The organism is Clostridium sp. AF20-7 (assembly GCF_003479275.1).
Lineage (GTDB): Bacteria > Bacillota > Clostridia > Lachnospirales > Lachnospiraceae > Otoolea > Otoolea fessa.
In genome coordinates this window covers 114,769-172,439 of the sequence record NZ_QUGF01000002.1, presented here as the reverse complement: position 1 = coordinate 172,439, position 57,671 = coordinate 114,769, and the positions used below count along the sequence as shown (strand labels likewise).

Here is a 57,671-nt window from a genome sequence, read left to right as displayed (position 1 = left end):
ATCGCAGACGATGCTGTATCGGCTGTGACTGCAAAGGCAACCATCTATATGCCGTTTGCAGAGTTAGTTGATCTGGACAAAGAGATCGAACGCCTCAGCAAGGAAGAAGAGAAGCTGAAAAAAGAGCTTGCCCGTTCCGAGGGTATGTTAAGCAATGAAAAGTTCGTCAGCCGCGCACCGGAGGCAAAGATTGCCGAAGAGCGCGAGAAGCTGGAGAAATACCGCCAGATGATGGCACAGGTACAGGAGCGCCTGGCACAGCTGCGGAAATAGTTGAATATGAAGTAAAAGGCAGGATCGAGAGAGCCGCCTGATGCGTGAAATAAGCCGATGTGTATGGGGAAAACTATATGCATTGGCTTATTTGCAAAGAAGGAACCGAAATTATTCTGTTTTTTATCTCAGTCGAGAAGACTCCCACCTCTTCAGGTGGTGAGTAATAGCAAATTTGTCTCAGTGGGAGTCCATTCTCCGCCTGAGATAAACGCTCCGCGAGGATGCGCAGTGATTCTGTAAAGAATATGTCAGCTTCGCTGACCAGAATCACGCGCCAAGTCTCACGGACGTTCGACTTGAATTATATGGGCGAATGCCTTTGAAGAGAGAAAGGAGAATTTTTTTTATCCTCGAACGAGGATAATTGGATGATACGAGATATTATGGAGATAAGAACAGCGACAATAGCAGATCTGGCTCAGATTGCAGCCGTGGAAGCAGAATGCTTTCCGGCAGCGGAAGCTGCAACGAAAGAGGAGTTTGCGGAGAGAATTAAGTATTATGGAAATCATTTCTGGCTCATGTATGAAGGCGAAAAGCTGATTGCGTTTGTGGACGGCTTCGTCACAGACAAGCCGGATCTGACGGATGAGATGTACGAACGGGCAGAAATGCACGATGAAAACGGCGCATGGCAGATGATTTTTGGTGTCAATACGATCCCGACATACCGGAAACATGGCTATGCGGGACAGTTGATCCAGTGCGCCATCGAGGATGCCAGAAAAAAGGGGAGGAAGGGACTTGTGTTGACGTGTAAGGAAAAATTGATAGCCTATTATGCCAAGTTTGGATTTGTGAATGAGGGGATCTCGGAATCGGTACATGGAAACGTGACTTGGTATCAGATGCGGTATAAGTTTTAAATTTAAGAAGAAATACGTGATTGCCCGCAAATACTAATAATACTTATTATAGGAATCGAAATGGCGTTTTTAATAGAAGTGTGATAAGATACAAGTATCAGAATTAAAAATGAGACGCCATTTCGATTTTTTGTAATTGTTTGCAACAAGCATTACAAATTCTTTTCCATCTTTCTGCGTGTATCTTTTGCGTGTGTTTTATATGCATAACAGGCATCGGAAGCAGGCTGCACGGGATTGGGTGAAAAAGGGTCAAAAGGGGCGTCCGCAAACAGGAGGGGTTAGAGAAAACATGAAATCATTGCAGGCGCGTTATCTGGATCGACTGGCAGAGCTTTACCCGACGATTGCAGCGGCATCGACGGAGATCATCAATCTGGAATCGATCTTAAATCTGCCGAAAGGAACGGAACATTTCCTGACCGATATCCATGGAGAATACGAGGCATTTTCTCATGTATTGAAAAATGGTTCCGGTTCCGTCAAGCGAAAGATTGACGATGTATTTGGAAATACTCTGAGCCGTCAGGACAAGCAGTCGCTGGCAACCCTTATTTACTATCCGGCGGAGAAGATGAGCCGGATTCTGCAGACGGAGAAGAATCCGGATGACTGGTACAAGATCACACTCTATCGTCTGATTGCGGTCTGCCGCCGGGCAGCGAGCAAGTACACGCGTTCGAAGATCCGCAAGGCGCTTCCGAAGGAATTTGCTTATGTGCTGGAAGAGCTTCTGACTGAGCGCGGCGATCTGCAGGACAAGGAATCCTACTACGATGCCATCGTCCAGACGATTGTCCGTGTGGGACGAGCGAAAGCCTTTATTATAGCGCTAAGCGAGCTGATTCAGCGCCTGACGGTCGATCATCTTCATATCGTAGGCGATATCTATGACAGGGGTCCGGGACCGCATATCATCATGGACAAGATGATGACCTATCACTCGATTGATGTCCAGTGGGGCAATCACGATGTGCTCTGGATGGGCGCGGCAGCGGGACAGATGGGCTGTATTGCAAACGCAATCCGTATCTGCGCGAGATATGGAAACCTGGATATTTTGGAGGATGGTTACGGCATCAACCTTCTTCCATTGGCAACCTTTGCGATCAATACATATGGGGATGACCCGTGCACCTGCTTCCAGTTAAAGGGCAGTGACTCTTACAGTGCATCTGAGCGCGAGATGAACCAGAAGATGCACAAGGCGATCTCGATCATCCAGTTCAAGGCGGAAGGGCAGATCATCAAGCGCCATCCGGAATTTGGTCTGGAGAAACGAAATCTTCTGCATCATATTGATTTTGAACGCGGCGTTCTGGAAATGGATGGCAAAGAGTACAAGATGCTCGATATGAATTTCCCGACGGTGGATCCGAAGGATCCATATGCATTTACACCGGAAGAAGCGGATATCATGGAACGTCTGGAACGTGCGTTCATGAACTGCGAGAAGCTGCAGCAGCATATGAAGTTTCTGCTGGCGAAGGGAAGTCTCTATAAAGTATACAACAATAATCTTCTTTACCATGGCTGCGTTCCGTTAAATAAGGACGGTACCTTCAAGGAGGTAGAGATCTACGGCAAGCAATATAAGGGAAAGGCGCTATACGATATTCTGGACAATTATGTCCGCAAGGGGTTTGTCGCGGTCGATAAGGCAGAGCGGGAAAAAGGCAGGGACATGATGTGGTATATCTGGCTGAATGAAAATTCCCCGCTGTTCGGCAAGGACAAGATGGCAACGTTTGAGCGCTATTTTCTGGCAGAAAAAGAGACCCATAAAGAAGTAAAAAATCCGTATTACGATATGCTGGAAAATGAGGAAGTGCTTGACCGCATTCTCCGTGAGTTTGGTCTGGAGCCGGAGGGCGCGCACATCATCAACGGTCACGTCCCGGTCAAATCCAAAGACGGCGAGAGCCCGCTCAAATGCGGCGGTAAGCTTCTCGTCATCGACGGTGGTTTCTCAAGGGCATATCAGAAAGAAACCGGTATCGCGGGGTATACGCTGATTTACAACTCCTACGGTCTGATTCTGGCAGCGCACGATCCGTTTGAGTCCACCGAGGCGGCGATCGAGAAGGAGAGTGATATCCACTCCGAGAGCCGTATGGTCAAATGGGTGCCGGAGCGCAAGTGCGTCGGGGATACCGATATCGGACGGGAACTGAAAGAGAAGATCAAAGATCTGGAAAAACTGCTGAATGCGTACTATAGCGGTGCGATCGCGGAGAAATTTACGCGGTAGATCATTCGCCAGACAACGGATGCAAATGGAAATCACGTAAGTGATCCGATTGCAGTGAATGCTGTAGATGCAAATGTTCGGAAATCAGAGAGTGTAAAATGAAAAGGAATACGGCAATGACATAATATGTATTATGTCATTGCTGCATTCCTTTTTTTTATAAATTTTTTATTATTGTACTATAAAATATTACAAACTACAACCGCAACGCAAATTGGAATGTTGCGTTTTTTTTGTTTTGAAAATAATGTAATCAGAAAATCAACGTTTTCCTTTTTTCTTTTCTCTCATCGGCTGTAAAAGTCCTCATATCACGGCACACTGTATATGACATGATACATATTATGTCATATACAGGGACATATATGAAGCAGGAAATATGGACATCTTTTGGTTATAAGACAGGGCGAGAAGAAGACAGGAGTTCACCGATACTGGGGGTGCCAATGCAATTGCGGAAGCATCTGTCTGGTTTACGGAACGCATTTAAAAAGTGGACATACAAAAAGCTGCGGCTGTTACCGCAGAAAAAGGCAGACGCATGGATGGCTGGATCTGACGGGAGAACGTTATGGACGTCTTCTGGTTCTGGGACCATGGAAAGAAGATTCTCCTTACCTGGATATGGTCAAAGACGGAAATTCTGGCATGGACGGGAGAAACAAGGGCGCGAATGCAGAAAAACAGTATTATGATACATTCCTAAAAAAATATCATGGAGAACAAAGCGGCGCTGAGAGCGAAGGGAGAGAATAGAATGTTGCAAAAATCGCAGGAAGAGCCGAAAAAAAAAGAACAAAGAATTTCGGACATACATACACACGTTCTTCCGGGACTTGATGATGGCTCGAAAAGCATAAGCGCCAGTGTTCGGATGCTTCGGAAATCATATCGGCAAGGTGTGCGCAATGTGATAGCAACCCCTCATTATACCGTCTATCACTGGCGGACAAAACCGGAACAGATACAGAGACTTATGGAGCAGATGGCAAAAGCGGTTCAGAAGGAGATGCCGGAGCTGCGACTGTATAGCGGGCAGGAAATACAATATTTTGAAGGCATGGCTGATATGCTTCAGAGGGGAGAACTGCTGACACTGGCGGGAAGTCATTATGTTCTGGTAGAATTCCTTCCCCAGTCGCAGTGGAGTCAGATACAGAATGCAGTCCGGGAGCTGCTGCTGGCGGGATATTTCCCAGTGCTGGCGCATATTGAGCGTTATCAGTGTCTAAGAAAGACAGGACGTCTGACAGAGCTTCAGAGGGAGGGCGCTTATCTTCAGATGAATTACGGAAGTCTGATAAAGCTTAGAAATGTCTGGAATTTACGTGAGAGACTGGAACGGCGCTGGTGCCGTAAAGTGCTGTTGGCGGGATATATCAGTTTTCTGGGAACCGATATGCATGGGGTTCATCACCGTGCACCGGACAGTGACAGGGCGCTTGCCTGGATTCGGAAAAAGGGCGGGGATACATTGGCCAGACAATTGTCAGTGGAGAATCCAGAAAAAATAATCCTGGATGAGCGATTATAAGAGAAACTCTAAAATACATCTGAAACAGATTGGCGGAATGCCGGTCAGAAAAAAAGAAAGAAAAGGAAATTTGTAAGGTATGGAAACGAAAGAGAGTCAAAAACAGGCGTGGGATGACGAGGATGTAATTGATGTCGGAGAGATTTTGTATGCATTGCTCCGGAAACTCTGGATTATCATCGGAGCGCTTGTGATTGGAGGAGCAATTGGAGGGGCATATAGTTACTTTTTGCTCACACCGCAGTACACTTCAACCGCAAAAATCTATGTACTGACAAAAGAAACAACGCTGACATCGTTGGCCGACCTGCAGATTGGCACGCAGCTGACGCAGGATTACAAGACGATCATTACCGGCCGCTCGGTCATGGAAGAGGTAGTCGATAAACTTCATCTGGACATGGACTATAAAAAGCTGGTTAAGAAGATTGAAGTGGAGAATCCGAAAGATACACGTATTCTGAGCATTTCAGCGCAGGATCCGGATGCGGAAATGGCAAAAAAGATCGTTGATACGACGGCAGAAGTGGCATCGGACTATGTAGGAGAAATCATGGAGATGACACCGCCGAAACTCATCGAGAGCGGTGAGGTAGCTGTTAAAAAGACCAGTCCGAGCAATACCAAAAATGCTACGATTGGCGCTTTGATAGCAGCCTTTTTGGTGTGTGCATACATCAGCCTGACTGTTATTTTGAATGATACGATTCAGTCAGAGGAAGATGTGGAGAAATATCTGGAACTGCCGGTACTGGCTGTGATTCCGGAGAGCAAGATTCACGGAAGAGGCGAGAAAAAAGTAAAACGTACCTCCGGCATCTGGGATATCATCAATCCATTTGCCGGAAAAGAGAAAAACGAAAGAAGGTAGGAGAGCATGGCAAACCAGAATCTGTTCATCCCGGTTACACAGGATGAAAAAAAAGACTATCAATATGAGGAAGCAATGAAAACACTCCGTACCAACATTCAGTTTTCGGGCAGTGGATTGAAAGTGATCATGCTGACCAGCACGATGCCGGATGAGGGAAAAAGTGAGACATCTTCCCAGCTGGCGATTTCAATGGCACAGACAGAGGGACGAGTTTTATTTATTGATGCCGATATCCGTAAATCCGTGCTGGTATCCCGCTTCGGATTCGGGCAGCAGATTTACGGTCTGACGCAGTACCTGACAGGACAGAAACTGCTGGGGGATATTCTGTATCATACCAATCTGCCAAATCTTGACATCATTTTCTCTGGCCCGATGGCGCCGAATCCGGCGGAATTGCTGGGAGAGGACGCATTTGCGCGGCTGGTTGAATGGGCAAGAAATGAATATGATACGATCATCATTGATACGCCGCCTCTTGGAAGTGTCATTGACGCAGCTATTATTTCCCAGCGCTGTGACGGAGCTATCCTCGTAGTTGAAAGCGGGGCGCTCAGTTATCGCCTGGTGCAGAAAGCAAAAAACCAGCTTGAGCGGACGGGCTGCCGGATTTTAGGAGCCGTACTGAATCGTGTCGATATGGCAGGCAGCGGATACTATCATAGATATTATGGAAAATATTCCAAATATAGTAAATATTACGAAAACGAGTCGGATAAATGAAAAAGCAGAACATGATTCGATGGATTGCCGGAGCAGCGGTAGGAATCGCCTGCGTGGGATTCGGTATCCATGCATATTACAGATATGAAGAGAGAGAAGCAGCCGTGCAGGAGATGGAAGCACGCGGGCAGCAGGAAAACAAGGATGCAGAAGACCAGAAAAAGGGGATTTTGACCTGGAATGGAAAGAAATATCGCCGGAATACAGCGATGAGAGCCATTCTTTGTATGGGTATTGATACGAAGGGCGAGATGGCATCACAGGTAGTTTCGGGAAAAGGCGGCGATGCCGATGCCATCTTTCTGATCGCCGAGGACGCGTCCAGAGATCAGGCTCAGATTGTACTGATTCCAAGAAATACAATGACGGAGATAGAGGTATTTGACTATTTTGGGGAACCTCTGGGGACCGAGACACAGCAGCTGACGCTGGCGTATGCGTTTGGAGACGGGCGGGAAGAAAGCTGTGAACTGACAGCAGAAGCCCTTTCTAAACTTTTATTTGGTCTTAAGATCGACGGATACTTTGCAGTCAATATGGATTCGATTCCCTATTTCAATGATGCAGTCGGTGGTGTGCCGGTTACTGTGGATGATGAGATGGTCGCAAACCAGTATCCAGAAGATTTCAAGATGGGAGAAACAGTCAACCTGACCGGAGATCTGACAGAAAAATATGTCCGCTTCCGGGATGTGGACGAAGAGGGTTCCGCAAGTATTCGTCTTCACCGGCAGAAAGGATATCTGAAAGCGTTTATTCAGAAGGCAAAGGAAAGTCAGGCGGCAGACAAAACCACCATAACCCGGCTGGTGGATGGAATACAGAAATTGGCGATCACCAACATGGCAAAGGACCAGTACATGGACATGGGACTGGCGCTTTTGAACAGTCCGGATGCCATGGAAGACGGTGATTTTATTGAACTGTCGGGAAAAATATATCAGGGAAAATTCGAAGAGTTTTACCCAGATATGGATGAGCTAAAAGAGATTGTCATCAATCTTTTTTATAAAGAAAAAGCTTAAAAAGCAAAGGCTTTGAAAGCCGGAAAGGAAGGTTCAAATGAAAAAGAAGTACGCAGCACTCATGATGGCAGCAGCAATCATGGCAGTGCCGGGCACACTGGCAATGGCAGCGAGCCCGAACACAAACGCGACAGTCAGTCACGGAGGAAGCAGTTCAGGTTCTGCCTCTTCCAAGAGCGCAGGTCTCAATGTAAATGCGGGAACCATTACCAACAAGACATCTACGGGTATCAAGAATAGTGGTCAGAATGGTTCCAACGGTATTACTGTTTCGCAGGGAAATACTGCAAATGGCAGTTCGGTTGGGTTCGCATCCGATCAGCAGATCAAAGACGGCAATAGCTGGGCTGTTGCAGAAAAAGTGTTTGAGATCAATGCAGGTATTCCGCTGTATCGTGTAACGGGTGATCCGGCACTGGTTGGATATTCTCCGCTTATGCCGGCACAGCAGCTCATGACAACCGATGCAAATGGCGTTGTAGTGAGTGATCCGGTCACGGTAAATATTGCAGTAGCAGCTCTGGGCGATGTTCAGAATGTAGAAATCTACTACTACAGTGAAACCGATCATAAGTGGAAATTAGCTCCGGTCAACGGGATTGATCATGCAACAAACTCTGTTAATGTAACAATTCCGGGCAATGCAGTCTTTACATTGGTTCATAAGAACTAATTGATAAGGCCGCGGAAGCCGGCAGGTACCTGGTAAGAGAGGTACCTGCTGGTACCTTGAGAGGCTGATTTACAAAGTCGATTGCAATAGGCATTGACGGGGGGAGCGGTAGATATGTACAGAAGAGATTCAGGCGGATGGATGAAGCATATCGATTTCATCATCCTGGATGTGATTTCTCTGCAGGCGGCATTAATACTTGCCTATGCATGCAGTGGGTATGGATGGGATATATACACACCGATTTTGTATCGGAATATGGCGATTTTTTTAGGAATGATGGATCTGATTTTGCTGGTTTGCCGGGAGACAATGCGGGGAGTCATAAGAAGAGACCATTTTGTGGAATTTATAGTAGCTGTCAAGCAGGCCGTTTTTATAGAAGGCAGTGCTCTTTTATATCTGTTCCTTCTGCAGGAAGGGCAGAAGTATTCCAGACTGGCTTTGATGCTGACGTCTGTCTTCTATATCGGAATCGCATATATTGTGCGTGAATGCTGGAAATGGCATCTGCAGCGAAAAAAAACAGTCGATGGAAACAAGCGTGTTCTGCTGATTGTGACAAATGAGGACATAGCCGGACGGACGGTCAAAACGATCAAGGAAAACAATTATGCACAATACATGATTGCGGGGGTCTGCCTGATCGGATGTCACGAATCGCATGTAGGAGAGAAAATCGAAGAAATCCCTGTGATAGTGGAGGAGGAAGAACTTCCCCATTATGTCTGCCAGGGATGGATTGATGAGGTTGTTGTTATAACCTCAGAGATGGTGCCATATCCGGATAAGCTGCTGAACCAGCTGACAGAAACCGGCGTAACGGTGCATCTGAACCTTGCAAAAGTGACAAGTGTGCCGGGAAAGAGACAGTTTGTGGAGAAAATAGGACCGTATACCGTGCTGACAACGAGCATCAATTATGCGTCGTCTTTCCAGCTTTTTCTCAAACGGATGATGGATGTCATAGGCGGCCTGATCGGCTGTGCATTGACGGCGGTACTCTTTTTATTTCTTGCACCTGCGATTTATCTGTCATCACCGGGACCGATCTTTTTTACCCAGGAAAGAGTCGGAAAAAACGGAAAACGGTTCAAAATGTACAAATTCAGAAGTATGTACATGGACGCCGAAACACGCCGTGATGAGCTGATGAAAGAAAATAAGCTGGGCGATGGAAAGATGTTCAAGCTTGATTTTGACCCGCGCGTGATCGGAAATCAAATCATGCCGGATGGAAGCCATAAGACCGGAATCGGTGAATTTATCCGCCGGACAAGTCTGGATGAATTTCCTCAGTTTTTCAATGTGCTGAAAGGCGATATGTCGCTTGTAGGCACCCGCCCGCCGCTGATTTCAGAGACCAATCTCTATGAATTGCACCATAAAGCCAGACTGGCGATCAAGCCGGGTATTACCGGTATGTGGCAGGTCAGCGGTCGAAGTGAAATCACGGACTTCGAAGAAGTTGTCCGCCTCGACCGGGAGTATATCACTAATTGGAATATCGGAATGGATATAAAGATTCTGATGAAGACGGTGATGGTGGTTTTGAGGAGAGATGGGGCGGTGTAAGGGGGACAAGTTATCCATAAGTGGATGGCTTCGATTGAGAGCAGAGAAAAGCCTGATTTCATGCGGATTTGTGCGGCTTGATCTTTTCACCTCAACTTGTTTCTGCTTGTCACGGTGCGTTACGGCCAGCGTGCTTTCAGGGGTTAATGGCTTCTGGTTGCGCTCTATACTTAACCCATCACAGCGAAAGCTGATAGAGCAGAAAACAGAATAAGGAGGTACGAGGACAAGCCTGCGTATAGATTGTTGTTGCAATCTGTATACAGGCTTGTTGTTGTGCTGTGAAGTAAGTTGAGAAGTAAGAAATGTCTACTCAACAAATCGAAGCAACGTAGTATAGTCAAAAAGAACCCAATTTTCACACTCAACATACCGAAGATTCGTTGCAAAACGCCCTGATATATGAGGTGAAAATGGGTGATATCTACACAGTTTGCCGGTGGATGAGGAACACATTTGGGAGGGATAACGCGGATGTGGGTTGAATGATAAAAATGGTGGCGCAGATGATAAATTCATCAAAAATCCATGAGTTTATCACCTAATCTGCTAATGTTCTATTGAGTACACTATCGCCGGTAAATATGAGGATTACTTTGCTGCGGTTTGTTGAGTCATGAAAATATCGGGAAAAATGGCGGTTTCTACTTCGCAACTTTTCTGTTGAGTAGACCTGTCGTGGAGATGATAGGTATATAAGGACGGGGTGTCGAGGGTGGAAAATCTGCATGATTTGTTCATAGTGACGGTGGAGATATGGTTGAAAGTGGATAATATATACAGTTTCAACAACATATACGCGCCTACGCCCTTTGAGTGTACAAAACAGCACTTCGCAAAAATGGGGTATGAGCATGGACGAGGTTCGACAGTATAAAACAACACTTCGATGATTGCAAAAGCAAGACAGGTGTACTCAATAAACCGGAGAAAAGTAGAAATATGATTGCTGTGCCGAAAGGGTACGACAGTAAGGAAAAACACTTAGGCGTGTGAGCGGCAAGAGGAAAAAGAAATACCATCCATATGGATGTGTACATAGAGATTGCGGAAAAAGATGAGGAGTATTTGAGGGATGAGGAAGAGAAAAATCAAAATACTGCATGTGGCGCAAGCTGCTGGCGGCGTGGATCGCTACATCCGAATGCTTCTCAAGTATTTGGATAAAGATAAGTTTGAAAATGTATTAGTTTGCTCACAGGATTTCCATGAGGAAGATTATAAAGGATTGGTTGCTTCTTTTGAACAGATTGAGATGACGAGAGCTATTGGAGGCAATGACTTAAAGGCAATAAAAGAGGTTAGAACACTGATAAAGAGATATAACCCTGATATTGTCTATGCGCATTCCAGTAAGGCTGGAGCCATTGCTCGTGTTGCTGATATCGGTTTGAAAAATCGCTGTGTATATAACCCACACGGGTGGGCGTTTAACATGCGTTGCTCCGCAAAGAAAAAGGCGATGTATACAGCAATTGAAAAGATGGCTGCTCCGTTCTGTGACAAAATTATTTGTATTTCGGATGCAGAGAAACAGTCAGCACTGGATAAGAAAATTTGCAGAGAAGACAAGCTGCAAGTCATTTTTAACGGTGTGGATATCGAGACCTATGAAAATGGAGTGCATGGTGCAGTTAAAAGGAGAGACCTGAACATTTCAGATGACGCATTTGTTGTTGGTATGGTTGGACGAATGAGCCCACAGAAAGCGCCAGATGTCTTTGTTAAGATGGCAAAGCGGGTGAAGGATAAAGTTCCCAATGCACACTTCATTATCGTTGGCAATGGAAACCAAGAAGCTGAGATTAGAAAGTATGCGGAGGACAACGGTTTCTCAGATAGTCTACATATTACAGGTTGGGTTGATAACCCAATGAGCTATGTGGAACTTTTTGATGCTGCATGCTTGTTGAGTCGATGGGAAGGATTCGGACTGGCACTGCCTGAGTATATGATGGCGGGCAAACCAATTGTGGCAAGCAGGGTGGATGCCATTCCTAATATAATCAGGGATGGAGAAAATGGCTTGCTTGTTGAAATGGATGATGATATCGGAGCAAGTGAAGCTGTACTACGGATTTGTTGGGATAAGGGTTTGAAAGATAAATTGGTATTACAGGGAATGGAAGATGTGCATAACAGATTTAATGCTCGAAGGGTATCGGAAGAGCACGGGATACTGTTTGAGCAAATGTAAAGATTGACGAGGGAGGAAACAAAAATGATTACACCTAAAGATATTGAAAATAAAACGATGAGTCCAGAAAAGAGAAAGTCTGCAAAAAATGATTATTTTGCTTTTTACATTGGAAGGCCATTATCTTATATCTTGACTATTCCGTTTTTGCATACAAATATTTCTCCAAATACGGTTTCTTTGATTTCTATTATTCCGATAATTGTTGGATTTTTGCTTATGTGTATTGGAAATACAAATACCGTTCTTATTGTAGGATGGTTGATGTTTTTTCTTTGGAATTTGTTAGACGGTGTCGATGGGAATATTGCAAGATATAAAAAACAGTTTTCAAAAATGGGCAGTGTATACGATGCAATGAGCGGTTACATTGCTATGGTTTTATCTTTTTTTGGATGGGGTGTGGCAGCAGCACATAATCCTGGAATGTTTCAAAATATGATTCGGCTTCCTCTGGATTCTTATATTATTCTAGGTGCATTATCCGGAATATTTGTGATATTCCCGCGTTTTATCATGCATAAAGCAATAACCACACTGGGTGATCAAGGTTCAATGAAATCAGTTAAAGACAAGTCAGAATATGGGTTCATTAAATTGGTTGCTTTAAATTTGACTTCAATAGCGGGATTTGTTCAGGTTTTGATGCTGGTGGCGGTGATTTTCAATATTATGGATTTGTTTACCATGGGCTATTTTATTTTGAATTTTATGGTTATGGTAGTTTCTTTAAAAAGTATTTTTAATGCGAAGTAAAAAGGAGATTAAGCAGTATGGCAAACATTGCAATTATTATCGCGGGTGGTTCAGGTCATCGTATGGGTCAAGATATTCCAAAACAGTTCATTAATGTATATGATAAGCCGGTTCTTATTTACACGTTAGAAAGTTTTCAGAAGCATCCTCAAATCGATGCAATTGAAGTAGTTTGTATTGACGGCTGGCATGATATTCTGTGGGCTTATGCAAAACAGTTTAATATTGATAAATTGAAATGGGTTGTTTCAGGCGGAAGCACGGGTCAAGAGTCTATTAGAAACGGTGTTTATAACTTGGAGGGGAAGGTAAACGCGGATGATATGGTAATTATCCACGATGGCATTCGTCCGCTTGTTGAGCCATCTGTACTTACAGATGTTATCAGTAAATGCAAGCAATATGGAAATGCTGTAACATCCATGCCGTACAATGAGCAGATTTTTGTTGTGGATAAGGAGAATGAAGCTACGACTACGCAGTATATTCCGCGTGAAACTCTGCGTCGTGTTTCTACACCGCAGGCTTATAAATTTGATTTATTAGATCGTAAGTATCATGAAGCATTTGAAAAAGAAATTGGTATTTATGGGTCATCTTATACCAATACAATGATGGTTGAACTGGGAGAACGCCTTTACTTTGCAGCCGGCTCCGATAAGAACATTAAATTGACGACTAAAGATGATCTTGAAATGTTCAAGGCTTACTTAAAGGCAGATAAAGATAGCTGGCTGAAATAAGGAGAGGACTATGATAGATAATTCAATTTACAGAGAAGACACTAAATATGTAGCTAGTTTGGATCTGCCGTGGGAAAAGCTGAGCAATAAAAGTATCCTAATTACCGGAGCTAGTGGTTTGATTGGCAGTTTTTTGATTGATGTTTTAATGGAAAAAAACCTGCATGGATTGAATTGCAAGGTATATGCATTGGGACGGAATCTTGAAAAGGCAATGAATAGATTTGAGAGGTATTGGGCATCATCTTTTTTTGAATTTGTGTCACATGATATTAATGAGCCATTGGAATTGGAGAAGGCTGATCAGGTAGATTTTGTGGTTCATCTCGCAAGTAATACGCATCCGGTGGCATATGCAACAGATCCGATTGGAACTGTGACTGCAAATATTATCGGAACAAATAATCTTCTGAAATTTGCGGTAAAACATCATGCAGAACGTTTTGCATTCGCATCCTCAAATGAAATTTATGGAGAAAACAGAGGAGATGTAGAATTCTTCGACGAGAGGTACTGTGGCTACATTGATTCGAATACACTGAGAGCTGGTTATCCAGAAAGTAAACGTTGTGGTGAAGCTCTATGTCAAGCATATAAAAAGCAGGAAAAGTTGGATGTCGTTATTCCTAGGTTTACCCGCTCTTATGGTCCAACTATGTTAAAAACTGATACAAAAGCAATTTCACAGTTTATTAAAAAGGCAGTGGACGGCGAAAATATTGTTTTGAAGAGTACTGGAACACAGTACTATTCCTACACCTATGTGGCAGATGCAGTGGCAGGATTTTTAACAGTTATTCTGAAAGGTGAAAGTGGTGAGGCCTACAACATTGCGGATGAAGCGTCTGATATTATGTTGAAAGATCTTGCAAAGATTATTGCTGATTTTGCGGATAAAGAGGTTGTATTTGAATTGCCTGACGAAACCGAAAAAGCTGGATACAGTAAGGCAACAAAGGCTAGACTTGATGGTTCTAAACTGAAAAAACTTGGTTGGACAGCTAGATATGATATTAAACAAGGCTTGGAAAGAACTATGAAAATGCTGACTGAAATAAGCGAGTAAAAAATGTTTGATGTGAGGAATAGTAATGAATTTATTGTTTATACAGGGTGGCTCTAGGTGGAAATATGACTCAGAAGGAACACTTTATACAGACCCGAATTTTAATTCGCAGATTTGGAGCCGATATAAAGGATACTGTGACGAGTTAACTGTAGTATTGCGTAGAGAGGATCGAATTTACACAAAGGAAGAAGCGCGGATAAAATTTAATGAAATTGGTAACTCAATTGATCACTGTGTGGCACTCCCTGATATGTATAGACCTCTTTCAAATGCATTGTCGTGTCAAAAGAGAATGTTGGTAAAAAGAACCATTGAATCTGAAGTGAAAAAAGCAGACAAAGTGATTATTCGATCCTTGGGAAATATCTATACTAATACGGCGTTAAAATACGCACAAAAGTATCATAAGCCGTATTTGGTTGAGGTTACTGGTTTTGCATGGGAATCGTTGTGGTATCATAGCTTGCACGGAAAATTTGTTGCAGGATTCAAAGAAAAACAATATAAGAGATTAATGAAAAATGTAAAGTATGGTGTGTATGTGACAAATGAAGCCTTACAAAAAAGATATCCATGCAAAGGAGAAATGTTGGGATGCTCTGATGTTGAGCTTATGCCTTCAGACGATAAATTGCTTGAAAATCGTATTCTGAAAATACAAAAGCATACAGGCAGGATTGTGCTAGGAACAGCTGCTTTTTTGGATGTTGGTTGGAAGGGGCAGGAGTATGTTATTCGTGCCATGGGAGAGTTAAAAAATAGAGGGTTAAATAATTTCAAGTATGAAATGATTGGAAATGGATCAGGAGATAAACTGAGAAAGTTAATCGCTGAATTGCATCTGGAAGATTGTGTTTCTATCTTGGGAGCAAAGCCGCACAGTGAAGTTTTTTCATGGCTTGATTCAATCGATATTTATGTGCAGCCTAGTTTTATGGAAGGTTTGTGCCGATCTATCGTTGAGGCAATGAGTAGAGCATGTCCGGTGATATGCACGAATGTTGGCGGAAATTACGAACTGGTTTCAAGTGATTGCCTGTTTGAAAAAGCGGATTATGTTAAACTTGCTGATATACTCGAAAAAATGGTGAAACCAGAAATGCAAATTGAAGAAGCAAAACGGAATTTTGAAAAATCAAAAGAATATAATAAAAAAGACTTAAATAAGAAGAGAGATGCTTTTTATCGAAGCTTTATTGAGTCTGGAGTAGAGTGAGGACGATATGATTTCATTAGTGATGACAACATATAATGGATTAAAGTATATTTCTGAACAGCTTGATTCGATAAGGACTCAAACATTACTACCAGATGAGGTTTTAATCTACGATGATAGATCCACTGATGGAACATATGAGTATGTGCAGGAGTATATAGATAGGTATAATTTACACACTTGGAAGGTGTATAGAAATAAAGAAAATAAAGGGTATTCTTTGAATTTTAGCAATGCTATTGATGCTGCAAAAGGCGAATTAATATTTCTTTGCGACCAGGATGACATTTGGCATTCTGATAAAATCGAAAAAATGAGTAAAATAATGGAGGAAAACAGCCAAATTGAACTTCTTGCATCGAATGTTCATCCTTTTTATATGGGCGAGCACCCACAAAGAGTCCATTATCAGAAGTATAAGGGTGATTTAATTAGAATTCGACGATTGGGAGAATGGATTAAGCCAGCAAGACCGGGATGCACAATGTGTTTTAGAAGAACCCTAATGAAGAATTATCAAAGTTTGTGGTTTAGAGAATATCCACATGATTGTTTACTTTGGGGCCTTGCGGTTTTACAAGGAAAAGCCTATATCTACAATAGAGAAACTATTGAGTTCAGAAGACATGATAGTAATGCTTCTAGTCGAGGGGGACAAGACGTTAACTATCGAATTCGTGGAATTGAAAATGAGATTCGCATTATAAATCAAGCTGATAATTACTTTGAATTGCATGATTTAAAACTGCATAGTTTCTTAAGAATTCAAAAAAGAGTTTATGAAAAAAGAAAAGACTGTTTAATAAATACGAAATTGATTTCGTCGGTTATGATGGTTCGGTATTTACGTTATTATGGGCAGACACGTTTTTGGATGACAGATTTATATTACGTTCTAAAAAACAAACATAAATAAGTGTGTGACTAGCTGAATCAGATTTATTTTAGAGCTTTTTGGAGGTGATTGGACATGGCGCTGATGTTAATGGTGCTTATAACATTTCTGATTTTTTTAGTCGCATATAATACACTCGGTAAAGATGTGATGTCTCCCACATTTTTGCTTGTTGCAGGATATCTATTGTCTTTTGTATCAACGCTGTATAATATCAAAGATTGGAAGGTTTCGATTGGATTTCTGACAATGACTGTATTTCTTCTTGGAATGCTGTCTTTCTTTGTCGGAGAGTATGTTGTGAAGCGAAGAACCGCTACTGCTCGATCACAGAGTATGCCGATAGAGATTGAGTACATTGATATAGATAAATGGAAATACGTTGTAGTAGTGGTGTCATGCACAGTTATTCTTGTGTTGACATATAGAGAAGTTGTAAGAATTGCAAATTTAAATTTTGCAAGTTGGGGAAATCTAGCCTATAACTTCAAAGCGAATTCGATGAACGCTGATCTTGAAGGTGCAGGGCTTAGTTCTTTTGTACAGCAGATTAACAAAATTACTAAAGGATTTGCATATGCATTTCTTTTTGTTTTCGTTAACAATATATTTGCTCAAAAAACTAAGACGGAAAGAATAGCAAATTTTGCAAATCTTATACCAGGTGTTCTGTTTTCAGCACAGTGTATTTTGAAAGGTGGACGATTTCCTGTTGTCGCGTTTATTATTGGAGCTTTTTTCTTATATTATTATTTTTGGCGACGGACAAAGGGATGGGGAAAAGTCATACCAGTCAAATATATTGTACGCATCGTAATGATAATAGCTGGAGTTATTGCGGCGTTCTGGTTTTCTAAGGAACTGGTAGGGCGTCTTTCAAAAGATAACGATTTGATGGGATATGTTACGCGATATTTTGGTGGTGGTCCAGTACTTTTTGAATTGTATCTTAAAGATAGTTCAATGCTTCATGATGCCCCAAATGAAACTTTTGCCGGATTAATATCATCATTAAATAAATTTGGCTTTAATTTGACAGGTAGAGCTTATCATGAATTTCGTGCGGCTTCAGGAATCATGATTGGAAATGCTTATTCTGCATTGAGAAATTATTACCATGACTATAGTATCTTTGGTGTTATATTATTTAATTATATACTTGCATTCGTTTTCTCTATAAAATATTATGATTTGAAATTTTGTTCAGATATTACATACAAAAAGGCATTTTCATTAACTTTGTATGCATCTTTTATTTATACCGTCTTTTTTCAATTTTTTACTGACTACTTTTTTGCAAGATTATCAGTCGGACTTTTTATTGAAGTGATATTTTTACGTATATGCTTTTGGTTTGTTATGAGGCTGAAAGTGTGTTTTGGAAGGAGGTAATATTGTGAATATACTTGTTATTCATTCACATAACGCAAATAGAGGTGATGAAGCTGCTGTTAAAGCAATGGTTGATGAACTTCTTATAAAATATCCAGGGGCCAAAATTACGATTTCTAATAATGGATTTACATCATATCCTGGTATGCCGGAAAATATCATCCAAATTGATCGCTTTCCGAAGCTTGAATCGAGAATGGCGCAATTGGAATTTTTCATTGTTCTGTTGTTTAAAGGGAAGTTTGCATTTACAAAAGAAGCAAGAAAATTTATTCGTGCATTAAAAGAAGCAGATGTTGTTTTACATGCACCAGGAGGTCCATCCATTGGCGATACATATTTTAAAGCGGAAAAATTGTATTTATGGCGTCTGAATTTAATCCGTCGAATGGGGATCCCATATATTTTTTATGCTCCATCAATGGGACCTTTTAATTGCACATCTAGAAATAAACTAAGAAAAGAAGTGATTTCTGGTGCGGAAAGAATTGTTTTACGAGATCCTATTTCGGTAAAATATGTTAAGGACTTTTTGCCAGGTGTTGAGGTTGAACAGGCGTTGGACTCAGCATTACAGCATGATATTGATATTGATAAAAACGAAAGAAAATACAATAACTATCCAGAACTCAAAAATTTTATTGAGAACCACGAAAAATGTATAGGCATCACAATAACGGATTTAAAGTGGCATCCAGTACATAAAAATGAAAAGATAATAGAACAGATTCCAACAGCATTCAAGGCATTTATAACTCAAAAAGTCAAAGAAGGATATGGCGTTATTTTTATTCCACAGTTATATGGTAACTTGAATGATACAAAGGTCATGAATGATTACATGTTAGACTCTGATACATTTATGATTGATGCTTTTTCAGAAGAACGAGATACTTACTTTCAGCAATATGTTATTGGCAAGTTATACGCTGTAGTCGGTATGAGATATCATAGTAATATTTTTTCAGCAAAAATGGGAATCCCATTTGTATCAGTATCGTATGAGCAAAAAATGAAGGGATTTATGCAATCTATAGGTTTGAGTGAGTACTGTATTGATTTGAATGAGTTGTCAGAGAAAACATTATTTGCAAAGTTTGGGCAACTGGAAGCAAATCATGATGCTTATAAAAATAGGCTGAAAAATATTCATTCGGATATGAAGCAACAGGCGTATAAAACAACGGAAATTGTAGTTGATTTCTTGCAAGAAAAAGGAGTAACAAATGCCTGAATTAAAGAAAAAAATTAAATTCATCATTGATAGATTTTCGATGATATATGAATTTTGGCGTGATTACTGTAATTATAGGAGATGGAATTATAATAATCCTAAAGTCGTTACAAGAGCAGCACAGGAATCGAAAATGCTGCGTCAGACCCATATGATTGAAAAGGGTATGTCACTGTCAGAACCACGTAAAGGCTTCGGACAGCAAAAGATTGCAGTGCTTTTTGAAATGATGGATCAATACTTGAAAATGGGATATCCTTCCGATGGTATGCCATTTCAAGATGCAATTATTGTCTTGAATGCTTATGTTGACATGCAAAAAGGACTTGGCTATGAAAATGCTGCTATGGTGGAAAAACTGAAAACATATGATACATATCGGATTGATGGTCTTACAGCAGGCATCAAGTATGATACACGAGCAAATCTAATGAGTAATATAGACAAGCCTTTTCCAGAGTTTTTTTATAGTCGACATTCAATGCGGCAGTTTGAAAGTAAATCCCTTAACATTGAAGATGTGGAAAAAGCTATTAAAATCGCGCAAAAAGCTCCAACTGCATGTAATCGGCAAGCTAGTAAAGTTTATTTGTATAAGGATAAGGCAACAAATGATGCTCTAGGAGAACTGATTTCAGGAAATACTGGTTTTCAGCAAGAGGTACCAAATTATCTTGTTGTTACGGCAGATGTCTCTGCGTTTTATGACACGTTTGAGAGAAATCAAGTATATGTTGAAGCCGGACTGTTTTCAATGGCTCTTGTTGAGGCATTACATTATTATGGAATTGGAAGTTGTATTCTCCAAAATGGCGAATACTATAAGAAAAATAAAAAATTCAAAGAAATTTGCAAAAACATTCCGGAGAACGAGCGTATTATTTTGTTTGTTGCAACTGGATATTATAAAAATGAATTTTCCTATGCGATGTCACTACGAAAGAATGTTGAGGATGTGTTTATTCTAAAATAAGAAGGAACATTTGTTAATATGGTAGATAGAAATAAAGAACTAGCTATAAATACAGTTATACTTGGAATTGGACAGCTAATTCCTAAATTTTTGGCAATTGTGTTGTTGCCGCTGTTAACATCATACTTAACAACAGAAGAATATGGAAATTACGATCTGATTTTAAGCATTGCGAGTTTATTGATTCCGGTTGTAACCATGCAAATACAGCAAGCAGTATTTCGTTACTTGCTTGCATCGAAGAGCGCTGAAAATAAAACGCTTTATGTGACAGGGTCGCTGGTTTATATTGGCATATCGTCTGTAGTATGTTATCCGATTGTGTATTTGATTTTGAGACTATTCAAAATCGATTCATTATCGGCAGTTTTAATTTGTTTGCTTTTTTTAAGCGAAGCTCTTTATTCACTTTTGGGGCAAATCGTTCGTGGTTTAGGATATAATGCTAAATATTCTGTAAGTGTTGTGGTTTATTCAGCGGTCAATCTTGCTGCAACAGCCGTTATGCTGATGGGATTTCATTTGGGTCTTCAAGGGGTGATTATATCTCTAACAATAGGCTACTTGAGTTCAGATCTCTATATGGTATTCGTATCTGGTATGCTTGCCTATTTTAAACTGGACGAGTTTTCCAGAAAGGCGCTTAAGGAACTGCTTAATTTTTCAATGCCTATTGTTCCTAGTTCTATTGCATTATGGGTTGTAAACCTGTCAGATCGTTTGATTATCATTAACTTTATGGGCGTGGCGGCAAATGGAATCTATGCTGTTGCCAATAAAATTCCTTCGTTATATAGTACTGCATACGGTATTTTTAATTTGGCGTGGACAGAAACCGCTTCAAAAGTTTCTGATGATGGAGATCCCGCTGAATATTACACAAAACTCTTTTCTGGTTTATTTAAGTTTTTGATTGGAGTTATGTTAGCTTTGATAGCAGTGACCCCTATTATTTTTAAAGTGCTGGTTAAGGGCGATTATGGAACTGCTTTTTTTCAGGTGCCAATATTGTACTTTGGAATATTCTTTAATAGTCTTGTTAATTTTTACAGTGGAATCTATATTGCATTAAAAAGAACAAAACAGGTAGGATATTCATCGGTTGCCGGTGCTGCAATCAATGCATTAATTAATATTTTTCTTATTGGGAAAATTGGGCTGTATGCTGCATCCATTTCAACTGCGGTATCTTTTTTGGTGATTGCGGTTTATAGAGGAGTTGATCTTAATAAGGTTATTGAAATCAAATATAATAAAAGAGAAATTGTAATTGGAATGAGTTGTTTTCTTGTAGCTGCAGTTTGTTTGAATCAGTCTAATATGCTAACAATAGCGATTTGTTTTCTTTTTGCCATTGTTTATAATATTACTCAAAATATTCAAATTATTAAAGAAATTGTACGTAAATTTTTAAAGAAGTGACTACTGAGAAAAATGGACTGCGAAATTTGTAATGTGAAATATTAACTGTTGACATAAAGTGAAAGAGGAATAAAATTTTGAGAGCAGAGCAGAGCAGAGCAGAGCAGAGCAGAGCAGAGCAGAGCGTTTATCATGGCTTGATGTATTAAAAGGAATAGGTATTATCCTTGTTGTAATAGGACATGTCTATTCCAATCGCACAGTCTTTAATTGGCTATACTCATTCCACATGCCACTTTTCTTTTTGGCAGCAGGTTGGGTGTATAAAGAAAAATCAGTTTTAACAGACATAAAGAGGAGAATCCAGACCATAGTTGTTCCGTATTTCTCGTTCGGTTTGCTGGTACTTTTATATTGGCAAGTGATAGAGAGAAGATTCCGAGATTCAGATATGGGTTTCACGGACTCCCTGTTCGGTCTATTCTCTGGTTGCTATGATAATTTGGACTTCAATGTTCATTTGTGGTTCCTGCCGTGTTTCTTTGTAACGGTAGCTCTTTTCAATATACTGGTCAATCTGGGCGGCAGAAAATTTGCTTATATTGCAGTTGTTCTGATGAGTCTAATCTATGTTGTTCTTCCGATGCCTGAACTCCCGTGGGGCATTAACCGCGTGTTCAAGTACATAGGATTTTATGCTGTGGGTGTGTTCTTGGCGGGGAGAGAAACAAGAACTGCGGACAGAAAGATAAGAACAGGAATGGCTGCGATAGTTTTGCTTACCGTAAATTTCTTCTTATCTCTCTACAACTTAACCGTAGGGCTTATGTGGTTTGTGACAGCACTTATTGGTGTTACTGCTATGATTCTGATCTCTCAGTTCATCAATGAAAACAAAATCTTGCAATACTTTGGTCGAATCTCTCTGATTGTTCTCTGCATCCACGGCCCCGTATATCGGATTGTGGTGAAGATTGTATCAATACCGTTGCACATGGGAACAGATGCTGTGAGAGAGAACATTCTGCTTGCGATGATTGTAGTAGCCGTCACGATGATTATTTGTAGTGTGGCTTATGAGGTTGTCGTGCGAATTACACCGTGGATGATTGGTAAGAAAAGATGAGTTAATAGAAAGAGGTGATTGGTAATCAAGTGGTACATAAAATCAATAATTCAAGATTTCAGACAACCCGTGTCATACTTGATTCCAGCCATCTTCTTCAGTGGATGCATTGTATTTGCTGTTAGCTGGTTATGTGGAAAGAAGAGTACAATAAAACATAGAATTCCATTTACCTTTTTCTTAGCGTACATTCTCGTTATTTTTCGCATAGCTTTCTTATGCAGGGAACCTGGGAGTAGAAAGGCTATCAGCTTGGTTTTATTTGAAACGTGGGGGCATACCTTTCATATGCACGCTATGTTTGTTGAAAACATTATTATGTTTATTCCGTTTGGCGTCTTGCTACCGATATTGTTCAGAAAATATAAAAATGGTTGGTTATGTATGCTGACCGGGTTTATTTGCTCTTGTAGCATTGAGATAGTACAGCATATTACTCAAACGGGATATTTGCAATTGGATGATGTGGTGACAAACACAATGGGTACGCTGTTGGGATGGTTTATATGGCGTGCAAGGTGTGTCCGATAAAAGCAGCACGAGCACAGTAAGGAGAGATTATGAACACAACATTACTTATTATGGCAGCCGGAATCGGCAGCCGATTTGGAACAGAAATCAAACAGTTGGAGCCGGTGGATACTTCCAATCATATCATCATGGACTATTCAATCCATGATGCAATTGAAGCGGGCTGCAATCATGTGGTATTTATTATCCGTAAGGATATCGAAAAAGAATTCAAAGAGGTCATCGGCGACCGGATTGAAGCTATTTGCAACGCTCATAATGTGACCGTGGACTATGCTTTCCAGAATATCAACGATATTCCGGGAATTCTGCCGGAAGGTCGGACAAAGCCGTGGGGAACCGGTCAGGCCGTGCTTGCAGCAAAGAGCATGATCAATACGCCGTTCATTGTGATCAATGCAGATGATTACTATGGCAAAGAAGGCTTCAAGGCCGTCCATGACTATCTGGTAAACGGCGGAAAGTCTTGCATGGCGGGCTTTGTTCTGAAGAACACACTGTCCGACAACGGCGGTGTGACTCGTGGCATCTGTAAAATGGATGCGGAAAATAATTTGGCTGAGGTTGTAGAAACTAAGAACATCGTAAAAACTGTGAATGGCGCAGAGGCAGACAGAAAAGTGATTGATGTTGATTCTTTGGTTTCAATGAATATGTGGGGATTGACACCGGATTTCTTGGATGTGCTTGAAAATGGTTTCAAAGAGTTTTTCGAGAAAGAAGTACCGAGCAATCCTCAGAAAGCCGAGTATCTGATTCCAATCTTCATCGGTGAATTACTGAGTGAAGGCAAGATGAATGTAAAGGTTCTGAAAACCAACGACACATGGTACGGTATGACCTACCATGAAGATGTGGCAGCGGTAAAGGGTAGCTTCAAGAAAATGTTAGAAAAAGGCGTCTACAAGGCTGATTTATTTGCAGACTTGTGATATACTGGGAGCGGTAGCTCCCTACGCTGCTCGATAAATAATCACACATCTCTCCGTGGTGAGCAGCAGGCAACGATCTAAGAATCAGGGATTCGGTGATCGGCTGAGATGTGAGAAAGATAAGAAAGTAAAGGAGGTCTGACGATGATTCATCGAGTGACTTGTGATAGATGTGGCTCTATTTCAGAATATGATGATAAATCTATATGGGAAGGAAACCGGGAACACGAAGATATAGAGTGTCCAGTGTGTGGAAATATCATTGGTGGTGCATTTACGGACCTAACTCCTGTAGCCACGCTTATTAAAGAAGGAAAGAAAAACGGACTTTAATTTTTATTTTGTTAATTATAGAAGGAAAGAGGTTGTCCAGAAACATTTGGGTATGTATAATGTCAATTGAACTTTTTATTTAAATTCTGGATAATTAATTTGAATTGTCATATACTGCAATTAGAAAAATGAAAGGAGACAAAGTATGGTAAGCGTTAATACTGCTGCAAGCTACATTTATGAAAAGTATAAATCTGAGTTTGGTACAACAATTGACGAAATGAAACTCCATAAGTTGCTGTACTTTGCACAACGAGAATCGATTATTCAGACAGGGAATCCCTTGTTTGATGCTACTTTTCGTGGGTGGAAATACGGACCAATTTTGAAGGAAATCCGTGAATCATATAAAAATAGTTCGTTTGTACCAGTTACATCTAGTTCTGATATTGATGAAATGGAACCGATCGTTGATACTGTTTTTGAACAGTATGCGGAGAAAGATTCATGGAGTCTAAGTCGTCTGACACATGGAGAGTACTCCTGGAAAAAATCACGTGAAGGAATCCCTGAGAATATAAATAGTGATAAACCCATTAATGTGGAGGATATTCGCATTGATGCCGATAGAGTTAGAGCGAGAAGAGAGCTACTTGAACAGTTGGGGCTTTCTTAAAGGAGACAATATCGGATGAAAATTACAGACAGACAAATTGAAATTTTAGAGAAGTTCGCTTGTGAGAGGTTACATAGTAATTCAAGTAATCTTTCCTTAATAAAAAATTTCTATAGCGAAAGAGGTTCTGGATTAGTCGATTATCTAAATAAAAATGGACCACGAGAGGATGCAAGTGGCGAGACTGCATTTTACTTGATTAAAAATGAAAATGGTCAACCCTGTTTATTTTTTGCATTGAAATGTGGGGCATTATTTGAACCTTTTGATGAACAAAAACTTGAAATACAGATTGAACAGGCGAAAAATATATTAGAGATGCTGTCGAACCCCGATGCTGATGAGGAAAAGCGAAAAAAATTATTTGCGGAACTTGAATGTATTCGTCAGCAAGGAAACATGACAGTTGATCAAGTAATAACAGCTGTTGTTGAACGTGCAAATAGTCAGAAAACAACATATCAAAATGCTTTAAAGATGCTTGAAAATGATAGAATCCGAGAAGGGAAAAGGCCTATTTTAAGAGTAGGAAAAACATATTCAGGAGTCGAGATAACTCATTTTTGTACGGATGATAATGTTGTTGAAGTGATGAAAGACAACTGGAAAAAAGAAGGGTTCCGTTACCCTATAGGACAGACGCTTTTTTGGTATAAAATTGTTCCGATTATTTGTAAGTTACAGGAAAGTGCTGGTTGTCAGTTTGCTTTTTTATTTGCAGCAGATAAAACACCAGATGGAGCGTTAACTACATATTATAACGTTGCTTTGAAGTTTGAAAAGTTACAAAATGTTGGTACGAGCAAGCCGTTTTATGATTTTTGTTGTGAGTTTATGAGCCAAGAGGTAAATAACTTGAAGATAGGAAGAGACTTCTTTTTGAACAACTTTAATCCTGATATAGATGACGAAATTATTTAAGAGTAAACCATTGGTCTTACCTCACCCCAACACAGTGCTATACTTAAACAACTATAAAAGGAAAGAGGTTATCACCATGCCCAGAACGAAAGGCAGCAAAAACCGTCCCAAAACCAATACCACCAAAGATTACGCATCCCAGATCGCAGAGAAGCAAGAATCTATTACTTCCCTGACTGCTGAGATCGCATCCATCACTGCAAACATTGACACTTTGAAAGCTGACCTGAAAGAGAAGAAGACTGCTCTGAAGAAGGCCGAAAAAGAAGCGGCAACGCTGGAAGCGAAGAAGGCAAAGGCAGATGCTAAGGCTGCTGAAGAAGCTAAGAAGGCTGAAGCCGAGAGTGTGGTTAAGAGATTATTAGCCAGCGGGATGAGCGCAGATGAGATTCTGGAAAAGTTGAAATAAGAACCCAAGAAAAATGCCGTGTGGATAAACTGAACTTCAGGAGTTCACACGGTACATTTTGAAGATAGCTATATAGTTTGTAACGAAAATAAAATGAGATAGAAGAAATGGAGCGTGACACAAAATGAATTTATCAAAAATACACCACATTGCAATCATAGTATCTGACTACGAAGTAGCTAAGGATTTTTATGTGAACAAGCTGGGCTTCTCTGTCATCAGGGAAAACTATCGCCCGGAGCGCAGGGACTGGAAGCTGGATCTTCGTGTTAATGAACACACGGAACTGGAGATTTTCGCTGAGGAAAATCCTCCGAAGCGTGTGAACCGTCCGGAAGCATGTGGGCTGCGTCATCTTGCATTTTGCGTTGATAGCGTGGAGCAGACGGTGAAGGAACTGGCGGAGGTAGGAATCGAATGTGAGCCGATCCGTATGGATGATTATACCGGCAAGAAGATGACTTTCTTCCATGACCCGGATGGATTACCGCTGGAGTTGCATGAGTAAAATGAAGAAAACAAGAAAGCCCGGCGGTGGCCGGAAGAAGCTGAAGCCAGAGTACAGTGCAGAAAAGAATCTCAAGGAGCAGATGGATGCGGCTGTGGCGCTTTATGATTCTGAGATGTCCTTGCAGGCTATTGGTGAAGAACTGGGATTAAATCCAATCAAAGTCCGGAAGCTCCTCATCACGGCTGGTGTGTATGAATCGGATGTGACAGAGAAGGTGCAGGACACTTTTGAAGAGTACCGAGAAACACAAGACTACAAAAACTCCATACTTTCAACCGCAGTAGCCCTTGATCTCTCCAAAGCCTCCGTCACCTCGTACCTGCCATATAAAAAAGGTGTGTACTTCCCAAGTACAGAAAAAGAGAAAATCAGTGTCGGAGCAGAGCGGCAGCGGAGATACAGAGCGATGAAGCGGTGGAGGGCTGATCCGACAGAGGAAAACTTCTGGGGTGTGGTTGTGGCTTATGCTGGTGTGAAATTCAAAACCTACGCCGGGTTGCCATTCTCTTACGAAATAAAAAAAGGCAGGAATGGCGAGTACACGAAGGAGCTGTGGATTGACAGGCGGGAGAAGAGTAAAAGTCTGGCGTGGAGTTCGGTGCTTCTGGCACTTGGAAATATAAAAGATGAAGTAGTAGAGAGACCCAAAGCTCTGGGCGATATCCGGGGCGTGACTTACATCTACGGGATGTTCTATCGGTTCGGACTGATCGATGTGCCGGGTGATGCGAAGGAGAAGATGGGTCATCTGAAAGACCGCAAAAATTAGGTTGCTATGTGCAAAAGTCTACGGTAATATGTGCCATAACTGAGGATGTGAATCTTAGTTGGGAAGGACGGTAGCATTATAGAAAAATTGAAGAAAATGCTGGAGGAGTATTTGAGGAAAACGGAACCAGAGTATTATCCGCCAGTGGAGAATCTGCTTGATCTACGAACATTACACGGAGAATAATCCAGTAGAGAAAAACACAGTTTCCGGGAAAACCGCAAAGGTCAAGGAAAAGGAACTGGAAGAGTGGCTGCGTGGCTTGGAAGGTATGAATAGGCTCGTAGATGACTATGTCGGAGATAAGATTCCCCTCTGGGAGAAGATTATGGACCGGCAGGGAACAGTGTGCTGTGCATGGGAGAAGACTGCTTTTGAGGAAGGTCTGAAAGTCGGGATACGGCTTATGATGGAAGTATATAGTTTGTAATGGAAATAAAATGAACTCCTGGAGTTCAAAAAAGCCCTCGCTGTGTGTGATACACAGTGGGGCGCTGGTCAGTTATTATCTTCTGCCTGTATTCTGAGCAATTCCTCTATTTCATTTTTATTCGCCAAGTGCACCGATGCCGGTACAAAGTAATGTTGACGGAGCAAAGTTCGCGGCGTTCATCGATGCGGCCGTGGCAGACAGCATCATGGAGTTGGGGAAGAGAGAAGATGACCTGTCAAAAGCGGGTGTGACCATGTTGGGGAATGTGGATGGAAAGAGCATGTTGGAGCAGATGAGTCCCCAGTTTTTGGAGTTCGTGCTGGATGCGTATCGGAGTTTGAAATACAGAAAATAAAAACGAGAAATGCGTTGATAATTTCTAGGAAATAGGGTATAATGAACTTGATGGAAAATAAAAACGCGAAATCCGTTTTTGAAAGGGAGAGTGGTACATGAAAATACTTCGTATTACAGCACAAGGGCTTCCGTTGTTTAAGGAAGACATGGATATTTGCTTTTACACTCAGCAGCGTGTGAGTGAAGATGACAGGAATAATCTGTATAATCTGATTGACAACTATTACCTTCATTCTGCATGTGCGTTTATTGGAATCAATGCTTCTGGCAAAACCTCTGTGCTGAAAGTCATAAATTTAGCACTGAACATTATAAAGAATGAGCCAATCAATCATGTGGAGGCAAAAACCATTCTTGGAGGGTCAGAGAAAGCTGCGATTCGCACATACTTTTATGATAAGCGCAAATATATCTGCTGTCTTGAAACCGTGATTACAGCGAAAAAGGCAAAGACAGGCGAGTATGTGTATTCAATCTTGTCTGAAAGACTATGGGAAAAGCCGGTTGCAGGCGTTAAGTCGAAAAAATATTTGACGGATTTCGATGGAATAGAGCCTGTTGACACACGTAATAGTAATGAAGCTTACCTTTCAGATGATGTCAGCTTTATTATCGCTCATAATAAAAAGGTAAATGACACCGTTGAGGTGTTTAGCCTTCTTTCATATACGAATGTGAATGTTTTGCCTTTTACAGAAGATATTCCGCTGGAAGTAATTACTTTTCTTGACCCGACTATCGAGAAGCTATGTTTTGAGCAGGCGGAAGGAAAAACATTTATTCATCTGAAATTTAGAGATGAAGATGAGATTATCTTGAATAATGCGGTAGATCTTGAGCAGTATTTGTCTTCTGGTACAATTAAGGGCATTATTACATTTTCGATGGTGAAAGAGGTTCTTCAATCTGGAGGATACCTTCTGGTAGATGAAATTGAAAATCATTTTAATAAAGAAATTGTAACGACTCTGATGCGTTTCTTCATGGATAGCCGACTTAACAAGAGAGGCGGAACGCTGATTTTTACAACGCATTATCCGGAACTGCTGGATGAATATGACCGAAATGATGGAATTTGTATCGTAAGAAATCGAAATGGCATTACAGTGGAAAACTTGAGCTATATTCTAAAGCGCAATGACATTAAGAAGAGCGATGCATATCAAAGCGGATTTCTGGAAGGAACAACTCCAGCGTATGAAGCATATATGCGTTTGAAGAAAAATCTGGCCGCTTCAATTAAATAAGGGGGCGGTAGGATGAAGTTAGCACCATATATAGCGTGTGTATGTGAAGGATCAGCAGAAGCTGCAATTATTGATGTTCTAGTGGATAATAATCTTTTGATTTTTACAAGAGAAGATATGCTTGAAGAAAATGTTATTCGCTGCAGGAGTGCTAAGACATTTGAGGAACGCTTCTTACGTAAAGGATTTAAAGATCAGATTTCTGTTATAAGGATTCTTGACTCTCGGAGAGAAGAGTTTAGGCTTAGCAAAGCCTATGAGAAGAAGGTTGATGTGATCAATGTTATTACTGCTCCGGAGATAGAGATGCTGATTATTCATAGCGAAGGAGCTTATGAGCGATTTAAGCGTTCAGGAAAGAAACCGAGTGAATTCTGTAAATCAGATCTTCGTATGCATAATGTGAAATCGTATGATTTTGTAAAAGATTATTTTAGTAATCCACTGACATTAGTTAATGCAATAAAAGAGTACCGTAGAACCGCAAATATTCCTAAAGGTGAATATAGTTTATCAGATCTGTTAAAATAAAGATTTGCCCACTGGCGTACCGTGTAAATCCTACATAGTACGCTGGTGGGCTTCTTTTTTTGCCTCATCCCGCATGAACCACAGACAGCACCCCGGCATGCTCCGAAGTGCAGTTGTGGCTTATGCGGGTTTTTGTGTTATGTGGTCAACGGGTTACAAAATCATACTCCCAATCCGTATAAAATCGCTTTCAGTTCCTTTACCATTCGGGTGAGAATCTCCTGCTCAAGTGTGTTGCAGTCCAAAAGCAGACGGTGAATCTCGGAATCGGCAGTGGAAGCCGAGTGTGTCAGACTGTCTACGAGAAGGTCGTCTGCTGATATGCCGAGAAGGTTGGCAACTCTGATTTATTTCGTACCAAAAATCCGATCCCCTGCATCCCCCAGACCTGGGCAGATGTAAGCGTTTTCATTCAGGCAGCGATCGACATGACCGACATAGATCTGGACATCCGGATGTGCCTCATGCAGTCTCTTTAATCCTTCCGGAGCAGCGATGATTGCCATGAATTTGATGTTCTTTCCGCCGCGTGCTTTGATAAAGTCGATTGCCTCCACTGCGGAACCGCCGGTTGCCAGCATCGGGTCAGTGACAACGATAGTACGCAGTTCGATCGGGGTTGGCAGCTTGCAGTAGTATTCGTGCGGCTCATGGGTTGTCTCGTCGCGGTAGAGTCCGATGTGACCAACCTTTGCGGACGGAACGAGTGCCAGAATACCATTTACCATACCGAGACCGGCACGTAAGATCGGGACAACGGCAAGTTTTTTACCAGCCAGCATTGGAGTGCTGCAGATTTCAATCGGAGTTTCTACTTCCTGATCTTCCAGCGGAAGATCGCGAAGCGCTTCATAGCCCATCAGCATCGCAATCTCATCGGTCAGGGAACGGAATTCGTTGGTTCCGGTGTTCTTGTTGCGGAGGAGCGAGATCTTGTGCTGAATCAACGGGTGGTCGAGAATTGTTACATTTTTCATATTCATAACCTGCCTTTTCTTGAATTTTGATGATGAACGTTTTTTCGTAACGGTGCATAGCGCAGACCGCTTGCGAATTTTGTGCTATCTTCATGCCGTCATTTCCCAAAATCTGTATACATATGTGAAATGTATCGCCCTGATGGCATATTTTCTTTAATTATACACCGAATTGTACAGATTGAACAGTCTGTTTTATGATGTATTTTGTTAAAAAGCATCGGTAAAGTTACTGTTCCCGGGTAGGCACTTTTGGAACTGAAAGTGCCGTAAGAAAACGTGGTGGCAGCAGGAATTTGCCGTATTTAAATGCGAAGCCACGGCAAATTCCGTTACTGGGCACGTATGCGTGAACAGTAACTCGGTAAAAGAGCGGTTTGTCATGAAGTAGTGCAGAGCATTTGTAAAAGAATGCAGGTGCTTTTATATGTTTATTAGAATAAAAAATAATACCAGTATTATATATAAGCAATACTTCTGAAAACAAATCAATAAATCTAACTGGAAATGAGAATAGAATGTGGTAAAATATAAAGTAGTGAATTATTGCACAACAATGAAGGAGGAAGCTTTGCCATTATGAAGACTGTATCGATAGCAGAGGAACTGAAAAACAATTCTTATCCGGGACGCGGAATTATCATTGGACGGACGCCGGACGGAAAGAAGGCGGTTACGGCATACTTTATCATGGGAAGAAGCGAGAACAGCCGCAACCGTGTGTTTGTAGAAGAAGGTGAGGGCATCCGCACACAGGCATTTGACCCGGCGAAGCTGGAAGATCCGAGTCTGATTATCTATGCACCGGTCCGTGTGCTGGGAAATAAAACGATCGTGACCAACGGCGATCAGACGGATACGATTTATGAGGGAATGGATCGCCAGATGACCTTTGAGCAGTCCCTCAGAAGCCGCGAGTTCGAGCCGGATGCGCCGAACTACACACCTCGTATTTCCGGTATCCTGCATATCGAGGATGGCGGTTACAACTATGCGCTGTCGATTCTGAAATCCAACGACGGCAATCCGGATTCCTGCCATCGTTATACATATGCATATGAGAAGCCGGTTGCAGGCGAGGGACATTTCATCCACACCTATATGCACGACGGCAATCCGCTTCCGAGCTTCGAGGGTGAGCCGAAAAAGATCGAGATTCCGGACAGCCTGGATGAGTTTGCAGCGACACTCTGGGAGAATCTGAACCCGGATAATAAGGTATCTCTATTTGTGCGCTATATTGATATTGCGACCAGAGAAACGCAGACGAAGATCATTAATAAAAATAAGTAGGAACAGACTGAAAAACGGTTAAAAAAGGTCGAAAACCGTCTGAAAATGAAAATAGGTCAGAGACATAATTGTTTATACAGCATTTGAATCATGCGTTTAAATGGATGTACTCTCGGAATCTCTCTGCACTTGCTTTTGTGGCTGATTTTCCGCCAGCCGCACCCGAATTTCATCAACGTACGCACCGCGTACGCCTCAGAAATTTGGGCACAACTGACAAAAAATCATCTCACAAAATCAAGCACAGAAAGACTCCGAGAGTACATATGGGTATACAGGAGGAATGAAGATGAACGAACTTGAGTTAAAATATGGATGCAACCCGAACCAGAAACCGTCCCGCATTTTTATGGCGGACGGCAGTGAGCTTCCGATCAAGGTACTTTGCGGCAAACCGGGATATATCAATTTCCTGGATGCGTTCAATGGCTGGCAGCTGGTAAGAGAACTGAAAGAGGCAACCGGGCTTCCGGCGGCAACTTCTTTTAAGCACGTTTCTCCGGCAGGTGCAGCGGTAGGACTTCCGTTAGACGAGACGATGCGTAAGATTTACTGGGTCGATGATATGGGAGACTTATCTCCGCTTGCGTGTGCATATGCCAGAGCACGAGGTGCAGACCGCATGTCTTCCTTCGGCGATTTTATTTCTCTGTCGGATGTCTGCGATGCAGATACGGCGCGCATCATCAAGAGAGAAGTATCGGATGGCGTGATTGCTCCGGGATATACCAAGGAGGCGCTGGAGATTCTGGAATCAAAGAAAAATGGCAAGTACAATGTCATTGAAATCGATCCGGATTATGTACCGGTTCCGGTGGAGCGCAAACAGGTATTTGGCGTGACCTTTGAGCAGGGTAGAAATAATCTGGCAATCAACCGTGAGCTGCTGGAGAATATCGTGACTGAGAATAAAGAGCTGCCGGATAACGCGAAGATCGACATGATCGTATCTTTGATTACCCTGAAATATACACAGTCCAACTCTGTCTGCTACGTGAAGGACGGACAGGCGATCGGTATCGGCGCAGGTCAGCAGTCCCGTGTACATTGTACCCGTCTGGCAGGTCAGAAAGCCGACAACTGGTATCTGCGCCAATCTCCGCAGGTGTTAAATCTTCAGTTTGTGGATGGAATCAAGCGTGCAGACCGCGACAATGCGATCGATGTTTATATCGGAGAAGAATATATGGATGTGCTGGAAGAGGGCGCATGGCAGAAAATTTTCAAGGTAAAACCGCCGGTATTTACCCGTGAGGAAAAACGCGCATGGCTGGATGGCATGAAGGGTGTAACCATCGGTTCTGATGCATTCTTCCCATTTGGCGACAACATTGAGCGCGCGCACAAGAGCGGCGTTCAGTACATCGCACAGCCGGGCGGATCGGTTCGTGATGACAATGTAATCGAGGTTTGCAATAAATATGGCATTGTAATGGCATTTACGGGAATCCGTCTGTTCCATCATTAATGAAAAAGGGCGTGTGAAAAAACTCTCGTTTTTTTCACACGCCCTTTTTATTTCGAAATAAAGTGGCTATGATTTCTTATATTTTGCCTCATAATCCCGCAGGCTTACAAGTGCTTCTTTCGACATCGGAATCAGCGCGATCAGGTTGAAGACGGTCATCAGACCGACACCGACATCACCGAGATCCCAGACAAAGGTGTAGGCGGTCAGTCCGCCGACAAACATCATGATCAGGGCGAGAATCTTGTACGCCGTCTGGGCGCCCCAGGTGTCACCGAAGAGGTAGCTCACATTGGAGCGGGCATAGAAGAGGATGCCGATGAAGGTCGTGAAGCTGAACAGCCACAGGATCACGGCTATGAAAATGACGCCTAATTCCCCGAAATGCCAGCTCATCGCCGCCTGCAGCAGATCCATGCCCTCCAGACCGGAGATTTTATCAGCCGGAGCCAGCAGCATGATCATGGCTGTGCAGGTGCAGAGAAGCGTGTCGATGAAAACGCCCATCGCCTGCATCAGTCCGACTTTGGCAGGATGGGAGGTTTCTGCCGTTGCTGCCGCACACGGGGCGGAACCGCTTCCTGCTTCATTGGAGAAAAGTCCCCGTTTGACACCGTTCATCAATACGGCGCCGAAGCCGCCTGCGATTGCCTGGCGCAGACCGAGTGCTTCCTCAAAAACGCGGGCAAAAACGCCTGGAAGCTGGCGGAAGTTCACGATAATTAAAAACAGGGTCAGGATAATGTAAATGCCTGCCATGATCGGAACCAGCAGATCCAGAACCCTGACGGAGGCATTTTTCCGAAGAACGATGACTGCCGCAAGGAGAACTAAAAACAGGCATGAGTAGATCGGCGGGATGCCGAATGCATTCTTAAAAGAAGAGGTCACGGAATTACTGATGACCTGGCTGATACCGCACCAGCAGATCAGACCGGAGAGCGCAAACAGTACGGAGAGAAGATTTTTCTTCGAAACCGGCGTTCCCTGTTTCTGGCGTTTGCTGTTGATCCAGTCATGAATGTAGTAAGCAGGACCGCCGCGGTAACCGCCGTAGAGCGGATCCGGCTGTTTGTGAAGCTGGGCTAAGGTCGCCTCGATGAAAGCGGTTGCCGAACCGAGCAGCGCGGTTACCCACATCCAGAACAACGCACCGGCGCCTCCGGCGGAGAGAGCGGCAACGATACCGACAAGATTTCCCATACCAACGCGGGTCGCAGTTGACACGATCAGTGCCTGGAGTGCGGAGAGAGAGCCACCTTTGTGTCCGGTTTCGGCCTTTTCCAGCAGCGCGCGCAGCATATCCGGAAGCATTCGGATCTGCAGGAACCGCGTCTGGATAGTACAGAAGATACCGGTCGGGACGAGCAGAAGAACCAGAAGCGGCAGGTTGATGGTTGTTCCGCCAGGAAGCGGCAGATGAATCCAGTCACCCCAGAGGAAATAGTAGGTTTTTTCGATTAAATTGATAATTGTGTTCATGTTTTCACCTCAAAATTTTATATAGTAAAGGTGCGCCCGCAGGTGCTTGACGCTTGATTGAAAGATAGTTATAATGAGTGGCAGGGAGTTTTCAGACTCTCAGTATCATAGGAAAAGGAGAATTCATATGCAGTACGCAATTGCACATTTAGATCCGAATGAGGACAATCCTTCCATGGAAGAGAATCCATGCATTAATGTTGATTTTGAAAACGAAGAGGAATCATGTCTGGAAGCTGCAACCATGATGATGGATGAGGGCTACAAGATGGTAACTCCATTTTTCATTGAGGACGGCGGCAAAGCGGGCACATACTCCTGGGAGTATGTCAATGCCCATCTGGTTGTCCGTACCAAATAATGTTTCACGTTGTTGTTTAAAACTGTATTGTTTTAAAGTGTGTGAGACTTAAAATGCCGGAAAGAGAAGATCTTTCCGGTTTTTTATATTTACATGTTAGCTGTCCTTGCACGTTTATAATAACTATTTCTTGAATATGTAATTAAATCTACTTATTTATATTCCGTATTGTACCGCACAGTTGAGGAAAGTGCAAGGGGAAAATGGGGGATTGTTACTGGAATTTTAAATAAAGATAAATAGTAATAAGTTGAAAGTCGGGTGTAAATCTCCTATAATGGACAGAAGAATCCTCAGGCAGAAAATGGCATACAGGGAGGCAGATGGAGACGGAAAAGAAACAGACAGATGAAAAAAAGGAACTTCGAACCGGATTTACGACCGGAACCTGCGCGGCGGCGTGTACGCGGGCGGCGGTGTTGTTTCTCTGCACAGGGGAAGCACCTGCGGCGGCAGAGACAGTGACACCTTCCGGCGTCCGGGCGATTCTACCGATTGTCCGGGCAGAGCGGGAGGAAGATAGCGCAGTATGCGGTGTACAGAAGGATTCCGGTGACGATCCGGATGTGACGAATGGGACATTGGTTTGTGCACGGGCCGTCCTGGCTTGTCATGATAGCATAACTGAAAGCGGTTACACAGACCCGGCGTATCCGGGAATTGAGGTAACCGGCGGCGAGGGCATCGGCATGGTAACGCGGGACGGTCTTTCGTGTCCGGTGGGGCATTACGCGATCAACCCGGTACCGCGGACGGCTATTTTCCGGGAGGCGGCTCTGGCACGCCGGGAGGCGGGCATGCCGGAGTTACCTTTGCGGATTGAGATTTCTATCCCTGCCGGGCGGGAGCTGGCGGAGAAAACGTTTAACCCGCATCTGGGGATCATCGGTGGTATCTCGGTGCTTGGAACAACTGGGATTGTGAACCCGATGAGTGAGGCAGCATTGGTTGAGACGATCCGGCTGGATATCCGGGTGCACGCCCAGGAGGATGTTTCGCTGCTGGCAGTGGCGCCAGGCAATTATGGAGAACGATTTTTAAAAGAAGAAACCGGGCTTTCGATGGAAAATTTCATCAAGTGCAGTAATTTTATCGGGACCAGCTTTAAAATGCTTTCACAGGAAGGAATTCACCAGGCGCTTTTGGCAGGGCATGTTGGAAAACTGGTCAAAGTGGCAGGTGGTGTGATGAATACACATTCCCGGTATGGTGACAGACGGATGGAGATTTTGTCTGCATGCGCGCGGACCGTTGGATTTCCGGAGGCGGATGCCCTGCTGCCGATGAATACGACTGAGGAAGCGGCAGATTTCCTATATGAACATGGATATCTGAAACAGGTCATGGAGCAGGTGGCGAATCAGGTCAAAGCGGTATTGGAAGAAGAGAGCGGCGTTCAGACAGAGGTAATGCTATTTTCGAACAATTATGGACTGATGGCGCGGACAGCTGGGGCGGATGCGTATGTGCGGGAGCTGCTGGAGATGGAGAGAGGCATGGAAGTAATGATAGATAGAAGAATCATAAATTACGAAAAGTTGAGATTCGAATATTAAATAAAAAAGGAGAAATCACATATATGGTATATTTCGTCGGAGCTGGTTCGGGAGCGCCAGATTTAATCACAGTGCGGGGAGTACGCCTTTTGAATCAGGCAGACCAGATTATTTACGCAGGTTCTCTGGTCAATCCAGAGCTTTTGGATTATAAAAAAGAATCAGCCGTTGTCTATGACAGTGCGAAAATGACGCTGGAAGAAGTGGTCGAAAAGATCCAAGAAGCGGAATCGACGGGTAAGATGACGGTGCGGCTTCACACGGGCGACCCCTGCGTGTATGGTGCGATCCGGGAACAGATGGACGAGCTGGACAAGTTAAATATCTCTTATAAGGTATGCCCGGGCGTCAGCTCTTTCTGCGGCGCGGCATCTGCATTGAATCTGGAATATACCTTGCCGGGCGTTTCGCAGAGCGTGATTATCACCCGGATGGCGGGGAGGACGCCGGTGCCGGAGCGGGAGAGCATCGCGTCGTTTGCAGCGCATCATGCGACTATGGTTATATTTTTAAGCACGGGAATGCTGAAGAAGCTTTCGGAAGAGCTGATAAAGGGCGGATATGAGGCGGACACGCCAGCGGCGATCGTGTACAAAGCGACCTGGCCGGATGAAAAGCGGGTTGTCTGCACGGTTGCCACGCTTGCAGAGGCGGCAGAGCGGGAAAATATCAAAAAAACAGCTCTGATTATCGTCGGGGATGTGACTGCCCAGGCGGGATACGAGCGCTCACGTTTATATGCGCCAGAATTCACAACTGAATTCCGTCAGGGGACGGATGGTTTTGTATATGAGTAATAGAAAGGGATTGTTATAAATGGAGCAGTTGAAACTTCGGGTCAGGAACGGTATCTGCATTTGCTTTACTGCACAGGGAAAAGAGACGGCGACGCGCCTGCTGGAGAAATTAAGCCAGCAGATGGAAGAGGCGTTTGACTTTTTAGATTATACAGGATCCGAACATTCGAAACCGCTGAAACAGGTGGTCAAGGAAGCATTTCAGGAGAAGGAAGCAATTTTGTTTGTCGGGGCGGCGGGGATTGCAGTCCGTTTGATTGCGCCGTGGGTGCAGGATAAGCTGAAAGATCCGGCGGTGCTGGTGATCGATGAGCAGGGGCGTTATGCGATCCCGATTTTGTCTGGACATGTGGGCGGATGCAATGAACTGGCAGAGGCAGCGGCGCAGATTCTGGGGGCAGAACCGGTAATTACGACGGCAACGGATCTGCGGCAGGCATTTGCAGTTGATGTATTTGCAGCGGAAAATGAGCTGGTAATCAGTGACCGGGAACTGGCGAAACAAATCTCTGCGGCGGAGCTGCGCGGTGAAAAAATTGGCTTTTTCAGTGATTATCCAGTAGATGGAATCGTTCCGGCAGAGATTACTCCGGGCGTATGGCAGAAGGAAAACATCTATGTGACGCTGAAACAGGGCGGATGCCCGAAAAATGCCCCAGCGTCTCTGGTGCGCCGGGATATGGTGATTGGGCTGCAGGAGAAGAAGGAACAGCGGGATGCAGTCAAAGCAGCGGCGGTAGTGGCAGTGGAAACCGGCGATTCGGCGAAGGCGGCTGAGATAGATATGTCTGTCGGAAAATCCGATATAGGATCGCTTGGGCAGAAAAGTGAGCAGAAGAAAGAGCAAAGTTATGAGCCGGAAAATGAATCAGGTACGCCGGAACTTCTGCGCCTGTATCCGCGAACGGTTGTTCTTGGAATGGGATGCCGCCGGGATTCGTCCCTGAATGCTGTCCGGGAGATGGCAAGAGTGGCACTTTCGCGGGCGATGATTGATAAAAGTGCGGTGCGGGCGATTGCAACGGTGGATCGGAAGAAAAATGAGATGGCATTTCTGGCGCTTGCGAAGGAGTGGGATGTGGAACTGTGGAGTTTTACCCCGGAAGAGCTGGAGAGTGCCGGTACGAAGTTTGCAGAATCGCCGTTTGTGCGGAAGACAGTAGGGGTAGGAAATGTTTGTGAGCGTGCAGCCGTCATGGGGGTGCGCCGGATTTACCGGGAACGGGAGATGGATGAGAAAAATCTGCCTGCGATCGATCTGAGAGTACAGAAAATGGCATTTAACGGTGTAACGGCAGCAGTAGCGGTTCCGGCATCGGAGCAAGTAAGGAGGCAGCAGTGGAAGAAAAAAAATTATACGTGATCGGAATTGGACCGGGGGCGAGAGAACAGATGACGGTCCGGGCAGACCGCATTTTGCGGGAAAGCCAGGTGATCATCGGTTATACGGTATACGTGGACCTGGTAAAAGAATTTTATCCACAGGCGGAATTTCTGACAACGCCGATGCGCCAGGAAAAGGAACGCTGTGAGATGGCATTAAAAGCGGCGCAGGATGGTCGGAAAACAGCAATGATCTGCAGTGGGGACAGCGGCGTCTATGGCATGGCGGGGCTGGTGCTGCAGATGGCAGAGGCGTACCCGGATGTGAACGTGGAAGTAATTCCAGGAGTGACGGCAGCGCTGGGAGGCGGAGCCATTCTCGGTGCACCGTTGGGACATGATTTTGCGGTGATCAGCCTGAGTGACCTTCTGACGCCGATGGAAGTGATCGAAAAAAGGCTGCGTGCAGCGGCGGAAGCGGATTTTATTATCTGCCTCTACAATCCATCCAGCCGGAAACGCCACGATTATCTGGAGCGTGCCTGCCGGATTCTTTTAGAGTATAAAAGTGGTGAGACTGCCTGCGGATATGTACAGAATATTGGCCGCGAGGGCGAGGCGGTGCACCTTCTGACACTGGCAGAACTGGAAAAGACGCCGGTGGATATGTTTACGACCGTATTTATTGGAAATAAGGAAACGCAGATGTTAAATGGATGTCTGGTGACACCGAGGGGATACCGCGATGTGTAAAATATGGATATTTGGAGGAACGACAGAAGGGCGCCTGCTGGCGGAATATTGCAGCCGGGAAAAGATTGAGGCGTGGGTCAGTGTGGCTTCGGAGTATGGAGAGGAGCTTTTGCAGGAGGAGCTGATGGAGTCTGGGAATGCAAGGAATCCAGATTTGAACCACAATACTTGCCTTGCAAAGAAAAACTTGAAAACGGTTCAGGCATCCTCAGTGATAAAAGTCTTACGTGGACGGATGGATCGTTACCAGATGGAAGAATTTATCCGAAACCAGGGGATTCATCTTGTGATCGATGCAACACATCCGCATGCCAGACTTGTTTCAGAAGAAATCCAGGAAGCGTGCGGACGGACCGGTGTCCGCCTGGAACGGTGCCTGCGCGCAGAGGGCGAACAAAACAAAGCACGTGATTGGGTCGAGGTTGATTCCATTCAGGAGGCAGTGTCATTTCTTTCTTCTGTTTCCGGCGTGATTTTTGCCACAACTGGCAGCAAAGAACTGGAAGCCCTGTGCCAGATACCAGATTATCAAAAACGGGTGTATGCGAGAGTGCTTCCAACTTCGAATGTTTTGAAGAAATGTGAAAAATTGGGGATAACTGGCAGCCATCTGATTGCGATGCAGGGACCTTTTTCCACCGAAATGAATACGCTATTTCTCCGACAGACAAAAGCGGAGTGGCTATTGACGAAAGATTCCGGGCGTGCGGGCGGATTTCAGGAAAAGGTGGAAGCGGCGCGTGAAAATGGAACCAGAGTGGTTGTGATCCGCAGACCGGAGGAGGATGGTATTTCGCTGGAAGAGGCGATGGAGGTGCTGAAGAAGGCGGATGAGGGGAATGTTGGAGAGTTAAAAACACATTTGATTCTGGCGGGAATTGGCATGGGACAGCCGTCCCAGATGACAGGGGAAGTCCTTCGGGCAATTCGAGAGAGTGACGCCTTGATTGGCGCGGGGCGTATGCTGGAATCCGCGGAGAGAGCGCTGCAGAATGATTTGCTGATTAGCAAGGAAGGAAAAGCTGAAAATAGACAGGAATCAGCGGCTGCGGTGGAAAAAGAAACGAAGTGCTATAAAGCATATCTTCCTGACGATGTGATACAGATTGTATCGAAGCACCCGGAATGGAAGCAAGCAGTCATCCTGTATTCGGGTGATACCGGCTTTTTCAGCGGGGCATCCAGGATGGCAGAGTGGCTGCGGGAAGCTGGTTATCCATTTACCGTCTATCCGGGTACATCCTGTGTCAGTTATCTGGCGGCACGCCTGGGGACGCACTGGGAAGATGCGGCGATTTATTCCGCACATGGAAGAGAATTGTCTGTCGATCGGGTGATGAAACGTCTGTGTGATCCAGAAGAACCGGCTAAGCGTGCGTTTATCCTCATGGGCGGCAAAAATGGAGCTGGACAGTTTTGTGAACGTCTGACACAGGCGGGATATGGAAATGTACAGGTGACGGTTGGTGAAAACTTATCGTACCCGGAAGAGCAGATCCGGAGCGGAACCGCGGAAGAAATGAGAAAATTGGAATTTGCGGATTTGAGCTTGATGCTGCTGGAAGTCACGGATGAAATAAAGAATGTAAAGCAGCTGAAAAGGTTTGAACAAGAAGATAAACGTTTGCTTCCTGCAGATTCTGTCGGAGTATTTCCACGTATCATGCTTGCCGCCCCAAAAAGCGGCAGTGGAAAAACTCTTTTGACCTGCGGACTGCTTGAAGTCCTTCGCCGCCGCGGTCTGAATCCGATCGCGTGCAAATGTGGACCGGATTATATCGATCCAATGTTTCACCGCTATGTGCTCGGCATTCCTGGGCGAAATCTCGATAGCTTTTTTATGCCAGCGGAAGGCGTGCGGAAGGTTTTGGTGGATGCAGTGCGGGAAGAACAGGCGGGAATCGCAGTTTTAGAGGGTGTCATGGGCTATTATGACGGCTTGGGCGGAACAGAAACGTCCGCCAGCAGCTGGGAGATTGCAGAGATCACAGACACGCCGGCGATTCTGGTGCTGGACTGTAAGGGCGCATCGTTGTCGGCGGCAGCAATGGCATCTGGATTTTTACATTTTCGGAAAAAAAGCCATATTGCCGGAGTGATTTTGAACCGGGTTTCTTCGATGTATTATGAGCGGCTGGCAGCAGCCGTGGAAGAGACGTCGGGGCTTCCGGTGCTTGGTTATCTGCCGGAATCCGAGGAATACCGCATGGAAAGCCGCCATCTGGGACTTTTTCTGCCGGGCGAGATCGATCGGCTGCGCGAGCGGATCGGGCGATTGGCAGATCAGATGGAAAAGTCGATCGCGGTGGAGCAGGTGCTGGAAGTGGCAGGGATGCTTCCATTGAGGATAGAAAACAAAGAGAAAGAAAAAGCAGAAAACGAATCAATGGAGGCGGAAAGTATAGCGAAATTCCCAGCATGTCAAGAGCAAAAAGTCACCTCGCGCGTCCGCATCGGTGTTGCCCGTGACGAGGCATTCTGCTTCTACTATCAGGAAAATTTCCGCCTTCTGGAACAGATGGGGGCGGAGCTGGTTTATTTCAGTCCACTGAGGGATAAAAAAATACCGGACAGAGTGGATGGGCTTTTATTTGGCGGCGGTTATCCGGAGAATTATGCACGGGAGCTGGCAAAGAACGCGGCGATGCGTGAGAATATCCGGCGATCGATTGCGGCGGGAATGCCGTTTCTGGCGGAATGTGGTGGATTTTTATATTTACACCGTACTCTTGAAGGAAGCGATGGAAAACACTGGGAAATGGCTGGCGTTTATCCATTTGACGCTTACCGGACGAACCGCCTGCGCCGGTTTGGCTATGTGCGTCTGCTGACCTCATCCGGTCAGGAAATTCACGGGCATGAGTTCCATTACTGGGAGAGCGAAGATCCGGGCACCGACTGGGAGGCAGTCAAACCGACCGGAAACCGAAGCTGGCGCTGCATCCATGAAAAGGGAGGACAGATTGGCGGATTTCCGCATCTCTATTATGCATCCTGTCCAGATTTTTTGCGAAAATGGTTGGATGTATGTGCCAAAGGGAGTCAGAAAAAATATATCAATTGAGTGAATTTATATGAGAATCTAGAAAATGGGGAGTAGCAAATGCGAGATGAATGGTTTATCCGGGGCAAGGTCCCGATGACGAAGAGTGAGGTGCGGACCGTGTCATTGTCCAAGCTGGAATTGTATGAGGACTGTGAGTTCTGGGACATTGGCGCGGGAACGGGTTCTGTCAGTGTGGAAGCGGCGGTAAGCTGTCCGGGGATTCATGTGTGTGCGTTTGAATATAAGGAAGAGGCGGTTGAACTGATCCGGGCAAATTGTGAGAAAGCCAGAACAGAGGCGGTCACGATCGTGCCGGGAAAGGCGCCGGAGACATTTGCACAGGTAAGTGTTCACCGACCGGATCGGGCATTTATCGGGGGAACAACCGGACAGATGCGCGAGATTCTGGATGAATTGTTCCGCTTGAACCCAGATATCCGGATTGTGATCAACCTGATTGCGCTGGAGTCTCTGACAGTGCTTATGAGTTACCTGAAAGAGCGCGGGATAGAGGCGGAGATTCTGTCCATGCAGATTGCAAAAGCGGAGAAGATTGGTTCCAGTCATTTGATGAAAGGGCAGAATCCGATCTATATCATATCACTGGGAGGAAATGAAGCGTGAAGAAAATGATTCAGCCAGAGGCATTAAAAGTGGGCGCGAATCGTATAAGCGCGAACGATGCAAGGAGTGTAAAATTAGATTTTGCACCAATGGAGGGAATCACGGGATACGTATTCCGGCAGGCGCATGCAGTCATTTATGGGGGCGTTGACCGGTATTACAGTCCGTTCATTGCACCAGGTTCCAGTCATAAGCTGACATCCAGGGAGAGGAACGATATTCTTCCAGAGCATAATCAGGGATTATGCCTGATCCCGCAGATTCTGACGCATTCGGCGGAAGATTTTCTGTGGGTTTGCGAGGAACTGGCGGAGTATGGATATAGGACGGTTAATCTGAACCTGGGCTGTCCGTCGGGGACGGTGGTTACGAAGAAAAAGGGCGCGGGATTTTTAGTCGAGCCGGAAGATTTGAGCTTGTTTCTGGAGGAAGTCTGCAACGGGTTGGAAAAAATCCACGCTGCGGATGGAAAGCCGGTGCGTTTGTCGATCAAAACCCGGATCGGCATGAAAGAAGCGTCTGAATTTCCACGCCTGCTCGCAATCTATAATCATTATCCGCTGGAAGAACTGATTGTACACCCGAGAGTGCGCGAGGACTATTATAAGGGGAAAATACGGATGGAGTCATTTGCGTATGCGCTGGAGCAGAGCCGCTGCCCGGTCAGCTATAATGGAAATCTTTTTTCGGCGGCGGATGCGTCTGCACTTATGAAAGAAATTGTAGGACAAGATGAAGCATCTGATAGCGGTAAAACGCAGAAAAAAATGAAATTAGCCGCACTGATGTTTGGGCGCGGTGCGGTTGCGAGCCCGTGGATTTTTGGAGAGGTGCGGAATCTGCCATCCTCGAATCATCTCCAATCCTTCCAGCAGTTCCACGATCGCCTCCTGACCGGTTATGCAGAAATCATGTCCGGCGACCGGAATACTTTGTTTAAAATGAAGGAACTCTGGTACTATTTCCAGTGCCATTTTCCGGGATGTGAAAAAGAATTGAAGAGGATTAAGAAGGCACAGAAGCTGTCTGACTACCGGGCTGCTGTTCAGGCGATGTTTGCGAGCGGGCGGTTTGTGGAAGATGGTTTTCGCAACCCGGCACCATAGGAGTGATACCGGGCTGTCCTGTAACCATCCTCTCATTCAGGCAGTACAGTGTTGCGAATATCAGATTTTACACAGATTTTACATTTCCTGCTGGTTATTTTTACATTTATTTGATATAGTGAAGACATACTATGTGTAAAGATCAAAAGATGATGGGAGAATATGTATGTCTATTAGTACTTTGGGAACACTCTTTCAGTTCATTGGAGGACTGGGAATGTTCCTGTATGGAATGGAGTCGATGGCGGATGGTCTGCAGAAGTTTGCGGGCAACCGTTTACAACGTGTGCTTGAGATCCTGACTTCGAACCGCTTGCTGGGCGTGCTGGTGGGCGCGGGTGTTACCGCGATCATTCAGAGTAGTTCCGCGACGACGGTTATGGTCGTTGGTTTCGTAAATGCCGGAATTATCAATCTTCTGCAGGCGACCGGCATCATCATGGGTGCCAACATTGGTACGACTGTGACGAGCTGGATTGTGTCGATGAGTGAGTGGGGCGAGGTGTTAAAGCCAGAGTTCTTTGCACCGGTTCTCTTCGGTATCGGCGCATTCATCACGATGTTTGCTAAGAGCCACAAGAAAAAAGAGGGTGCCGAAGTCCTGATCGGTTTTGCACTCCTGTTTATCGGTCTTTCTTTCATGTCCGGTTCGATTGAGCCGTACCGGGATGCGCCGATCTTCTCCGAGTCCTTCCGGGTACTGGGACAGAATCCACTTTTAGGTATTTTAGTCGGTCTGGCAGTTACCGCAATCATCCAGAGTAGTTCCGCGTCCGTCGGTATTTTACAGATGCTGGCGATCAACGGCATGGTAAACTGGCAGTCAGCAGTCTTTATTACATTGGGACAGAACATCGGTACCTGTGCGACCGCGCTGTTATCTTGTATCGGTACGACCCGTACGGCAAAGCGTGCGGCGGTCATTCACCTTCTGTTCAATGTGACGGGTGCAGTTGTATTTGGCGTTGCTTTATATATCGTGTTTATGATGAATCCGGAGCTTGCGATGACGCGTGCGGACAGTGTGGGAATTTCGATTTTCCATACGATATTTAACGTTGTCAACACCTGCATTATGTTCCCGTTTGCTGGTTTCCTGGTAAAGGCATCGGATGTGATTGTTCCGAAGCCGAAGGAGACAGAGAAAGAGTGGTCGGCAAACAGTGTCGAGACCGAGATGATCCGTCACTTAGACGACCGTATCCTCGAAACTCCGTCCTTTGCGATTGAGACGGCGTGCAACGAGGTTGTCAACATGGGCAAGGTAGCGGTTGCCAACCTGAAAATAGCGACAGCAGCCTTAGTAGATGCAGATGATAATTTCTGTGAACAGGTATTTGAAAATGAAGAGACGATCGACCGCATGGAGAAAATGCTGACCGAGTATCTCTTAAAGATCAACAACCTCTCCTTGAATGATGAACAGCATCTTCTCGTTAAGAATATGTATTATACAATCGGTGATCTTGAACGTGTCGGTGACCACTGTGAAAACTTAGCAGAGCTTGCCAAGAAACGGATTGAGAATGTGAATATTGATTTCTCGGATCTGGCGCTGAAAGAGCTGCGGACGATTGCAGATGCAACGCTTAAATCGGTCGAGGCGTCCGTGGAGGCGCGTCAGGCGCATGACATGCAGAAAGTACGTCAGACTGCCCGCTGGGAGGAAGAGGTTGACAATATGGAGGAGGAGATGCGCGAGAGCCATATGAACCGTCTTTCCAATGGAGAATGCAAGATTGAGGGCGGTGTTATCTTCCTGGATGCACTGGCAAATTATGAGAGAATCGCGGATCATGCCAAGAATGTAGCTGGCTACGTAAAGGAAGAGATGCAGTAATGAAATATCGGATATATGTGATTGAGGATGATGAAAATATCCGGAATCTGATCTGCGTGGCACTGGAAAACTTTGGTTACTGCGCCAGCGGATTTGAGACGGCAGAGGAAGCGCTTGACAACCTCTCGGCCCTGCTCCGGAGAGGCAGGGAGGCGCAGCGGGAGTATCCGGCGATGTTTGTATTCGACTGGATGCTGCCGGGGATGGACGGCATGGCGGCGATCCGCAAGATCCGGGAGATGCCGGACTTTTCCGCAGCCCCGGTCCTGATGCTGACGGCAAAGGATCGTGAGATGGATATTGTACAGGGACTTGACAACGGTGCTGACGACTACATGACGAAACCGTTTGGTATTCTGGAGCTTTCGGCGCGCGTCAGAAACCTTTTAAAGCGGGTGGAACCTGCAAAAGAGGAGGTTTCCAGCCTGACGATCGGTGAAGTCAGCATCAACCGGGAGACGCGAGAGGTGATTGCCTGCGGCGACCGGACGGAGCTGACGCTCAAAGAATTTGAACTTTTAACATATCTCATGGAACATATTAACCGGGTGGTGACGCGAGACGAGCTTCTCGACCATATCTGGGGCTATGACTATGATGGGGAGACGAGAACGCTGGACATGCACATCAAGACACTCCGGCAGAAGCTGCATGATGCCGGAGCCCAGATCAAGACAGTGCGCGGCGTGGGCTATCGGTTTTTAAAGGAAAAAGAAGCGGGAAAGTGATGAAACGATGCGAAAAGCGATTTTGACGAAATTTATTCATCTGTTATTCCTGGCGCTGGTTCTGAATACATTTATCGCCCTGGTGGTTACCAGCAGTGTATTGCTCAAACGGTCAAGGGAGGACATGCATTTTGCATTGGAATCCGTTGACCGTATGTTGGATTATACGGGGAATGTGGAAGAACAGCTGATGGATTTGAGCGACCTTACGAACGACAATAATAGCCGTTATACGCTGATCCGGATGGATGGCACGGTGGTGGCTGATACGGAAGTAGCGCAGGTGAATCAGATGGAAAATCATCTGGAGCGCAAGGAAGTGAAGGACGCGCTGGAGACAGGCTATGGATATTCGGTGCGCCGTTCCGGAACGTTAGGAATGCAGATGGCGTACGCGGCGATCCGTTCATCGGACGGCAAATACATACTGCGCCTTTCTGCCTGTTCAACCGGTTTGGGTGAATATATCCTGATGTTGATTCCGGCCGCTTTTTTGAGCTTTGGAATAGCTTTTTTTGCATCGGCAATGGAGGCGGAACGGTTTTCCCAGTCCATCACGCGTCCTTTGCAGGAAATTTCCAGCGAAATGGTGCGGATGGATGACGACTACACGCGTTTTCAGTTTGAAAAATGTCCGTATGAGGAGATCAATGTCATCGCGGACACGACGACGCGGATGTCCCGGAATATGAAGAAATATCTGGAGCGCATCGAGAAAGAAAAACAGATCCGGCAGGAGTTTTTCAGCAATGCATCGCATGAGTTGAAAACACCGATCACTTCGATCCGCGGTTATGTCGAGCTTTTGGAAAGCGGCATGGCACAGGATCCGGACACGGCACGTGATTTTCTGGGACGCATAAAAAAAGAGGCAATGCGGATGACGAACCTGGTGGATGATATTTTGATGATCTCCCGTCTGGAATCACGCGGTGCGAAAGCAGATATTGTGACAATCCGCACGGTGGAACTGCTGGAGGACAGTCTGTCTTCGATTGCCGCGCAGGCGGCGTCGCGCGGCATCACAGTCCATAAAGAGTGCGAGAATTTCACGATTCGTGCCGATCTGCGCCAGATGCAGGAGCTGTTTAACAATCTGTTGACAAACGCGGTCAAGTATAACAACGAGGGCGGCGAAATCTGGGTGCAGGTCAAGCACTGGGGCGCGGATATGATACTGACGGTCCGCGACACCGGCGTCGGCATCCCGGCGGAGAGCCAGAGCCGTATTTTTGAGCGGTTTTACCGGGTGGATAAAGGGCGCAGCCGCAAACAGGGCGGCACCGGGCTTGGTCTTTCGATCGTCAAGCATATCGTGAATTTTTATCATGGAAGCGTGGAGGTAGAGTCGGAAGTCGGAAAAGGTTCAACGTTTACGGTGAAACTGCAGATTGCGGAAGCAAAATAAAAAAGAGTCAACCTGAATTCCCTAAAAAACAGCGGAATTTTAGGTTGACTCTTTTTGGAGTTTGTAGTATGATTGCTTTAAAGCGTAACAGTTCAGCTCTTTAAAGTGAAAAATAAATCATGGTTTGATGCATAAGAGGAAAATCTGTTACATACGTTGAAAAGGTTCAGGAGGATGATATTATGAGAAAGACAAAGAAATTAGCAGCCCTGATGCTGGCTGGCGCGATGGCGGCATCCCTGGCAGCCTGCGGAGGACAGACAGCAAGTACGGACACGACAGCAGCGGAGTCCGCAGACGGCGAAGAAAGCAAAGAGGCAGAGCAGACAGCAGACGGCGAGACCTATAAGATTGGTGTATTACAGCTGACCCAGCATGTGGCACTGGATAAGACCAATGAGGGCTTCGTGGCAGCGCTGGACGATGCAGGCATCAAATACGAGATCGACCAGCAGAATGCAGCTGGCGAGCAGTCTGCATGCCAGACGATCGCAGAGAAACTGGTCAACGATAAAGATGATTTGATTTTTGCAATCGCAACCCCGGCAGCACAGGCAGTTGCAGGTGTGACGGATTCGATTCCGATTCTTGTCAGCGCTGTTACCGATCCGGCGGCTTCCGGTCTGGTAGAGAGCAACGAGGTTCCGGGCGGCAACGTATCGGGTACTTCTGATCTGACTCCGGTTAAAGAGCAGATTGACCTGATGCAGCAGATTATTCCAGATGTAAAGAAGGTCGGACTTCTGTATTGCAGCGCGGAGGCAAACTCCGTTCTTCAGATTGATATGGCGAAAGAAGCACTCGACACAGCCGGTATTGAGTATGAAGATTACACCGTTTCCAATTCCAATGAGATTCCTACCGTTGTAGAATCTATGGTTGGCAATGTAGACTGCGTATACACACCAACCGACAACATGATCGCAGCTGGTATTGCAACCGTAACGATGGTAACAAATGAGAATAAACTTCCGGTTATCTGCGGCGAGAAGGGCATGGTAGATGCAGGCGGTCTTGCTACTTACGGTATTGATTACTACCAGTTAGGCTACATGACCGGTGAGCAGGCCGTTAAAATCCTGACTGAGGGCGCCGATATTTCTAAGATGCCGATCGGTTATCTGGACGCTTCCAAGTGCGAGCTGAGTGTCAATGAAGAGACAGCACAGACGCTGGGAATCGATGTATCTGGACTTGAGAAATAAAGAGTACCAGAAAGACCTAAACTTCAAATGAGATGGACTGTCAGATCAGAAGCATAAAATAAATATGCCGATCTGGCAGTCTTTACAGTTAATCAGATGAAGAAAATACGAAACACGGGGAGGTAAAAGTTTGAGCGGTTTATTAGTATCCCTGCAGGGCGCGGTCGCACAGGGCGTTCTTTGGGGAATCATGGTATTGGGAGTTTATATTACATTCCGCCTGATGGATATCGCGGATATGACGGTAGACGGAAGCTTCGCGCTGGGTGCCTGCGTTTGTGCAGTCCTGGTAGTCAACAAAGGAGTAAATCCGGTGCTGGCACTTTTAGTTGCAGTGGCAGCCGGTGTCGTGGCTGGTGCGGTAACGGGTATTCTTCATACTGTATTTGAGATACCAGCGATTTTGGCAGGAATTCTGACCCAGATTTCCCTCTGGTCGATCAATCTCCGGATCATGGGAGGAAAGAGCAATCTGCCGCTTCTGAAAGTCAAGACACTTATCAGTGGTCTGGCTGCTTCCTTCGGGATGACCCAGGCACAGGCATCGATGATCGTTGGAATTGTGCTGGCTGTGGCGGCTATTCTGTTTCTTTACTGGTTCTTCGGAACCGAGATCGGAAGCGCGATGCGTGCAACCGGTAACAACGAGGATATGGTGCGCGCGCTGGGCGTGGACACTCGTATGACGAAGCTTTTATCCCTGATGGTCAGCAACGGTCTGGTCGCTCTCTCCGGCGCACTCGTCTGCCAGAGCCAGAAATATGGTGATGTTGGAAGTGGTACGGGTGCGATCGTCATTGGTCTGGCGGCGATCGTCATCGGCGAAGTCCTGATGGGACGATTGACCTCTTTTTATTGGAAACTGACCTCCGTGGTTGTCGGTTCGGTCATTTACTTTGTGATTCGTGCGGTTGTACTCCGCATGGGTATGGACGCAAACGACATGAAGCTGCTCTCTGCTGTCATTGTAGCGCTGGCACTCTGTGTTCCGGTAGCACTCGCTAAATATCGGCTGAGAAAAGATTATTCAGAAGGGGGCGAGGAGTAATGCTGACGATAACAAATGTAAAGAAAACCTTTAATAAAGGAACTGTTAATGAGAAAAAAGCCTTAAACGGTATCAACTTACACCTGGCACCGGGCGATTTCGTGACGATCATCGGCGGAAACGGTGCTGGAAAATCCACCATGTTAAATATGATCGCAGGCGTATATCCGATTGATTCTGGTAAAATCGAGATCGACGGTGTAAACATATCCAGGGAACCAGAATACAAACGCGCTAAATATATCGGCAGAGTCTTCCAGGATCCGATGCGCGGCACTGCCGCCAATATGGAGATACAGGAAAACCTTGCCATGGCACTGCGCCGCGGCAAATCCAGAGGACTCGGCTGGGGCATCAAAAAGAATGAAAAGGACTTCTACCGTGAGGCATTGGCACAGCTCGACCTGGGGCTTCAGACCCGTATGACCAGCAAGGTGGGCTTACTCTCCGGCGGACAGCGCCAGGCGCTCACCCTTCTGATGGCAACCCTCCAGAAGCCAAAGCTCCTTCTTTTAGACGAACACACCGCCGCCCTCGATCCCAAAACAGCCCGCAAAGTCCTCGATCTCACCGAAAAGATTGTAGATGAACAAAATCTGACCGCGCTTATGGTTACCCATAACATGAAAGATGCGATTCAGATCGGCAACCGTCTGATTATGATGCACGAAGGTCGGATTATCTACGATGTAGCAGGGGAAGAGAAGAAGAATCTGCAGGTAGAAGACCTGTTAGAGAGATTTGAAAAGGTAAGCGGAGAAGAATTTGCGAATGACCGTATGATGCTTGCCAAATAAGCAGGGGTTATAAGATTTGAAGGCTTTTATCAAAATCATTAACCGATAACAGACAAAAAGTATACGGAATGAAAAGTGGGTCAACAAATTAAAAACCACGACTATAAGTGAGAAAGAATGCCCTCCGGCGGCGCGGGCGGTCGGAGGGCATTCTCCTCTCCCATATTTCCAACTAATTCCACCTTTCACGACTTAACCGTTTATCTACAACTTAACACTTCTGTAATAATTCATTTATAGAAAATTCATTTTTTCCTCCACATCCTTCCTTGGCAATTCCCTACGAATATGATAAAATAAAAATTACGTTTAAGATATTAAGTCATAATTTCAAGAAAAATCAGGAGCGATCCATATGTTAGAAGAAGAAAATAAAAAAGAAACGCAGGAGTCAGAACAGGTGCCAGCGGCGGAGCGGATTCAAGAGCCGGAAGCAGTTCAGAGTCAGGAATCAGAGACAGCTCAGGATCAGACACCAAAGCCGGTCCGGGAATCCGCGGGACATTCGCGCAGGCGCCAGGGCGAAGATAAGAGTCAGAACCTGCGCTTCGGAGTGATAGCAGCAGGGGTGGTAATTGCCCTTGCAGTTGCAGCGCTTGCAGGCAAGTCCCTGCTCAGCCGTCAGGCGGGAGCCGGAACTGCAAAGAATGGGGCGGCGACAGCATCAGAGCTTTCGAAGGACGAGGCATCCGAAGAGTCCAGAGCGGAGGAGAGCAAAGAGAAAGAAGCAGTGGTAGCTTCCTATAAAAATCTGGGTATCGTGCAGGTGTCCGGTTATCTGAATATGCGTGAGACGGCGAGCACGGACGGCAACATCATCGGCAAGCTGATGGGCGACAGTGCGTGTGAGATCGTGGATGATTCAACCGAAGGCTGGTATCAGGTCGAATCTGGCGGTATTTCTGGTTATATCAGCTCAGAGTTTGTTCTGACCGGGGATGAGGCGAAGAAAAAAGCGTTGGAACTGGTTGAAAAGCGGGCGCTCATCACGGCAGATTCCCTGAACATCCGAAAAGAGCCGAACACGGAGTCTGAGGTTGTCGGTCAGGCATTGAAAAATGAGCGCTATGTGGTCGAGGGTGAGCCGGAGAATGGCTGGATTCAGATTTCGAGCGGTTATATTTCTACGGATTATGCGGAGATCAAATACGCACTCAATGAGGCGCGGAAGCTGGATATGCGTGCGATGGTGCTGAATTTATACAAAAATCTAGGTATTTCCAGTGTGGATAATTACTTGAATGTGCGCGATCAGCCAAGTGAGGATGGCAATATCATCGGTAAGATGACGAGCAAGTCTGCCGGAGAGATTCTGGAGACGAGCGAGGACGGCGGCTGGTATAAGATCCAGTCGGGTCCCGTCACTGGATATGTGAAGGCGGAGTATATCCTGACAGGAGATGCGGCGAAGCAGGAGGCGATGGAGGTTGCAGAACTGATGGCGATCGTTTCAACCGACCGCCTGAATGCCCGCACGGAGCCGAGCACGGATGCGCCGATCTGGACGCAGATCTCTAACAATGAGCGTTACGATGTTATAAGCCAGCAGGATGGCTGGGTCGAGATTGCGCTCGATACGACGAGTGCGTATGTGGCGACTGATTTCGTAGATGTGCGTTATGCATTGCCGGAGGCGATCCCATTTACCCCATTAAAAGAAAAGGAATCCTTGCGGACCCAGATTGTCAACTATGCGCTTCAGTTTGTCGGAAACCGTTATGTCTGGGGCGGTAATGACCCGCATTCGGGTGTGGACTGTTCTGGTTTTACAAAGTATGTATACAGCCATGTGGCGGGCGTGTCCCTGCCGCGGGTGTCCCGGGAACAGGCGCGGACGGGTACGAAGATTGATTCTTCGAAGATGCGTCCGGGCGATCTGATTTTCTATACGAATCGCAAGGGAACGGTCAACCATGTGGCGATGTACATTGGCAATGGTCAGATCGTCCATGCGGCGAGCCGGAGAAGCGGCATCAAGATTTCTACCTGGAATTACCGGAATCCGTACCGGATTGTCAATATGCTGGGAGACTGATAGGGAGAGGATAAGATGGAAGAGCAAAAGACAGAAGATTATAAAGAACGCCTGCAGAAAGTACGTCAGAGACGAAATGGCAAAGATCCGATGCACTGGTTCATGATCGGAGGCTGTGCTGTCATTGTGGTGCTGGCTCTGGTTATCATCGTGAAGCTGGCACAGGGCGGCACGTTCGGAGGTTCTGGAAACGCCCGGGTGGCATCGGCATCCGAGGCAGAGGTGCAGGAAACCGTGATCGGAGAGACGCTGCCGGAGGATGAGGAACAGGCAAAAGAGGACGAAGAAAAGAAAAATGTAGTCGAGTCCTACCAGAATCTGGGTATTGTGGATGTATCTGGTTATCTTAATATGCGTGAGAGCGCCAGTACAACCTCCGATGTCATTGGCAAACTGATGGGCGGCAGTGCGTGCGAGATTCTGGACGATTCCCAGGAAGGCTGGTATCAGATATCTTCCGGCGGTCTGGAGGGCTACATCAGTTCAGAATTTGTACAGACCGGCGAGGCGGCAAAAACAGAGGCATTTGAGCTGGTCAAGAAGATGGCGGTCATCACGACTGACAAGCTGAATATCCGGAGTGAGCCGAGTGAGGATGCGCAGGTGCTGGAACAGGCACTGAAAAATGAGCGTTATTCCATTGTCAGCGAGCAGGACGGCTGGATTCAGATCAGCGGGGGCTATATTTCAGCGGATTATGCGGATGTGCGCTATGCGTTAAATGAGGCGCGTAAGCTGGATCTGCGGACGATGGTTCTCAACATGTATGACAATCTGGGTATTTCCAATGTCAATAACTACTTAAATATCCGTGTGGAGCCGAAGGAAGATGCGAAGATCATCGGTAAGATGACAAGCAAGTCCGGTGGTGAGATTTTGGAAACGACAGAGGATGGCGGCTGGTACAAGATCAAGTCCGGTCCGGTTACCGGCTATGTTAAATCTGAATTTATCCTGACAGGAGATGCGGCGAAGCAGGAGGCACTGCAGGTTGCACAGCTGATGGCGATTGTATCGACAGACCGTCTAAATGCCCGTACGGAACCCAACACGGACGCGCCGATCTGGACGCAGATTTCCAACAGCGAGCGGTATACGGTTATGAGCCAGCAGGATGGCTGGGTGCAGATTGCACTGGATGAGACGAGTGCCTATGTAGCGACTGAATTTGTCGATGTGCGGTATGCGTTAAATGAGGCGATCGAGTTTACACCGGTTGAGGAGACACCGGAGCCTGAGACCAAGGCGGCGAGCAGCCAGGGAGGCTCTGGAAGCAAGAGCAGCAGTAAAGGTGGTTCTGGCAGCCAGAAAGCATCTTCAAGCGGCTCCTCCAAGCGTGCGCAGATCGCAAACTACGCGACCCAGTTCCTTGGAAATCCATATGTATGGGGCGGTACAAGCTTGACAAACGGTGCGGACTGTTCTGGATTTACGATGTCGGTTATGGCGCATTTTGGTGTCAGCCTGCCGCATCATTCGGGTTCCCAGGCGGGAGCAGGAAGAAGTATCAGTTCCTCCCAGATGCGTCCGGGCGATCTGATCTTCTACACAAACAGCGGCGGAACAATCAATCATGTAGCACTCTATATTGGCGGCGGACGCGTGTGCCATGCGTCGAATGCAAGGTCCGGTATCAAGATTTCCACCTGGAATTATCGTACCCCGGCGAAGATCGTCAACGTATTGGGCGATTAATTTCATGAAAAGTTAATAAAAATTATTTGAAAGAGAGCAGGGAGAAAAGGCAGCTTTTCCCAGCTCTCTTTTTCTGTTTCATAGGAAATTGTGTCCTATGAAATAAAAAACGCTCCGCGGGGATGCGCACTCGCGCGAAGCAGAAACATGTCGCAAGTGACCGTGCGAGACGCCCGAATGAGCCAAGGTACATCCTTGTTTGTATAAAAAGCGGTTTCAGTGAATAAAGATAATAGGAAGACAGAATACTAAGAATGAATTAGGCAGTTGAGAAAAAACATTGAATCCGCGTGTAAGATGAAAAGAGCGCAGAAAAGAGGAAAATATGATTCGGGCAAATCGTGAAAACAGGGAATGGGAAAATGAAGCGTGGGACAAGCAGGCAGATAAGGCGGGAGAAAACCGGGAACAGGCGCAGGAGGATCCGATTCAGAAGCGTGAAAATGGACAGACGGATATTACGGGAAAGAATGGCAATCACATTGAATTAATCTCGATCATCGGAGAGATAGAGGGACATGAAAATTTGTCCGGCAATACGAAAACGACGAAATATGAGCATATTCTGCCTAAGCTGGCGGAGATCGAGGAGAGCGGTGAGACGGAGGGAGTTTTAGTCCTGATTAACACGGTGGGCGGCGATGTAAGCTGTGGACTGGCACTGGCGGAGATGATTGCTTCGCTCAGCAAACCGACCGTTTCACTGGTCATCGGGGACAGCCATTCGATCGGTGTGCCGCTCGCAGTGGCGGTCGATCACTCTTTTATTGTCCCGACCGGGACGATGATGGTACATCCGGTACGGATGACGGGGATGGTGATCGGTGCCGTGCAGACGTATGATTATTTTGAAATGATTCAGGATCGTATTTTAAGCTTTGTGTCCGGACACAGTCAGATCTCCTATGAGCGCCTCCGGAGCCTGATGCTCAATACGGAGATGATGACAAAAGATCTGGGAACGGTCCTGGTTGGCGGGGAGGCGGTCCAGGAGGGACTGATCGATGAATGCGGCGGGATCCGGGAAGCGCTTGCATGGCTGAACCGGGCGATCGATGGGAAGAAACAGGAAATAGATGCACACGACCGGATGACGAAGACGGATTTTAGTGAAAATCTGAAAAGAAAGTAGAACATACGTGCGAAAATTTTAGGAAAGCGTTGCTTTTTTTCCTGAATTTGGGTATACTGAATGAGATAATAAGAATGTAAAATGAGAAAAGCAGTCTGCGGGAGGCTGTATTTTGTGAAACAGGAGGAACCGCAGATACATGGGAAATATTGGAGGCATGAGACAGGTGGCAGATACAAGCAGGAAAAGACAGAGTACAGAGCGTGCCGGGGAAACAGCTGGGACAGAGAAAAAAGCCGGGCGATCCAGAAAGTCCCCTGCGGCGAAGAAAGCGGAGGAGACGCTGAACGAGAAAAAGAGTGGGGGGAAGAAGAAAGCTTCGTCCGGAAAAGGCACCGCGAAAGGAACAGGAAGCCGAAGCCGCGCCAGCCAGGCGCCGGAGCCGGTGGAGAAAAGTGGTACAGGGGCATTTATGGGAACGGAAGTGGCGATTATTGTATCATTTGCAATATCGGTACTTTTGTTTTTGAGCAATTTCGGGCTTTGCGGCTTTGTCGGAAGTTTTCTGCGATCGACTCTGCTTGGCGTATTCGGCGTGATGGGGTATCTGGTGCCATTCCTTTTATTTATGGGAACTTGTTTTTATCTTTCAAACCGAGGCAACCAGAAAGCCGTAGCCAAGTTGGTGGCGGTTGGCGAGGTGCTTC

At 45.3% G+C, this 57,671-nt stretch carries 53 protein-coding genes and 1 pseudogene (2 of these 54 only partly in view); 52 read left to right on the top strand and 2 right to left on the bottom strand.

Going from position 1 to position 57,671, the window contains the following annotated elements; genetic code table 11:
- The 32 genes and pseudogenes from DWX68_RS02535 to DWX68_RS02375 form a co-directional block, all read left to right on the top strand.
- On the top strand, positions 1-273 hold the final stretch of the coding sequence (locus DWX68_RS02535; RefSeq protein WP_118628532.1) for a valine--tRNA ligase. It extends 2,379 nt beyond the left edge of the window; only the last 273 of its 2,652 coding nucleotides appear in the window; its start codon lies beyond the left edge, outside the window; the stop codon is at positions 271-273.
- A gap of 386 nt (positions 274-659) precedes the next feature.
- Complete coding sequence (locus DWX68_RS02530; protein WP_118628599.1) at positions 660-1,142, top strand: GNAT family N-acetyltransferase; 483 nt, start codon at positions 660-662, stop codon at positions 1,140-1,142.
- Between the two features lie 292 nt (positions 1,143-1,434).
- The gene (locus DWX68_RS02525; protein WP_106999984.1) at positions 1,435-3,393 is read left to right on the top strand and encodes a fructose-1,6-bisphosphatase; all 1,959 of its coding nucleotides are present in this window, start codon (positions 1,435-1,437) and stop codon (positions 3,391-3,393) included.
- 390 nt (positions 3,394-3,783) lie between these two features.
- Positions 3,784-4,149, top strand: coding sequence for a hypothetical protein (locus DWX68_RS02520; RefSeq protein WP_118628531.1), 366 nt, complete (start codon positions 3,784-3,786; stop codon positions 4,147-4,149).
- A complete protein-coding gene (locus DWX68_RS02515; RefSeq protein ID WP_347475152.1) occupies positions 4,109-4,927 on the top strand; it encodes a CpsB/CapC family capsule biosynthesis tyrosine phosphatase in 819 nt (272 codons plus the stop codon). The genes DWX68_RS02520 and DWX68_RS02515 overlap by 41 nt, the downstream gene beginning before the upstream one ends.
- 79 nt (positions 4,928-5,006) lie before the next feature.
- Positions 5,007-5,798 (top strand): Wzz/FepE/Etk N-terminal domain-containing protein, encoded by a 792-nt coding sequence (locus tag DWX68_RS02510; protein ID WP_118628529.1) that lies wholly within the window; start codon positions 5,007-5,009, stop codon positions 5,796-5,798.
- A 6-nt stretch (positions 5,799-5,804) separates the two neighbouring features.
- Positions 5,805-6,524, top strand: coding sequence for a CpsD/CapB family tyrosine-protein kinase (locus DWX68_RS02505; protein WP_118472777.1), 720 nt, complete (start codon positions 5,805-5,807; stop codon positions 6,522-6,524).
- 11 nt (positions 6,525-6,535) lie between these two features.
- The gene (locus tag DWX68_RS02500; RefSeq protein WP_182432117.1) at positions 6,536-7,549 is read left to right on the top strand and encodes an LCP family protein; all 1,014 of its coding nucleotides are present in this window, start codon (positions 6,536-6,538) and stop codon (positions 7,547-7,549) included.
- A gap of 37 nt (positions 7,550-7,586) precedes the next feature.
- The gene (locus tag DWX68_RS02495) at positions 7,587-8,222 is read left to right on the top strand and encodes a hypothetical protein (protein ID WP_118628527.1); all 636 of its coding nucleotides are present in this window, start codon (positions 7,587-7,589) and stop codon (positions 8,220-8,222) included.
- 114 nt (positions 8,223-8,336) lie between these two features.
- Positions 8,337-9,797 (top strand): sugar transferase, encoded by a 1,461-nt coding sequence (locus DWX68_RS02490; RefSeq protein ID WP_118628526.1) that lies wholly within the window; start codon positions 8,337-8,339, stop codon positions 9,795-9,797.
- 1,075 nt (positions 9,798-10,872) lie between these two features.
- A complete protein-coding gene (locus DWX68_RS02485; RefSeq protein WP_118628525.1) occupies positions 10,873-11,994 on the top strand; it encodes a glycosyltransferase family 4 protein in 1,122 nt (373 codons plus the stop codon).
- Positions 11,995-12,018: 24 nt separating this feature from the next.
- Positions 12,019-12,750 (top strand): CDP-alcohol phosphatidyltransferase family protein, encoded by a 732-nt coding sequence (locus tag DWX68_RS02480; RefSeq protein WP_207663951.1) that lies wholly within the window; start codon positions 12,019-12,021, stop codon positions 12,748-12,750.
- A gap of 17 nt (positions 12,751-12,767) precedes the next feature.
- Positions 12,768-13,493: an IspD/TarI family cytidylyltransferase gene (locus tag DWX68_RS02475; RefSeq protein WP_118628524.1), complete on the top strand. Its 726-nt coding sequence runs from the start codon at positions 12,768-12,770 to the stop codon at positions 13,491-13,493.
- Between the two features lie 10 nt (positions 13,494-13,503).
- Positions 13,504-14,559 carry an NAD-dependent epimerase/dehydratase family protein gene (locus DWX68_RS02470; protein ID WP_118628523.1) on the top strand — a complete coding sequence of 352 codons (1,056 nt, stop codon included), beginning with the start codon at positions 13,504-13,506 and terminating at the stop codon, positions 14,557-14,559.
- A gap of 25 nt (positions 14,560-14,584) precedes the next feature.
- Positions 14,585-15,778, top strand: coding sequence for a glycosyltransferase (locus DWX68_RS02465; protein ID WP_118628522.1), 1,194 nt, complete (start codon positions 14,585-14,587; stop codon positions 15,776-15,778).
- 7 nt (positions 15,779-15,785) lie between these two features.
- A complete protein-coding gene (locus tag DWX68_RS02460) occupies positions 15,786-16,694 on the top strand; it encodes a glycosyltransferase (protein WP_118628521.1) in 909 nt (302 codons plus the stop codon).
- Between the two features lie 54 nt (positions 16,695-16,748).
- Positions 16,749-18,065 (top strand): O-antigen polymerase, encoded by a 1,317-nt coding sequence (locus DWX68_RS02455; RefSeq protein WP_118628520.1) that lies wholly within the window; start codon positions 16,749-16,751, stop codon positions 18,063-18,065.
- Between the two features lie 4 nt (positions 18,066-18,069).
- Complete coding sequence (locus DWX68_RS02450) at positions 18,070-19,299, top strand: polysaccharide pyruvyl transferase family protein (RefSeq protein WP_118628519.1); 1,230 nt, start codon at positions 18,070-18,072, stop codon at positions 19,297-19,299.
- On the top strand, positions 19,292-20,272 hold the full coding sequence (locus DWX68_RS02445; protein WP_118628518.1) for a nitroreductase family protein: 981 nt from the start codon (positions 19,292-19,294) through the stop codon (positions 20,270-20,272). Before DWX68_RS02450 ends, DWX68_RS02445 begins: the two co-directional genes overlap by 8 nt.
- Before the next feature lie 18 nt (positions 20,273-20,290).
- Positions 20,291-21,694: an oligosaccharide flippase family protein gene (locus DWX68_RS02440; RefSeq protein ID WP_118628517.1), complete on the top strand. Its 1,404-nt coding sequence runs from the start codon at positions 20,291-20,293 to the stop codon at positions 21,692-21,694.
- A 142-nt stretch (positions 21,695-21,836) separates the two neighbouring features.
- Positions 21,837-22,760: pseudogene (locus DWX68_RS02435) on the top strand (acyltransferase family protein); the annotation flags it as partial.
- A 560-nt stretch (positions 22,761-23,320) separates the two neighbouring features.
- Positions 23,321-24,223, top strand: a complete 903-nt coding sequence (locus tag DWX68_RS02425; RefSeq protein WP_118628514.1) for a sugar phosphate nucleotidyltransferase — start codon at positions 23,321-23,323, stop codon at positions 24,221-24,223.
- Between the two features lie 144 nt (positions 24,224-24,367).
- A complete protein-coding gene (locus tag DWX68_RS02420) occupies positions 24,368-24,556 on the top strand; it encodes a hypothetical protein (RefSeq protein ID WP_118628513.1) in 189 nt (62 codons plus the stop codon).
- 145 nt (positions 24,557-24,701) lie between these two features.
- Positions 24,702-25,172 carry a type II toxin-antitoxin system antitoxin SocA domain-containing protein gene (locus DWX68_RS02415; RefSeq protein ID WP_118628512.1) on the top strand — a complete coding sequence of 157 codons (471 nt, stop codon included), beginning with the start codon at positions 24,702-24,704 and terminating at the stop codon, positions 25,170-25,172.
- Positions 25,173-25,187: 15 nt separating this feature from the next.
- Positions 25,188-26,093 (top strand): hypothetical protein, encoded by a 906-nt coding sequence (locus DWX68_RS02410; RefSeq protein ID WP_118628511.1) that lies wholly within the window; start codon positions 25,188-25,190, stop codon positions 26,091-26,093.
- Positions 26,094-26,169: 76 nt separating this feature from the next.
- A complete protein-coding gene (locus DWX68_RS02405; RefSeq protein ID WP_118628510.1) occupies positions 26,170-26,502 on the top strand; it encodes a hypothetical protein in 333 nt (110 codons plus the stop codon).
- A gap of 124 nt (positions 26,503-26,626) precedes the next feature.
- Complete coding sequence (locus tag DWX68_RS02400; RefSeq protein ID WP_118628509.1) at positions 26,627-27,010, top strand: VOC family protein; 384 nt, start codon at positions 26,627-26,629, stop codon at positions 27,008-27,010.
- Between the two features lies 1 nt (position 27,011).
- Positions 27,012-27,782 (top strand): hypothetical protein, encoded by a 771-nt coding sequence (locus DWX68_RS14825; protein WP_243027494.1) that lies wholly within the window; start codon positions 27,012-27,014, stop codon positions 27,780-27,782.
- 157 nt (positions 27,783-27,939) lie between these two features.
- Positions 27,940-28,212 carry a hypothetical protein gene (locus DWX68_RS02390; protein ID WP_118628508.1) on the top strand — a complete coding sequence of 91 codons (273 nt, stop codon included), beginning with the start codon at positions 27,940-27,942 and terminating at the stop codon, positions 28,210-28,212.
- Between the two features lie 136 nt (positions 28,213-28,348).
- Positions 28,349-28,570 carry a hypothetical protein gene (locus tag DWX68_RS02385; protein ID WP_118628507.1) on the top strand — a complete coding sequence of 74 codons (222 nt, stop codon included), beginning with the start codon at positions 28,349-28,351 and terminating at the stop codon, positions 28,568-28,570.
- A 97-nt stretch (positions 28,571-28,667) separates the two neighbouring features.
- Complete coding sequence (locus DWX68_RS02380) at positions 28,668-29,819, top strand: AAA family ATPase (protein ID WP_118628506.1); 1,152 nt, start codon at positions 28,668-28,670, stop codon at positions 29,817-29,819.
- Between the two features lie 12 nt (positions 29,820-29,831).
- Entirely contained in the window at positions 29,832-30,350 is a 519-nt protein-coding gene (locus tag DWX68_RS02375; RefSeq protein WP_118472690.1) for a hypothetical protein, read from the top strand.
- A 347-nt stretch (positions 30,351-30,697) separates the two neighbouring features.
- Here the strand turns inward: DWX68_RS02375 and upp are convergent, their stop codons facing one another.
- Positions 30,698-31,327: a uracil phosphoribosyltransferase gene (upp, locus tag DWX68_RS02370; protein ID WP_118628505.1), complete on the bottom strand. Its 630-nt coding sequence runs from the start codon at positions 31,325-31,327 to the stop codon at positions 30,698-30,700.
- 579 nt (positions 31,328-31,906) lie between these two features.
- Here upp and DWX68_RS02365 point away from each other — a divergent pair.
- Positions 31,907-32,620: an IMP cyclohydrolase gene (locus tag DWX68_RS02365; protein WP_117795557.1), complete on the top strand. Its 714-nt coding sequence runs from the start codon at positions 31,907-31,909 to the stop codon at positions 32,618-32,620.
- A gap of 289 nt (positions 32,621-32,909) precedes the next feature.
- A complete protein-coding gene (locus DWX68_RS02355) occupies positions 32,910-34,088 on the top strand; it encodes a phosphoribosylaminoimidazolecarboxamide formyltransferase (RefSeq protein WP_118628503.1) in 1,179 nt (392 codons plus the stop codon).
- Positions 34,089-34,154: 66 nt separating this feature from the next.
- Here DWX68_RS02355 and DWX68_RS02350 read toward each other — a convergent pair whose 3' ends face one another.
- Positions 34,155-35,570, bottom strand: coding sequence for an alanine/glycine:cation symporter family protein (locus DWX68_RS02350; RefSeq protein ID WP_118628502.1), 1,416 nt, complete (start codon positions 35,568-35,570; stop codon positions 34,155-34,157).
- Positions 35,571-35,697: 127 nt separating this feature from the next.
- Here DWX68_RS02350 and DWX68_RS02345 point away from each other — a divergent pair, with 127 nt between their 5' ends.
- From DWX68_RS02345 to DWX68_RS02260, 18 genes are all read left to right on the top strand, one after another.
- A complete protein-coding gene (locus DWX68_RS02345) occupies positions 35,698-35,931 on the top strand; it encodes a hypothetical protein (protein WP_022358715.1) in 234 nt (77 codons plus the stop codon).
- 323 nt (positions 35,932-36,254) lie between these two features.
- Positions 36,255-37,487: a cobalt-precorrin-5B (C(1))-methyltransferase CbiD gene (gene cbiD, locus DWX68_RS02340; RefSeq protein WP_118628501.1), complete on the top strand. Its 1,233-nt coding sequence runs from the start codon at positions 36,255-36,257 to the stop codon at positions 37,485-37,487.
- Positions 37,488-37,510: 23 nt separating this feature from the next.
- Positions 37,511-38,284: a precorrin-4 C(11)-methyltransferase gene (cobM, locus tag DWX68_RS02335; RefSeq protein ID WP_118628500.1), complete on the top strand. Its 774-nt coding sequence runs from the start codon at positions 37,511-37,513 to the stop codon at positions 38,282-38,284.
- 19 nt (positions 38,285-38,303) lie between these two features.
- Positions 38,304-39,647: a cobalamin biosynthesis protein gene (locus tag DWX68_RS02330; protein WP_118628499.1), complete on the top strand. Its 1,344-nt coding sequence runs from the start codon at positions 38,304-38,306 to the stop codon at positions 39,645-39,647.
- Between the two features lie 29 nt (positions 39,648-39,676).
- Positions 39,677-40,360 (top strand): precorrin-3B C(17)-methyltransferase, encoded by a 684-nt coding sequence (cobJ, locus tag DWX68_RS02325; RefSeq protein WP_117795792.1) that lies wholly within the window; start codon positions 39,677-39,679, stop codon positions 40,358-40,360.
- A complete protein-coding gene (locus DWX68_RS02320; RefSeq protein ID WP_118628498.1) occupies positions 40,353-43,424 on the top strand; it encodes a cobyrinate a,c-diamide synthase in 3,072 nt (1,023 codons plus the stop codon). Before cobJ ends, DWX68_RS02320 begins: the two co-directional genes overlap by 8 nt.
- 39 nt (positions 43,425-43,463) lie before the next feature.
- Positions 43,464-44,030: a precorrin-6Y C5,15-methyltransferase (decarboxylating) subunit CbiT gene (gene cbiT, locus DWX68_RS02315; RefSeq protein WP_117795550.1), complete on the top strand. Its 567-nt coding sequence runs from the start codon at positions 43,464-43,466 to the stop codon at positions 44,028-44,030.
- A 5-nt stretch (positions 44,031-44,035) separates the two neighbouring features.
- The gene (locus DWX68_RS02310; RefSeq protein WP_118628596.1) at positions 44,036-45,136 is read left to right on the top strand and encodes a tRNA-dihydrouridine synthase family protein; all 1,101 of its coding nucleotides are present in this window, start codon (positions 44,036-44,038) and stop codon (positions 45,134-45,136) included.
- A 166-nt stretch (positions 45,137-45,302) separates the two neighbouring features.
- The gene (locus tag DWX68_RS02305; protein WP_022358706.1) at positions 45,303-46,976 is read left to right on the top strand and encodes a Na/Pi cotransporter family protein; all 1,674 of its coding nucleotides are present in this window, start codon (positions 45,303-45,305) and stop codon (positions 46,974-46,976) included.
- Entirely contained in the window at positions 46,976-47,704 is a 729-nt protein-coding gene (locus DWX68_RS02300) for a response regulator transcription factor (RefSeq protein WP_117795548.1), read from the top strand. Before DWX68_RS02305 ends, DWX68_RS02300 begins: the two co-directional genes overlap by 1 nt.
- Before the next feature lie 7 nt (positions 47,705-47,711).
- Positions 47,712-49,112, top strand: coding sequence for an ATP-binding protein (locus DWX68_RS02295; protein ID WP_118628497.1), 1,401 nt, complete (start codon positions 47,712-47,714; stop codon positions 49,110-49,112).
- 182 nt (positions 49,113-49,294) lie between these two features.
- Entirely contained in the window at positions 49,295-50,317 is a 1,023-nt protein-coding gene (locus tag DWX68_RS02290) for an ABC transporter substrate-binding protein (protein ID WP_118628496.1), read from the top strand.
- A 130-nt stretch (positions 50,318-50,447) separates the two neighbouring features.
- A complete protein-coding gene (locus DWX68_RS02285; protein ID WP_118628495.1) occupies positions 50,448-51,365 on the top strand; it encodes an ABC transporter permease in 918 nt (305 codons plus the stop codon).
- The gene (locus DWX68_RS02280; RefSeq protein WP_117795542.1) at positions 51,365-52,162 is read left to right on the top strand and encodes an ABC transporter ATP-binding protein; all 798 of its coding nucleotides are present in this window, start codon (positions 51,365-51,367) and stop codon (positions 52,160-52,162) included. The genes DWX68_RS02285 and DWX68_RS02280 overlap by 1 nt, the downstream gene beginning before the upstream one ends.
- A 355-nt stretch (positions 52,163-52,517) precedes the next feature.
- Complete coding sequence (locus tag DWX68_RS02275; RefSeq protein ID WP_118628494.1) at positions 52,518-54,197, top strand: C40 family peptidase; 1,680 nt, start codon at positions 52,518-52,520, stop codon at positions 54,195-54,197.
- Between the two features lie 15 nt (positions 54,198-54,212).
- Complete coding sequence (locus DWX68_RS02270; protein WP_118628493.1) at positions 54,213-55,892, top strand: SH3 domain-containing protein; 1,680 nt, start codon at positions 54,213-54,215, stop codon at positions 55,890-55,892.
- 325 nt (positions 55,893-56,217) lie between these two features.
- The gene (locus tag DWX68_RS02265) at positions 56,218-57,024 is read left to right on the top strand and encodes an ATP-dependent Clp protease proteolytic subunit (protein WP_118628492.1); all 807 of its coding nucleotides are present in this window, start codon (positions 56,218-56,220) and stop codon (positions 57,022-57,024) included.
- Between the two features lie 139 nt (positions 57,025-57,163).
- Positions 57,164-57,671, top strand: partial view of a DNA translocase FtsK gene (locus DWX68_RS02260; RefSeq protein ID WP_243027490.1) — the 5' end (the start) only. 2,789 nt of this gene lie beyond the right edge of the window; only the first 508 of its 3,297 coding nucleotides appear in the window; it begins with the start codon at positions 57,164-57,166; the stop codon falls past the right edge of the window.

Coding starts and splice junctions, on each gene's coding strand:
- DWX68_RS02425 (WP_118628514.1), top strand. CDS start 23,321: ATGAACACAACATTACTTATTATGGCAGCCGGAATCGGCAGCCGATTT.
- DWX68_RS02525 (WP_106999984.1), top strand. CDS start 1,435: ATGAAATCATTGCAGGCGCGTTATCTGGATCGACTGGCAGAGCTTTAC.
- DWX68_RS02470 (WP_118628523.1), top strand. CDS start 13,504: ATGATAGATAATTCAATTTACAGAGAAGACACTAAATATGTAGCTAGT.
- DWX68_RS02485 (WP_118628525.1), top strand. CDS start 10,873: ATGAGGAAGAGAAAAATCAAAATACTGCATGTGGCGCAAGCTGCTGGC.
- DWX68_RS02320 (WP_118628498.1), top strand. CDS start 40,353: ATGTGTAAAATATGGATATTTGGAGGAACGACAGAAGGGCGCCTGCTG.
- DWX68_RS02310 (WP_118628596.1), top strand. CDS start 44,036: ATGATTCAGCCAGAGGCATTAAAAGTGGGCGCGAATCGTATAAGCGCG.
- DWX68_RS02400 (WP_118628509.1), top strand. CDS start 26,627: ATGAATTTATCAAAAATACACCACATTGCAATCATAGTATCTGACTAC.
- DWX68_RS02345 (WP_022358715.1), top strand. CDS start 35,698: ATGCAGTACGCAATTGCACATTTAGATCCGAATGAGGACAATCCTTCC.
- DWX68_RS02515 (WP_347475152.1), top strand. CDS start 4,109: ATGGAGAACAAAGCGGCGCTGAGAGCGAAGGGAGAGAATAGAATGTTG.
- DWX68_RS02330 (WP_118628499.1), top strand. CDS start 38,304: ATGGAGCAGTTGAAACTTCGGGTCAGGAACGGTATCTGCATTTGCTTT.
- DWX68_RS02480 (WP_207663951.1), top strand. CDS start 12,019: ATGATTACACCTAAAGATATTGAAAATAAAACGATGAGTCCAGAAAAG.
- DWX68_RS02270 (WP_118628493.1), top strand. CDS start 54,213: ATGGAAGAGCAAAAGACAGAAGATTATAAAGAACGCCTGCAGAAAGTA.
- cobM (WP_118628500.1), top strand. CDS start 37,511: ATGGTATATTTCGTCGGAGCTGGTTCGGGAGCGCCAGATTTAATCACA.
- cbiD (WP_118628501.1), top strand. CDS start 36,255: ATGGAGACGGAAAAGAAACAGACAGATGAAAAAAAGGAACTTCGAACC.
- DWX68_RS02280 (WP_117795542.1), top strand. CDS start 51,365: ATGCTGACGATAACAAATGTAAAGAAAACCTTTAATAAAGGAACTGTT.
- DWX68_RS02440 (WP_118628517.1), top strand. CDS start 20,291: ATGGTAGATAGAAATAAAGAACTAGCTATAAATACAGTTATACTTGGA.
- DWX68_RS02295 (WP_118628497.1), top strand. CDS start 47,712: ATGCGAAAAGCGATTTTGACGAAATTTATTCATCTGTTATTCCTGGCG.
- DWX68_RS14825 (WP_243027494.1), top strand. CDS start 27,012: ATGAAGAAAACAAGAAAGCCCGGCGGTGGCCGGAAGAAGCTGAAGCCA.
- DWX68_RS02410 (WP_118628511.1), top strand. CDS start 25,188: ATGAAAATTACAGACAGACAAATTGAAATTTTAGAGAAGTTCGCTTGT.
- DWX68_RS02305 (WP_022358706.1), top strand. CDS start 45,303: ATGTCTATTAGTACTTTGGGAACACTCTTTCAGTTCATTGGAGGACTG.
- DWX68_RS02510 (WP_118628529.1), top strand. CDS start 5,007: ATGGAAACGAAAGAGAGTCAAAAACAGGCGTGGGATGACGAGGATGTA.
- DWX68_RS02290 (WP_118628496.1), top strand. CDS start 49,295: ATGAGAAAGACAAAGAAATTAGCAGCCCTGATGCTGGCTGGCGCGATG.
- DWX68_RS02355 (WP_118628503.1), top strand. CDS start 32,910: ATGAACGAACTTGAGTTAAAATATGGATGCAACCCGAACCAGAAACCG.
- DWX68_RS02300 (WP_117795548.1), top strand. CDS start 46,976: ATGAAATATCGGATATATGTGATTGAGGATGATGAAAATATCCGGAAT.
- DWX68_RS02275 (WP_118628494.1), top strand. CDS start 52,518: ATGTTAGAAGAAGAAAATAAAAAAGAAACGCAGGAGTCAGAACAGGTG.
- DWX68_RS02375 (WP_118472690.1), top strand. CDS start 29,832: ATGAAGTTAGCACCATATATAGCGTGTGTATGTGAAGGATCAGCAGAA.
- DWX68_RS02365 (WP_117795557.1), top strand. CDS start 31,907: ATGAAGACTGTATCGATAGCAGAGGAACTGAAAAACAATTCTTATCCG.
- DWX68_RS02495 (WP_118628527.1), top strand. CDS start 7,587: ATGAAAAAGAAGTACGCAGCACTCATGATGGCAGCAGCAATCATGGCA.
- DWX68_RS02490 (WP_118628526.1), top strand. CDS start 8,337: ATGTACAGAAGAGATTCAGGCGGATGGATGAAGCATATCGATTTCATC.
- DWX68_RS02385 (WP_118628507.1), top strand. CDS start 28,349: ATGCCGGTACAAAGTAATGTTGACGGAGCAAAGTTCGCGGCGTTCATC.
- DWX68_RS02405 (WP_118628510.1), top strand. CDS start 26,170: ATGCCCAGAACGAAAGGCAGCAAAAACCGTCCCAAAACCAATACCACC.
- cobJ (WP_117795792.1), top strand. CDS start 39,677: ATGACGGTCCGGGCAGACCGCATTTTGCGGGAAAGCCAGGTGATCATC.
- DWX68_RS02415 (WP_118628512.1), top strand. CDS start 24,702: ATGGTAAGCGTTAATACTGCTGCAAGCTACATTTATGAAAAGTATAAA.
- upp (WP_118628505.1), bottom strand. CDS start 31,327: ATGAAAAATGTAACAATTCTCGACCACCCGTTGATTCAGCACAAGATC.
- DWX68_RS02265 (WP_118628492.1), top strand. CDS start 56,218: ATGATTCGGGCAAATCGTGAAAACAGGGAATGGGAAAATGAAGCGTGG.
- DWX68_RS02460 (WP_118628521.1), top strand. CDS start 15,786: ATGATTTCATTAGTGATGACAACATATAATGGATTAAAGTATATTTCT.
- DWX68_RS02500 (WP_182432117.1), top strand. CDS start 6,536: ATGATTCGATGGATTGCCGGAGCAGCGGTAGGAATCGCCTGCGTGGGA.
- DWX68_RS02505 (WP_118472777.1), top strand. CDS start 5,805: ATGGCAAACCAGAATCTGTTCATCCCGGTTACACAGGATGAAAAAAAA.
- cbiT (WP_117795550.1), top strand. CDS start 43,464: ATGCGAGATGAATGGTTTATCCGGGGCAAGGTCCCGATGACGAAGAGT.
- DWX68_RS02465 (WP_118628522.1), top strand. CDS start 14,585: ATGAATTTATTGTTTATACAGGGTGGCTCTAGGTGGAAATATGACTCA.
- DWX68_RS02455 (WP_118628520.1), top strand. CDS start 16,749: ATGGCGCTGATGTTAATGGTGCTTATAACATTTCTGATTTTTTTAGTC.
- DWX68_RS02445 (WP_118628518.1), top strand. CDS start 19,292: ATGCCTGAATTAAAGAAAAAAATTAAATTCATCATTGATAGATTTTCG.
- DWX68_RS02475 (WP_118628524.1), top strand. CDS start 12,768: ATGGCAAACATTGCAATTATTATCGCGGGTGGTTCAGGTCATCGTATG.
- DWX68_RS02420 (WP_118628513.1), top strand. CDS start 24,368: ATGATTCATCGAGTGACTTGTGATAGATGTGGCTCTATTTCAGAATAT.
- DWX68_RS02380 (WP_118628506.1), top strand. CDS start 28,668: ATGAAAATACTTCGTATTACAGCACAAGGGCTTCCGTTGTTTAAGGAA.
- DWX68_RS02530 (WP_118628599.1), top strand. CDS start 660: ATGGAGATAAGAACAGCGACAATAGCAGATCTGGCTCAGATTGCAGCC.
- DWX68_RS02350 (WP_118628502.1), bottom strand. CDS start 35,570: ATGAACACAATTATCAATTTAATCGAAAAAACCTACTATTTCCTCTGG.